Here is a 57,671-nt window from a genome sequence, read left to right on the forward strand (position 1 = left end):
CATCCGGTGGGCCCAGTGCACCGCCAGGGTCGTCTTGCCGATCCCCGCCATGCCGCTGATCACCGTGACGGACGAGGGCGTTCCGGTGTCCGGCGCGAGAGTCCGGACCTGCTCGAGTTCGGCCTGGCGCCCGGTGAAAGTCGGCAGATCGGCAGGCAGCTGCGCGGGACCGGCCACCTGCCCGGCAGCCCCGAGCTCACGAGAAGAAAGCCGCTGTTGCGGGCCGGAGCGTTCCGGTAGCAGCGAAGCATCGGCCGCCAGGATCCGGTCGTGCAGATCCCGCAGCGATACGCCGGGCTCGACGCCCAGCTCGGCCACCAGCGTGCCCCGCGTCCTGCGGTACGCCGCCAGCGCCTCGGCCTGCCGCCCGGACCGGTACAACGCGAGCATCAGAAGCCGGCACAACTCCTCACGCAATGGGTACTCACCCGTGAGCGAGATCAGCCGGGGAACCGCCTCACCCAGCTGCCCCAACTCCACCTCGATCTCCAGACAGCTCTCCAGCACCGTCAGCCGCTCCTCGGCCAGCCGCGAGCGCTCCACCTCCGCCAACGGCCCGGGAATCCCCGCCAACGGCACCCCCTCCCACTCCGCCAACCCGGCTCGCAGCAGGTCCGCAGCTGCCGCGAGCTCACCCGCGGCACGCTGCTTTCGCCCCTCGGCAACCCGCTGCTCGAACACGCCCAAGTCCACCGCGCGCTCAGGGACACGCAACAGGTACCCGTCCGCAACCGAGACGAGCACCCGCGGAGACCCGCCGACGCCACGTCCGTCTTCCAGAACCTTGCGTAGTCGCGAGGCGTACGTGCGCAGCACAGACACGGCAGCGGACGGAGGCGCCTCCCCCCAGACAGCGTCAACGAACTCGGCCACCGTGACGGGGCGCCCGCGTCGTAGCAGCAACACTGCCAACACCACGCGTTGCTGCGGCGAGCCCAGGTTCAGTTCACGCTTGCCGCGCCACGCCCGGACCGGCCCCAGTACGGAAAAGTAAAGAGAATCTTCGTTGGATGCGCTCACAAGCCCGATCCGCTCTAAGGTCAATGCCCGTCCGCGGACGCTAGCACGACGACATTTCCGCTTTTCTCAAGACTGTGAGTGGATTCTGGAACGAGACATCGCAGAGATTACAGACCGTGACACGACAATTCAGCCCAGTGACCCCGGGCAGGGGCGCCCCGCCCTCGGCCCGGCGGGGCTTCCTGGCTGTTCAGGTCGAACCACCCGGGGAGTTGACGACGAAATCGGGAGCGGGCCCCCCGCTGGTGCAGCTGCCCCTGGCACAGACTTTTATCGTCCCGCTTGCGGCGGCGCCCGCCGGGCTTGCTGTCGCGGCTACCACCGCCGTGACCATCAGGGCAGTGCCGCCAAGGGCGGTCGCCGCCCGCGTAAGATTCCTGGCTCCGGCCAGGAGTTCCTTTCTGAAATGTAATGCGCCAACGCCTTTTCCGTGCCCGTAACAATCGGCATCCGGTTGAACCACACGCCGCGCGTATCCGTAGTTACTCTCCGGAAGGGCATTCTGGGCCCCCGAACAGAATCGGGCCCCCATCCTGCGGCCATCCCGGATGGGGCGTCCGATCCCTTCCGAAGCTCCTCCGCCCCCTCGTACCATCGGGCGGAGGAGCTTTTTCCACTTCGATAGACGCCCCCCGGCATCACTGCGGGCAGCGGCCGGCCTCCCCTGCTCTGATCCCCGGACAAGGACCACGACCATGGCGTACGACCTCGACTCCGAACTGGCCGCCGCACTGGATGCCATGCCCAAGGGCCCGAACGGCGCCCTGATGGACTGCTCCGACATCCCTGCCGTCCGCGCCCAGGCCGAAGCGGCCGGCGCCCGACTCCCCGTTCCCGATCCGGACCCACGCGTCAAAATCGAAACGCTCAGCATCCCGCCTACCTCGCCAACATCACGCTGGAGATCGGCAGCCTGCTGGCCGTGGTCGACTACCGACTCGGACCAGAAACGCAGGCACCCGGCGCTGCCGAGGACGGCTACCTCGCCTACACCTACCTCCTCAACCACGCAGCCGAGCACGGCATCGACCCCGCGCGGACCGGGCTCGCCGGCGCCAGCCGTGGCGGCGCGCCGGCCACCGCCACCGCCCTCATGATCCGAGACCGCGGCGACCGGCGCCCGCGCCTGCTGTCGCTGAACTACCCGATGCTCGACGACCGCAACGACACCCCCTCCAGCTACGAAATCGTCGACCTCGGTGTCTACGACCGACAGGAGAACGCATACGCCTAGCAAGCAGTCCTGGGCGAGCGTGCCGGCACCAACGACGTGCACCCCTACTGCGCACCTGGCCGCGCCACCGATGTGACCGGTCTGTCCGACACCTTCATCGCAGTCGCCGAATACGACGTCTTCCGCGACGAGAACATCACCTTCGCCCAGCGGCACCGTGGCTGATATCCCCAGCTCCCGCCCCCCCGGACCGTTCGGGGCCTCAGCGCGGCGCCCGCCAGCCCCGGGCGCGGCCCCGGGGAATCACCACGGCGGCGCCCGCCACCAGCAGCACCAGCCCACCGCCCGCGCCCACAATGGCCAGCGCGCGGTGGCGCGGTCCGTTGGGGGCCTTTTCGGGAAGCTGGGCCGCGGCCTGCCGGGGCGCGGCCCCGCGCCCGTCGGTCAGCACCGTCGTCAGCGCCGCGTACGGGTCCAGGCGCGGCGGGTCGTCCGGGTAGCTGCCGACCGTGAGCAGACGCGCCGTCTCGTCCGCCGTCAGCTTCGGGTGCCGGGCCCGGACGAGGGCCGCAGCGTCCGCCACATGCGCTGCGGCCAGCGAGGAGCCAAAGCCGTAGTAGTGCCCCGAGCCACTTGGGCCGACACTGACCACCGCGTCTCCCGGGGCCGTGAGGTCCGCTCCGGTCGTCGGCGGGGCCTGCTCGGGGCGTTTGCCGCCGGGGCCGTAGTCGCCGACGGACAGCACCCCGTCAGCAGAGGCGGGCCAGTACCAGGGGGCCCGCTCGACCGGCTCACCGGTCTTGCTGTCCTTGGGGAGGGCGTCCGGGACGACGGGCGCGACGACCAGGGCGTCGCGCCGGGCCGCGTGCTCGACGGCGGCGGACAGCTCGTCCTTGCCGGTGGCCATGGCGCGTCCGACGTAGATGACATCGGCCCCCTGGTCGGCCGCTGTGCGGATGCCGACGGCCAGTGTCCCGGGCGTCGTCCCGCCCCGGGTGTCGGTGCCGCGCACCGCCAGGATGAGGGCCCTGGGCGCGAGTCCGGCCACGCCCACGCCGTCGGCGGGCGCGGCCGCGATCAACCCTGCCGCGAAGCTGCCATGGCCCACACAGTCCTCGCCCGCGTCGCCGACCGCCTTGACCCGGCCGGAGAGCGCGGGGATGCCGGTGCCGACGCCGGTGTCCATCTGTCGCTGCTGCTGCCGGAGGACGTCGGCGACGGCGCGGCGGCGAACGACGGCGCCGACGGGCGCGGTTCCGAGGAGCTGCTGGCCGAACTCCACGCCATGATCGGCCTGCACGCCGTGAAGCAGGAGGTCACCGACCTGGTCAACCTGCTGTCCGCGACCCGGCAGCGGCAGGCGGCCGGGCTGCCCGTGCCGAAGGTCAGCAACCACCTCGTCTTCTCCGGCCCACCCGGCACCGGCAAGACCACGGTCGCGCGGCTCTACGCCGATCTGCTGCACTCCCTCGGCGTGCTGCCCACGGGCCGGCTCGTGGAGGTGTCCCGCGCCGACCTGGTGGGCCGCTACGTGGGCCATACCGCGCAGCTCACCAAGGAGGTCTTCGACCGCGCCCTGGGCGGCGTGCTGTTCATCGACGAGGCCTACACGCTCACTCCCGAAGGTGCCGGTTCCGACTTCGGCCAGGAGGCCGTGGAGACGCTGCTGAAGCTCATGGAGGACCACCGCGACGAGATCGTCGTCATCGTCGCCGGACACACCGACGAGATGGACCGCTTGCTGGCCTCCAATCCGGGCCTGGCCTCCCGCTTCGCCCGCTCGGTCGCGTTCGAGAACTACTCGACCGACGAGCTGGTCGAGATCACCGGCCGCTACGCCGCGAGCTCGGGCTACGACTGCGCGCCCGGGACCCTGCTGGCGCTCGGCGCCTACCTGGAACAGCTGCCGCGCGACCGCTCGTTCGGCAACGCGCGCACCGCGCGGCAGACGCTGGAGGCGATGATGACCCGACAGGCCCGCCGGATCGGCGCAATCTCCGCGCCCAGCCTGGACGACCTGCGGCTGCTGCTGCCCGACGACCTGCCGCAGCAGGCCCGGCTGACGACGCGCTGACGACGCGCTGACGGCGCGCTGCGGCCAGGGGCGCCGTCTCAGCCGTTCCCCCTCCGGGGCCCGGGCAGCCGTACTCCCGGCGGGCTCGGCTCGCCGGCGGGCGCCATCGGGCCCGCCACCCGCAGGTGGCGGGCCAGGCGGGCCCGATCGGCACCGCGGCGGGTGAGGAGCTTGCGGGCGAGCGCGGCGTGCACCATCTGCCGCGCGGAGGGGGTCAGAGTGCTCAGCACCACCTCGCGCGGCAGCTCGGGGAACCGGTAGCCGCCCTCAGGGCGTTCGCCGGAGTCCGCCTCCCAGGCCAGCAGCCGGACCGCGACCGCCGCGTCGACCTGCGGCAGCAGCAAATCCGGCGGCATGGACTGGATCTCGGCGAGCAGCCCGATATCGAGCCATTCGCCGTCGGCCGCCGCGTAGCGGAGCATCTGCCGTACCGGCTCGGAGAGTTCGGCCAGGCAGGCGTGCACCGCTCCGCGCACTGCGGTCGGCACCCGGGCCGCGGGCCCGGTGCGCCGCTTCGGCGGGAGCTTGAGCAACTCGCCCAGGACGAACGGGCTTCCCGCCGCGCGCCGGTGCAGCCGTACGGCCTCGTCCGCCGTGGTGGCGCCGCCGTGCGCCGCGAGGAGCTCGGTCACGTCCGCCACAGTGAGCGGCTCCAGCGGCAGCCAGATCGTGCCGCGGCGGGCGAGCGCCGACAGCAGCCCGCTGGCGGAGGGGTCGTCAGCCTCGCGCACCGCGCAGACCACCGCGACGCGGGCGTCCGGCAGCGCACCGACGAGCCGCAGCAGCAGGGCGTGGAAGTCCGGGGGTGCCCAGTCGAGGTCGTCGAGGACGCACAGGGTGGGGGTGGGGGCGCGAGTAAGGTCCCGGACGAGCTGCTCCAGTGGGTCTCCTCCGGCGGCTCCCGAGCGGTCCGGCCCCCGGCCGGAGCGCGGCTCCTCTCCCGTGTCCCGGGCGTTCTGCCGCAGGGCGCCCAGGAGTTCGGCGGCGGGGCGCCCGCAGGGCGACTTGCGGTGCGGTCCGACCGCCTCGCCGCCCGCGACGCGGACGACGGCGAAGCCCGCCGCTGCGGCCTTGTCGGCGACGTCCTCCAGCAGCCGGGACTTGCCGGAGCCCGGCTCGCCGGAGACCACCGCCCACCCGGTGTGCCCCGCGGCGGCCGCCGAGAGCAGCGCGGCCAGCTGCGCGGTCTCCTCGGCCCGGCCGACCAGCGGCGCGGCGGCCCTCCGCTCGGCCGCGAGGGGGCCGGCCGGGTAGGGCCCCTGGTCGTCGAGGTACTCGGTCTCGTGCCGCAGGATCGCGGTATGCAGCCTGCCCAGCGCGGGGCTCGGGTCCAGGCCCAGCTCCCTCGCGAGCATCCCCCGGAACCGGTCGTAGCGCCCGAGCGCCTCCACCGACCGGCCCGCGGCGTACAGCGCGCGCATCAGCAGCGCCCACGACGCCTCCCGCAGCGGGGCGCTGAGCGCGAGCTCCTCGGCGACCTCAATGGCGAGCTCCAGATCGCCCTGGCGCAGCAGGATAGTGGCCCGCAGCTCCTTGGCGTCCTGGTGGAGGGCGTCCAGCCGCTCCCGCTCACGTATCGCGAAGGCGTGCTCGGCCGCGTCGCCGAGGGCCTCGCCGCGCCACAGCCCGAGAGCTGCGTCCACCTCTCGCTGCGCGGCCGGGAGCCGGCCCTGTTTCAGGGCGCCCCGCACCCGGCGCAGGGAGTCCTCGAAGGCAGTGGTGTCGCGGGCCTCGGGGGGCACCTTCAGGGAATAGCCGGCCGGCCCGGCCACCAGCACGCTGGGGCGGCCCCGCCGGTCCGGGTCGAGGACCGCACGGAGCCTGCTGACGTGGGCCCGCACGGAGGACAGTGCGCCGGACGGCTGGTGGTCGTGCCACAACGATCGGCACAGCTCACTGACAGGAACGGGCCTGCCGTCCTCGATGAGCAGCCGGGTCAGCAGCACTCTGCGCTGCCGCGGCCCCAGGTCCAGTAGGACGCCGTCGCGCTGGACCTGGACGGGCCCCAGCAGCCGGTACCACGTGTGGCGGCCTTCGGCGGTCGAGTTCACTGGGTTCCCCCCTTCACGGGAGCGGTTCGCGCACAGGTCCCGTTCCCGCTCGCGGCCCGGCCAGAGATGGGCTGGCCAGAGATGGGCCGGCGATGCACGGACGCGCACGTGAGGCGACGGCGCCGGCCCGTGACGGCTGGTCGCCGCTCATACTTCTGCGGCCTTCGCGGCGGGCGCAATCGTGGAGCACCACGGGATGCACCACGAGAGGAGCGGCGCGGCCACCGCGAACGGTCTGCCGATTGAACTGTCCGCACCGTGGACCCGTTGTCCCACCGAAGGCTCGGGCGCTCCGAGGCCCCGGGCGCGGGACGGTATGCGGCTCGCCACGAGGACAGCATCAGGAGGAAGGGATGTTCGGAGAACTTCTCGAACGTGACGCCGTACAGGCATTGATCGCGTCTGAGACGGACCGCGTCCTCACCGGCGTCAGCCACCTCGTCCTGGTGCGCGGCGCCACCGGCACCGGCAGGACCGCGGTACTGGAGGCCGCCGCCGCGCACGCGGCGCACCGCGGACTGCGCGTGCGCCATGTGCGCTGCTCCCGGGAGGACATGACCGTCCCGTTCGCCGCGATCCGCCCCCTCCTCGAAGACGCCGACGTCGGCGCGGACGACTCCGAGGACGGGGACGGATACGCGGAAGGGTACGGCGACGCCGGGCACGACCCGAGGGGCGGGGGCAGCGCCGCGCGGCTGTGGCGCCGACTGCGCGCGCGGGCCGCGGCACACCCGCTGATGATCGGCGTGGACGACGTCCACCTCGCCGACGCCGCCTCGCGCCGCTGGGTCGTCGACGTGGCCCGCTACCTCGACGGGATGCCCGTCCTGCTGGTCGTCACCGAGCGCAGTCAGTACGATCTCTCGCCCCAACCCGTCGGGCTGGCCCACGCGTTGTCGCCGTCCCTGGTGCGCGCCCACACCCTGGCCCCGCTCTCCGACGACGCCTCGGCCGCGCTGGTCCGCGCCGCCGTCCCAGCGGCTCCGGAGCGGTGGACGGCGGAGTGCGTACGGGCCGGTGCGGGCAATCCCCTGCTGCTGCGCGCGCTGCTGGACGACCTGGGCCAGACCCCGCCCGGCTCCGTGCCGCAGACCTGCGCGGCGCTCTACCCCGGCGCTTTCCCGGCGGCGGTCGCCTGGTGGCTGGACAGCGCGGGGACCACGACCGCCGAACTGGCCCGGACCCTCGCGGTCCTGGAGCGCACCGGCCCCGAGTGCGCTGTGGACGGACCGGCCGAACTCCTCGCCGAGGCGTCCCGGTCCGACCCTGCCCGCACGGGAGGCTGGCTCACGGCGATGCACCGGCTCGGTCTTCTGCGCCCCGACGACGCGGGCCATGTGCGCTATGCGCATCCCCTGCTGCGCGACGCCGTCCTCGCGGGCTGGCCCACCAGAGCCAGGGCGATGGCCGGGCGGGCAGTAGCCGAGGCGATGCTGCGCCGCGGCGACCGTGCCGAGGCCATCGCCCGGCAGCTGCTGGGCGTGGAGGCCGTGGGAGAGTCCTGGGTGCTCCGCGTGCTGCGGGACGCCGTGGCCGACGCCGTCCGCGAGGACCGGCACGACGACGCCCGTCGGTATCTGCGCCGGGCCCTGCGCGAGCCGCTCTCCGACGAGCAGCGGCAGCCGCTGATGACGGAGCTGGGCTCGCTGGAGCATGTCTGCGCCGATTCGCCCGCGGGCGTGCGGCGTCTGACCGAGGCTCAGCACTTCCCGGCCGAGCCCCGCGACCAGGTACGTACCGCGCTCGCCCTGGGCGCCGCGCTGGCCCAGCGGGGCGAGGTGCAGCAGGCCGTGCGCGTCCTGCGCAGGACCGAGCGGGAGCTGGCCGCAGACCCGCTGCTCGTCCGCACCCTGCGGACCGCCGCGGTCCTGTTGTCCGAACGGGACCAGGACGCACACCTGGAGGCGTACCGGCAGCTGCGCGAGACGGCCGGGGACGACCCCGAAGCGGTCGGCCGGGCGGGCCGGGCGGTGCTGGTCCTGTCCGAGGCCAGGTCCGGCAGGATCTCGGCCGCCGGGGCGACGGCACAGCTGCGGCAGCTGCTGGCCGGACCCGTCGACGCGCTGGAGGAGCCCTTCCTCCTGGGCACAGCCGCCACCGTCGCCCTGTGGGCCGACGAGTTGGAGGAGGCGGAATCGCTCGTGGAACGCGGACTGGCGGGGCAGTCCGCAGTCCTGCTGCACCCGGTGCGCCAGACCCTGCTCGACATCCGCGCGGACCTGGTTGCCGCCCGCGGCGAGCACGCCGGGCTCCTCGCCGGCTGTACGGAGCGGCCGTCTCCGGAGCAGCTGCCTCCAGCACAACCGTCCCCGGCGCTGCCGACCCCGGCCCGCCGCGCGGAGCCGGCCCACGCCGCGGCGCGGGTGCTGCGCGCCCTGGTCGAGACCGGCCGCCTCACCGAGGCGCGGCAGCTCGCGGAGCGCTTCACACCGGACCCGGCGCTGGACTCGGCGGAGATCGGCCGCTTCCTCTACGCCCGGGGAACGCTGCGGTCCGCACTGGGGGATGTTGCGGGCGCGCTCCACGACTTCCTGGAGTGCGGCCGACGGCACACGGCGCGCGACGCGGTCAACCCGGCCCTCTCCCCCTGGCGGACGGCCGCGGCGGAATGCCTTCTGTCGCTGGGCGACCAGCCGCGCGCTGTGGCACTGGCGCACGAGGAGGTACGGCTGGCCCGGGTGTGGAACACCCCGCGCACGCTCGGACGTGCCATGCGCTGCCTCGCCTCGACGGCCTCCGGGAAGCGCGCCCTGGCCTTCGCCGACGAGTCAGTGGAGCTGCTCCGGCTCTCCCCCGACCGCGGCGATCTGGTCGCCGCGCTGCTCGACCGGGGGCACCGGCTCACCCGCGCAGGACAGCGGAACCTGGCGCGGCAGTCCCTCCACGAGGCCGCCGAACAGGCCGAGCGCCTCGGGGCCGACCGCCTGCGCCTCGCCGCCGAGACGGCGCTGCGCGCGGTGGGCGCCCGCCGTATCACCATGGCGCTCACCGGCTCCGCCTCGCTCACGCTCAGCGAGCGCCGCATCGCGGAACTGGCGGCCGGCGGCCGGACCAACACCGAGATCTCCAACGTCCTCAGCGTGGCCCGGCGCACCGTCGAGACCCACCTCACCAGCACCTACCGCAAACTCGGCATCCAGGGCCGGGGCGAGCTGCAGGCGGCACTGAGTACCACGGTCCACCCCGCTTAGGGCATTTCCGGCAGAGCGTGTGCCCACCGGCCGGCCGAGCTCAAGACCCGCGTCGAGGCCCTGCTGGGGCACCCTCTCGCGAAGGTCCTGACCACCATGCCCGGGCCCGCGGTCAGGACCGGCGCCCACATCCCGGCCGAGGCCACAGACCTGACGGGCAGGAGGCTGATACACGCGCATCCACGCCACGCCACCGCGCCGGGACCCGTGCGACCCCGGGAGTGAAAGCGCAGGTCAGCAGCGTAGACGCCGAGGTACATCCGGTTCCGGTACCGCGCCACGCCACCTTCCGACGACCGGTCCGCAGCTCCGTCTGTCAAACGCGCGTCAATCCGGTGTGGAACCCCTCTCGCGAGACTCCCCGGAACGGGGCGGCCAGGCCCCGGACCTGAACTTGCACCAGGCTGTGAAACGGGGTAGGAATCGTGAACTGGACCATAATGGGCTCCTTCTCGACGGCGACGAGCGACCGGGAACGCGCGATGCGCGCACTCTACGAAGAGCAGGCCGGCCCGCTGTACACCTACGCAGTACGGCTCCTGGGAGGCGACCAGCACCGCGCCGAGGACGTCGTGCAAGAAGCGCTGCTGCGCTGCTGGCGCACCCAGGATCTGGCCTCCGACCGCCCCCTGCGGCCGTGGCTGTTCCGGGTGGTCCGCAACCTCGTCATCGACGAGTACCGACTGCGCACGGCCCGCCCCCGGGAGGTGGACGGCAACGGCTGGCTCGAAGACCTCCTCACCAGCACCGACGATGTGGAACAGGTCCTCTCCCAGATGGTCCTCGGGGAAGCCTTCCAGCACCTGTCGACCCGCCACAGGGAAGCCCTCTACGAGACCTTCTTCACCGGCCGGTCCATGCGCGAAGCCGGACAGGTACTCGGCGTTCCCTCCGGCACGGTCAAGTCACGCGTCCATCACGCGATCCGCGCCCTTCGCCTGGCCATGGGCGTCAGCACAGACACCCCTGACGATGCGAATACGGACGCGGACACCGGCCACCGGACGGGCGTGAAGCCCGCAGTGACGTATCCGTCGGCGGCATGACGCCCGGTGAGGTACGGGCGACGGGCCGCCGTATGCCCGTCCGTCGCCCTTACCTCACCCGGACGCCCGCATCGGCCATACCATGTGCGCGGACATCACTGACCAGTCGGCATGGATGTTTGACGTTGCGGAGCGATAGAGGTCGAGGATGCAGCCGCCCATTGTTTCGTTGATGCTTGCCTTGAGCTCCGCTGCGTCAGCTTCACTCGGGCACGCCGCCGGCAGGACGCTCTTCAGCCAGCCGGGTTCACCGGGTGAACCCGCCTTGGCCGGCTCGGCAGGCTCGCTGGCGACGAAGGCTGCCATCCACTCCTCGCCACAGCCGGGCGTCCGCCACACCTGCGCCATCTGGTGCCAGGCATAGGCGGGGTGGACCACCTCAGGGTAGGCACGCCACCTCGCACATAGTCAGTTGCCTGTAGGCGAGTGGGGTATGGGCAAGTCGCTCCTCGATCCGATGCCTTTGAGCCTGGTCGGTGTTCCGGCTGGATCGAACGAGTGGTGGAAGGTGAAGGCGTACGGTGCGTAGCCGTGGTCGTGGAGGTGTTCCAGTCTGGTCACGCCGTCCTGCCAGGTGGGTATCGTGTCGTCGGTGACCCACCAGAACACGTAACCCGGGTGTCCCGTTCTCTCGAACCAGTCGTAACGCCTGCTGAGCGCCGCGCGGTGCGGACCGGTGTAGATGGAGTCGAAGGCGGATCGTAGGTCGGTCCAGAGTGAGAGGGTCGCTATCAGGGCGGTGGTTTCCACAGTGCGGCCTTTCCCGTACCAGGGCGGAACAGCAAACTCTCCCCATTCACCCCAGTCCCAGTCGAACAGTGTGCCCCGGTTGTGGTCTGCCGCTTCAGCCTGAGCGATATATCCGGGGTGCTGGCCGATCCCCCGGTAAACGGCCTCACCGCTTTCGTGGAACTCCCGCGTAAGACGTGCGGGATCGGTGAGGGGTGACTTGAGGACGCCGAACGTGTACAGAGCAAGATGGGGCATGTGTCTCTCCCTGGCTGAGGGGCCCGGTGTGGAAGTCCCTGACGGTCTCGCTGTCTGGGTGCGGACTCGCTGCGGTGGGCTTGCGCGTGAGGGGCGGGGAGCTGTGGGCGTGGTCCGGGTGACATGAACGAACACGTCACCAGCCCCAAACGGGGATGCGGTGCGCTGATCAGCGCCGGTCGGCTCCGGGGGCGAGCAGGCTGGTGAGCTCGCGCATCGCCGCGGGGAGGCGTGACGTACCGCTTCACGTTGTCCGGCTTCTTGTGCCTCGACTGGGCCATAAGCTCCCGCAGGCCGACGCCCTGTTCGCCGAGGTGTGTCAGTCCGGGGTGCCGGTGTTCGTGCAGGTCCTGCCCGGTGCTTACCGTGCCGCTGACGCAGGTCGCCGCGTCGAGGGCGGCGCGGGCCCGGCCGTAGGAAAGCCGGGCGGGACGCAGCAATGCGTCCCGGTTGGGCGACCAGGCTCGCTAGGAAACGGGTGTAGTCAGCACCGAGGAGTCGCCGTTGCTCCAAATTCCTCGGATTTGACGCCTGGTGATTTTCCAGCCTGCGTCCGTGCGTCGGAGGGTGTCGATATACGTGCCGCCGAGGATGTACCGTCCGCTGCCGGTCGCTTCTGCGCGCACGTGCTGGGCGATGAAGGTGGCGTGGGTGGTGGCGATGTCGCCGTCGACGGTGACGCGGAGGTTGCCCACGAGGTGCTGGGTGGCGTCAAGGGGCTCAAGGAACGCCTTAGTTCCCGCGATGATCGCCTCACGGCCGGCGACCTTGGCGTTGACGTAGTCGCCTTCGGCTTCCGGGGCATAGCAGGTCACGAACAGGTCCCAGTCGCGGGCATCCATGGCGTGCGCGACGGTGTAGACCATCTCGGTGATGGCGGACTTGTCCAACAGCTCTTGAACGGAACGGGATTCTGCGGAAATCGTCATGCCGGGTTACTCCTTGGAGTAAGCGCGCGTCGACGCTCTGCGGCGGCAGCTTGAGGCCGACCGTCAGGCTTCTTGGTGAATTGGATCGGCAATGTCAGGGAAATGGGGTGAGCCCTATCCGTCTACGCGCTCCAGCACGACGACGGGGACCTGCCTCCCCGCAGTTGCCTCGAACTCGGCGAACTTCGGGACGAGCGCCACCTCTTTCGCCCAGATCTGTTCGCGCTCTTCTCCCTGCGCGAGCCGGGCTACGGCCGACACGGTCTCCGTGCCCACCTCGATGGTGACCCGCGGGTTCGCCATGAGATTGCGGTACCACGCCGGATCACGCGGACTGCCACCGTGGGTTCCGAAGACGGCCCAGCCGTTGTCGACCGGCTGGAAGAACAACGGGTTGATCCGCTCGCGCCCGCTCTTGGCCCCGATGTTGTGCACCAGGATGAGCGGCATGCCTTGCTCGTCGAAACCGGGCATCCAGGGCGGGACGGGGCGAGAAGCGGCCCACTCCTCCTCGCTGCTCCAGGACACGTACCCGGCATTCGCCCGGAACTCGGCGATGATCCGCTCGTTCCAGGTGTTGACGTCAGGCGCCGTGGCATCGTTCGCGCTGGTCGTGGACGGGTCGGACATGGCATCCCTTTCGCTATCCGGAGCACGTGCTCCTCAAAGTAACATACGAGGAGCGCGTGCTCCGGATAAGCGGGGTAGGCTCGGCCCTATGGCAGCGACTGAACTGGAAGACACCACCAGGCGCCGCGCGCCGCGCGTGGACGCGATCCGCAACCGGGAAGCGATCATCGAGGCCGCCTCCGAAGTCCTGGCCGCACAGGGCACCGCGGTGGACGTGCGTGAGATCGCCAGCCGCAGCGGAGTGGGCATGGGCACCCTCTACCGGCACTTCCCCAAGAAGGAAGATCTCATCCAGACGGTCCTGCGCAGGGACTTCTCCAAATGGGCGGACTCCGCACGCCAGGCGGCCATCGACGCCCAAGACCCCTGGACGGCCTTGACCGACTTCTACCAGCAAGCCCTGACCGGCTACGCGCGCCACAGTGCGATCATGGAGAACTTCGCACTGACCTGGTCAGTCCCCGACCTGGAAGGCATCCAGCAGCTTCGCCTCGTCATCGAGGAACTGTGTGCCCGCGCCACGGGCGCGCTGCGCCCCGGAGTGACCACCGACGACCTACTGCTCCTGCTGCTCTCCCTGGGACACGCCGTGCAGGTCACCGACGAGTGCCGCCCGCACATGTGGAACAGGCTGCTGCACATCTCCCTTTCTGGGCTGCGTGCCGACCACCGCGAACCACTTCCCGCCGAGGCGGCACCGGACACCCACAGCTCGAACCCGGACCGGACACACCGAAACAGCGGCCCCGTCGTTACGTAAAACAGTCAAGCTGTCGCAGTGCGTCTGTGTTGCAGTTGTCAGCGTCGTCCTCGTTCGAACTTCGCCTTGCTGGCGACGCCCGGTGGGCCGGACCCCGCCAACGTCCCCTCATGGCTCCCCTCTGCGTCAAGCCGTCGAGGAAGCTGCTGTCCAATCCTTATCGTCGGCAGGTTCGGGAAGTCCTCGTTGGCGTCGGCGTACACCAGCTCAGGGGTGAGCAGGGCCACCATTCCGGGCAGGGCCCGGAAGACCGCCGCATAGTCGATCTGCGGTTTCCTCATGTCCCGCCTGCCTCGGCGCCGACCGTCAGTGAGCTGTTCCACGATAGGAGCGAACCCACGACGGGGCCTTGGCGCTACTCCCTCCGGGGGGTACGAGACGGGCGACCCGAGCCGCCTGATGCTGCGTCCCTGTACGGGCCACCGGATCTGCTACAGCAGGAACTGCGGACTCCCACCCTCCAGGTCCCGGACACGACGGAGAACCATGACCGCCGACGGTACGACCCCGAACACCGGCCCGCAGGTCGGCGTCGCCGCGCTTCTGCGTCGCCCCAAGCTGTGGCTGATCCCCACGATCCTCACGGGGCTGCTCGCCCTGCTGCTGCCCCTGCTCTACATGGGCGGCGTCGTCGATCCGCAGGGCGACCTGCACCGCCTGCCCATCGCCCTCGTCAACTCCGACAAGGGCAAACCGCCGCCCGGCCAGCGGCAGAACCTGGGCGCACAGATCAGCGAGGCCATCACGGCCGACACCGCCGACGACACGGCCGAGTGGCGCACGCTCACCCGGGCGCAGGCCCAGGACGAACTGGACTCCGGCAAGGTCTACGGCGCCCTGGTCATCCCCGCGGGGTTCACGGACTCGGTCGCCGCGCTCACCACCACGAGCGCCACCGCCCGCCCGAGCATGACGGTGCTCACCAACCCCGGCAAGGGCAGCCTCGGTTCCTCCCTCGCGAGCAAGATCACCACTACGGCGGCCGGACAGGCCTCCCTGAGCATCGGCAAGCAGCTGACGGCGGCCGCCAAGGGCGCGGACGCCACGCAGAAGCTGCTGCTCGCAGACCCGGTCGCCGTCGTAACCGAGGTCGGTCACCTCCTCGGCGACCACAGCGGTCTCGGTCTGAGCGCCTTCTACTACACCCTGCTGCTCGTCCTCGCCGGCTTCCTGGGCTCCAACGTCATCAGCAACGGCGTCGACACCGCGCTGGGCTACGCCGACAACGAGATCGGCCCCTGGCACACCCGACTGCCCACGGTGCCGATCGACCGCACCCACACCCTGCTGCTGAAGATGGCCATGACAGCCGGCATCACCCTCATCAGCGTCTCCCTCGTGCTGCTCGCCACCGTCACCGTTCTGGGTATGGACGCGACCCACATCCCGCTGCTGTGGATCTACTCCTACTGCGCGTCCCTCGCCGTCGGCATCGGCGTCCAGGCCATCAACGCCGCGTTCGGCGGCATCGGCCAGCTGGTGTCCATGTTCGTGTTCATCGTCCTGGGACTGCCGTCCTCCGGCGCCACCGTCCCCCTCCAGGCGGTCCCGGACTTCTACCGCTTCCTGTCCCACTTCGAGCCCATGCGCCAGCTCAGCGACGGCGTCCGCGCGATCCTCTACTTCGAGGCACGCGGCGACGCCGGCCTCACCCGCTCCTGGATCATGATCGCTATCGGCGCGGGCATCGCCCTGCTCTTCGGGTTCACGATGACCTCGTACTACGACCGCAAGGGCCACAAGCGCCTTACCCCGCAGCCCGCTTGAGGCAGGGGACCGCAGTGATGGCGATGTGCGGTCAGCCGCTCCCGGGTGTCGGCGCTCACGCCGAAGGGCGGTGTGAACCTGTGGCGAGCAGCCCGTTGATCACGAGCGTCGCCAGTGCTTCGGCCGTGGCCGTGAGCTGTTCCGGCGAAGCGGCCTCGGGCCGCCCCAGGCGTCGCGCCAGGGGCACCTCCACCATTCCCGAGATGGGCGCGATGATGACGAAGAACAGCACGTCCATCGGGACGGGCGCCATGCGCCCGGAGGCCACGAGCCGATCGATGATGGCCTCAATGGCCTGCACGGTCGGGGCGATGTAGGTCTCGTACAGGTAGTCCAATCGCTCGGTGTCCAGGGTGAATTCGTTGACGAAGATCCGCCCCATCCGTGGCTCGTCCGCCGCGGTCCGGTAGAAGCCGGTGATGAACTGCCGCAGCTGCTCGGCATCGTCGAGTGCGGGGTCCACCTGCGGCAGACGCGCCAACTGCGACCCCAGCGCCTGGTCCACCACCGCACGCCAGAAGGCCGCCTTCGATCCGTACCGGTCGTTGATGAAGTTGTGGCTGACACCCAGGCGGCGAGCCAGCTCGCGCGCGGAGGCATGGTCGTAGCCCAGCTCCGCGAAGGCTTCGAGCCCGCGCAGCAGGATGCTCTCCTCCTCGGGCACCGCGGGAGTGCCCGCACCAGGGCGCCCCGGCCGTCGTACGGAATCGCCTCGTACTCCCACCACTGCCTCCGTCGCTGCGCCCCCTCCCTGCGGCGCGGACTGCCCGCGACCGTCCTGGGGACCGAACACAGCTTACTTGACACCCGTCAGATTGAAGTTAATCTGACAGATGTCAGATGACGCGCGATCTGGCATCACAGCGCGGCTGAGCTCCCGCCGCGCACCCCCGAACCACCCATCCCCCTGTCCCACTTCTTCTGGAGTTCGCCATGCCCCGAACCCCCGCCGACGCACCTGCCGGCGCGGCCGTCACGCCCCTTGCGGCCGTCGACGCACCGCCCCGCCACCGCTGGTGGATCCTTGCCGTCATCGGCCTGGCCCAGCTCATGGTGGTGTTGGACAGCACGATCGTGAACATCGCCCTTCCGTCGGCCCAGCAGGATCTCGGGTTCTCCGACGGAGACCGGCAGTGGGTCGTCACCGCCTATGCGCTCGCCTTCGGCAGTCTGCTGCTGCTCGGCGGTCGCATAGCCGACCTGTTCGGCCGCAAGATCACCTTCCTGGCCGGCCTGGTCGGCTTCGCCGGGGCCTCCGCCCTGGGAGGCGCCGCCGGCAGCTTCGAAGTGCTCATCGTCGCTCGCGCCGCCCAGGGCCTGTTCGGCGCACTGCTCGCCCCGGCCGCGCTGTCCCTGCTGACCACGACCTTCACCGACGCCAAGGAACGTGCCAAGGCCTTCGGCGTCTACGGCGCCATCGCCGGGGCCGGCGGCGCCATCGGCCTGCTGCTCGGCGGTGTGCTGACCGAGCACCTCGACTGGCGCTGGACCCTCTACGTCAACCTGGCCTTCGCCGCCGTCGCCTTCCTCGGCGGTGTGCTTCTGCTCCAGCGCGCCACCCGCGACAAGAGCGCGACCATCGACATCCCCGGCGCCGTCCTCGTCTCCGGCGGCCTGTTCTGCCTGGTCTACGGCTTCGCCGGCGCCGAGAGCCACGACTGGAGCTCCCCGGCCACCTGGGGCTTCCTGCTCGCCGGCGCCGTCCTGCTGGCCGCGTTCACCTGGTGGCAGACCCGCTCCGCGCACCCCCTGCTGCCGCTGCGCGTCCTGCTCGACCGGAACCGCGGCGCCTCGTTCGTCTCCGTCCTGATCATCGGCGCCGGCATGTTCGGTGTCTTCCTCTTCCTCACCTACTACCTCCAGCAGAGCCTGGGCTACTCCCCGATCAGGACCGGGCTGGCGTTCCTGCCGATGGTCGGTGCGCTGATGCTCACCTCGACCCTCGCCTCCACCGTGCTCATCCCCCGCATCGGCCCCAAGGCGGTCGTGCCGCTGGGCATGGGCCTCGCCGCGGCCGGCATGGCCTGGCTCACCGGCCTCGGCCTCAGCAGCGGCTACGCCACCGACATCCTCCCGCCGCTGGTCGTGGCGGGACTCGGCCTCGGCCTGGTGATGGCCCCGGCGATGAGCCTGGCCACGGAGGGCGTCAGCGCCGAGGACGCGGGGGTCGCCTCAGCGGCCGTCAACACCATGCAGCAGGTCGGCGGCTCCCTCGGTACCGCCCTGCTCAACACCCTCTCCACCAGCGCCGTCACCGACTACCTGACCGGCCGGAACCCCAAGGACCCGGCTGTCGTCGCCCAGGCCGGTCTGGAGGGCTACTCCACCGCCTACTGGTGGTCGGCCGCCTTCTTCGCCGCCGGACTGGTCATCAGCGTGATCCTCTACCGGCGCGGCGTGCCGGCCCAGGATCCCGGCGCGGCACCCGTGGTCCACATGTGACCACCCGGCCGGGGGCACAACCGCCCCGACCGTCCGAGCTGTTCCCGGAGCCAAGCGCCTCCGGCAACAGCTGTCTAGGCCGCCGCGGCCTCCGTCACATCGCCGGACTCGAACTGTGTCCGGTACAGCTCCGCGTACCGTCCGCCCGCCGCCAGCAGTTCCACGTGCGTGCCCCGTTCCACGATGCGCCCCGCCTCGACGACGAGGATCAGGTCCGCCGCCCGCACCGTGGACAGGCGGTGGGCGATGACGATCGCGGTTCTGCCCTCCAGGGCCTCCGTCAGCGCTTCCTGGACGGCCGCCTCGGAGGTGTTGTCCAGGTGGGCGGTGGCCTCGTCGAGGATGACGACGCGTTGGCGGGCGAGGAGGAGCCGGGCGATGGTCATGCGCTGGCGTTCGCCTCCGGAGAGTCGGTAGCCGCGCTCGCCGACGACTGTGTCGAGGCCGTCGGGCAGGGACCGTACGAGATCCGCCAGGCGGGCGCGGTGCAGTGCGTCCCACAGTTCGTCCTCGGTGGCCGTGGGAGCGGCGAGGAGCAGGTTGGCGCGCACGGTGTCGTGGAAGAGGTGACCGTCCTGCGTGACCATGCCGAGGGTGCCCCGCAGGGAACCGGCGCTCAGGTCGCGGACGTCGACGCCGCCGATGCGTACGGCGCCCTCGTCGACGTCGTACAGCCGCGGCAGCAGCTGGGCGATCGTGGACTTTCCGGCGCCGGACGAGCCGACGAGGGCTACGGTCTGGCCGGGTTCGGCGCGGAAGGAGATGCCGTGCAGGACCTGGTCGCCGCCGCGGGTGTCGAGGGAGGCGACCTCCTCCAGGGAGGCCAGGGAGACCTTGTCGGCGGAGGGATAGCCGAAGCGGACGTTGTCGAAGGCGACGGAGGCCGGGCCGTCGGGTACCTGTCGTGCGTCCGGCTTGTCCTCGATCAGCGGCTTCAGGTCGAGCACTTCGAAGACCCGCTCGAAGCTGACGAGGGCACTCATCACCTCGACGCGGGCTCCCGCCAGTGCGGTGAGCGGTGCGTACAGGCGGGTCAGCAGCAGCGCCAGTGCGACGACAGCGCCCGGCTCCAGGGTGCCGCGCAGGGCGAACCAGCCGCCGAGGCCGTAGACCAGGGCCAGTGCGAGGGCCGACACCAGGGTCAGGGCGGTGATGAACGCCGACTGCGCGGTGGCCGTCCGTACGCCGATGTCCCGGACGCGGCGGGCGCGGGCGGCGAACTCCTCGGACTCCTCCTCCGGGCGGCCGAAGAGCTTGATCAGGGTGGCGCCGGGCGCCGAGAAGCGCTCGGTCATCCGAGTGCCCATCGCGGCGTTGAGCGTCGCCGCCTCGCGTTGCATCTTGGCCATGCGGCTGCCCATCCGCCGCGCGGGGATCACGAACACGGGGAGGAGGGCCAGCGCCAGCAGCGTGATCTGCCAGGAGAGGGTGAGCATGACGGCCAGCGTGAGCACCAGGGTGACGAGGTTGCTGACCACTCCGGACAGGGTGTTGCTGAACGCCCGCTGCGCGCCGATCACGTCGTTGTTGAGACGGCTGACGAGCGCCCCCGTGCGAGTGCGGGTGAAGAACGCGACCGGCATGCGCTGCACATGGTCGAAGACAGCCGTCCGCAGATCGAGGATGAGCCCCTCCCCGAGCGTCGCCGACAGCCGCCGGCCGAGGATGCCGAGTGCCGCCTCGACGACCGCGATGAGAGCGATCAGCAGGGCGAGACGTACGACGGTCCCCTCCTCGCCGCCCGTCACGATCGCGTCCACGACGCGGCCGGCCAGGACGGGTGTGGCGACGGCGAGGAGGGCCGTCGCCACCCCGAGCGCCACGAAGCGCGCGATGCGTGCACGGTGCGGGCGGGCGAACACGCCGATACGGCGCAACGTTGCGCGGGCAAGAGGACGGCGCTCCTGCTGGGCGCTCATGACACTCTGAAGCTGTGTCCAGGCTGTGGTCTCCATGCTCATGAGAGGACCGTAGGACCTCAACTGTCCTTGAGGTCAACGCCGAATCGGCACCGTCCGGGCACACAACGGACGCGAGGCCGTGCCCGGCGTGACAGCCTCCGTCCCCTCTCCCGCAACCTGCCGTTGATCTGGCGCGGAAAACCTCTCACGATGTGATGGTCGTGCGTCTTCCCCGAGGCCTCAAGCGCCTCCCGTACCGGCAGATACTCATGCTGGTCCCGCTCGCGCTCGTGCTGTGGGTCGCCGTGCGCCACTGGTCCGTGCTCGTAGAGGGCTTCGGACACCTACGTCACGCCGACTGGCCGTGGCTGCTGGCCGCCGCCGCGGCCACCTGCGGCACCTGGGTCGCCGCGTCGGCCGCCCGGCAGGGCGCGCTCGTCGAGCGGCTGCCTGTACGGCGGCTGATCGTCACGCAGTTCGCGGCGGGTGCCGCCAACCACCTGCTGCCGACCGGCCTCGGGGCCAGCGCGGTCAATCTGCGGTTCATGGCGGTGTGCGGAGTTCCGCTGGCCCGCTCCTCGGCCGCGGTCGCCCTCTATCTCCTGGCGGAGTCGATCGCCCGCGTGGGCCTGCTGGCGGCGCTGCTGCTCGCCTTCCCGCACGCGCTGCGGGTCGGCTCGCTCCTCCCGGAGGGCGCGCTGGGCCCGCTGTTGATCGGCATCGGCGTGGTGGCCGCCGTGGCGGTGCTGGTCCTGCTGGTCGTACGGAAGCTGCGCACCTTCGTCTTCACCTTCCTGCGAACCGCGCTGGGCGAGGCCCGCGCCGTGCACACCCGGCCCTGGCGCGCGCTCGCCCTGTGGGGCGGCTCGTTCGCCTTCCCCGCCCTCCAGGCGGCCGGACTGGTCGCGGTGGGAATGGCGTTGGGTCTTTCGGTGCCGCCCGCGCACATGGTGGTCGCGTATCTCGCGGCGACCGTCGCGGTCGCGCTGATACCGACGCCCGGCGGTATCGGTTCCGTCGAGGCGGCACTGATCGTCGCCCTGGTCGCGGCGGGCGGACCCGTCGCCGTGGCCACGGCCGTGGTGCTCGCCTACCGGATCATCACCGTCTGGGTGCCGATCCTGCCGGGCGCGTTGACGCTGGGCGCGCTGGTACGGATGAAGGTCATCTGAGACACCGAAGACGTACTGTGGCTCCCCTCGAACGACTACGAGGTGGGCCATGTCCGTCCGGATCGAACGTCAGGGATACGTCACCACAGTCGTCCTCTCCCGCCCCGAGGCCCGCAACGCCGTCGACGGCCCGACCGCGGCAGATCTCGCCGCCGTCTTCCGCGAGTTCGACGCCGACGACGAGGCCCGGGTGGCGGTGCTGTGGGGCGAGGGCGGCACGTTCTGCGCGGGCGCCGATCTGAAGGCGCTCGGTACCGAACGCGGCAACGCGGTCACGGAGGACGGCGACGGCCCGATGGGTCCGACCCGGCTGCGGCTGTCCAAGCCGGTGATCGCGGCCGTGGCGGGACACGCCGTCGCCGGCGGCCTGGAGCTGGCGCTGTGGTGCGACCTGCGGGTGGCCGAAGAGGACGCCGTCTTCGGGGTGTTCTGCCGTCGCTGGGGCGTGCCTCTCATCGACGGCGGAACGGTACGTCTGCCCCGGCTGATCGGCACGAGCCGCGCCCTGGACATGATCCTCACGGGACGGCCGGTACCGGCGCGGGAGGCGTACGACATGGGGCTCGCGAACCGTGTCGTGCCCACCGGCACCGCCCGCGCCGCCGCCGAGGAACTGGCCGCCGCCGTCGCCGGGTTCCCGCAGGCCTGTCTGCGCGCCGACCGCGCCTCCGTGCTGGAGCAGGAGGGGCTGGACGAGCCGGCGGCGATGCGCGGTGAGCTCCGGCACGGCATGGGTGTGCTGGCGGAGAGCCTGGAGGGAGCGGCGCGGTTCGCTTCCGGTGCCGGACGGCACGGCTCGTTCACAGAACTCTGAGGCGTACCGGCCCGCCCTTCGGGTCGATCCGGTGCGTCCAGCGTGCCGTCAGGGGTAGCGGGCGGTTCGGGAGGACCGAGCCCTGACGCGCGCGGTGCAGGAGCCGGCCGTCCTGAAAGACGTGCAGCGTGGGGTGGTTGAGCGGAACCTGCGCGCGCAGCACGTACGGGAGGTGGTCGGCCGGGGTGACGCGGTTCGGTGCGATCCAGCGCAGGGGCGGGTCGACCACCAGGGGGACGCCTTCGGACCACTCCTCCCCCGCGAGCCACGCCTGGACGGCACCGGCCACATGCGCACCCTCGCGGGCCGCCGTACCCGCGCTCTCCACGGCGTGCAGCACACTGCCGACGGCGAACACGCCCGGACGTGCCGTGCGCAGCGCCCCGTCGACGCCGGGCCCGCGCGTGCCGGGATCGAGCGGCACTCCACCGCGCCGCGCCAGTTCGTGGTTGGGCACGAAGTCGCCGGTGAACACGACCGTGTCGCACGACAGCACGGCGGTACGGCCGTCGCGGTGGCGCACCCGGACACCCGACAGCCGCCCGTGGCCGAGGAGTTCGGTGACCGTGGTGTCGGTGAGCAGCGGAATGCCGCGTCGAAGCCGGGCGTCCATGGCCCGGGTGGGTGCCGTCTGGGCGCGCGGCAGCTCCGTGACCATGGCGACGACGTCGGCTCCCGTGGCTCGTACGGTGTCGGCGGCGGCGTACGAGACGTCCTCCGCGCCGATCACGACGGCCCGGTTCCCGATGCGCTGCCGGAACAGGTGTACGGCCTGCTGGAGTTCGCCCGTGGTGTACACGCCGGCGGGGCGCGTGCCGGGGACCAGACGTGCGCTGCGCGGGCGTTCGCGGGCGCCGGTGGCCAGGACGACCGCCCGTGCGGTGATCGTCTCCGGGCCCAACGGGCCGACCGCGGTGAGCGTGAGCGGGCCGGCCCAGTCGAGGGCGGTCACTCCGGTCCGTACGACGGCTCCGGCCGCTGTCGCCGCTTCGCCGAGCAGACGGGCGTACGCCGGTCCGGTCAGCGGGTGCAGCCAGGTGCCGAAGCCGCCGTGCGCGCAGTGCCGGGGCACACCTCCCGTCTGCTGCTCGCGCTCCAGCACCTCGACGCGGCTGGCGCCGGCGACGGCGAGCCGGGCGGCTGCCGCGAGGCCGGCGGGGCCCGCGCCGACGACCAGGATGTCGACCCGGCGCTCGGACGTCATGCCCCGGCCCCCTCGAACAGCGCCCGTACGGCCGCACCGCAGTAGAAGCCCTGGCAGCGGCCCGCTCTCGCCCGGGTCCGGCGACGCAGTCCGTCCACGTTGCGGGGCGGGATCGTACTGGCGAGGGCGTCGCGGATCTCACCGCGGGAGACGCGCTCGCAGTGGCAGACGAGGGTGCCGTACTCCGGGTCGGCGGCGATGAGTTCGGGCCGCTGGTGCGGGCGCGGGAACGCCTCACCGAGGTTCGGCATGCGCACCGGCTCCAACTCCCGTGCCGGGCCCGGGTCGAGGCCGAGGTCGGTGAGCAGCCCGGTGACATGGGCGGCGATGGCGAGCGAGGCGGTGAGGCCGGTGGAGCGGATGCCGCCGACGGTGACCGCGGCCTGCCCGGGGTGGGCGCTGATGCGGTAGTCGTCGTGCTCGGTGGCGGCGCGCAGCCCGGCGTAGACGGCGGTGACCTCCTCGTCGAGCAGCTCGGGCAGGATGCGGCGGCCCTTGTCGCGCAGGAGTGTGAGCCCGTCCTCGGTCGAGTGCGTGGCCCGTTTGTCGTCGAGGTCCTCGGCGGTGGGGCCGAGCAGCACATTGCCGTACACCGTGGGGGCGACCAGCACGCCCTTGCCCAGTGCCGTGGGGACGGGCAGCAGGATGTGGCTCACCAGACCGCGGGCGAACTTGTCGAAGACGATGAGCTGGCCGCGGCGCGGGGTGACCGTGAAGTCGTCGTGGCCGAGCCGTCGGTCGAGTGTGTCGGCGTGGAGCCCTGCCGCGTTGACCAGCCACCGGGCCCGCAGCGTGCCCCGGCCGGTGCCGAGGACATGAATCTCGTCCTGCCGGCTCACCTCCTCCACACGGCAGTTGAGGTGCAGGTCGGCTCCGTGCCGGACAACCTGGGTGGCGTAGGCGAGCGTCGTCGTCCAGGAGCAGATGATGCTCTCGCCGGGCACGTGCAGCGCGCCGAGCGCGCCGGGGCCGAGGTGCGGCTCGCGCTCTTGGAGTTCTGCCGGGCCGAGGATGCGGGTGTCGTGGTAGTCGTTGCGCTCGGCCTTCTCCACGAGCCGGGGCAGCGCGGCGAGCTGCTCCTGGTCCCAGGCGACGAGCAGCGCGCCGACCGTCTCGACGGGGATGCCGGACTCGGCGGCGTACGCGGCGAGTCGCCGGGAGCCCTCACGCACGAGCCGGGCTTCGAGCGAGCCGGGCACCGCGTCGAACCCGGTGTGCAAAATCGCCGTGTTGGCCTTCGAGGTGGCATCGCCTACGTCGTCCCGCGCCTCGACGAGGGCGACGCGGAGGCCGGGGTGACGGGCGAGTTCACGCGCGATCGCACAGCCGACGACACCGGCGCCGACGATCGCGACGTCATAGGTGAGCGAGGGCAGAGGCCCGTCGACCGTGACGCCGGGGGACGCCGAAGGCAGCACGCCGTCGACCGTGACGCCGCCGGACACCCAAGGCAACACATCGTCGACCGCCACGCCACGGGACGCCCAAGACCGCACGTCGTCGACCGCCACTCCATGCGTCGCCGAGAGTGGCCGAGCGTCGACCGGCTCCTCATACGCCTCTGAAGTCGGCCCCGTCATGCGGGCGCCCGGTCGAGCAGTGCGGTGACTTCTCGGCGGAACCGGGAGAGGCGTGCGGTCGCCTCGTCCGCGTTGATCCGTGGCTCGTACACGGCTGCCGGTTTCCAGTCGGGCAGGACCTCGGCGACCGTCAGCCCCGGTTCGGCGCCCAGTCGGGCCAGGGCGCCGACGCCGAGCGCGGTCGCGTCGGGCAGCGCGGACACCTCGACGGGGCGTTGCAGCAGGTCGGCCTGGGTCTGCATGAGGAGGGTGGAGCGGGTCAGGCCGCCGTCGACGCGCAGCACCGAGAGGGGCTCGCCCAGGTCGAGTGCGGCGGCTTCGGCGAGTTCCGAGACCTGCGCGGCGATCCCCTCGCACAGCGCCCGCACCAGGTGCCCGGCGGTGGTGTCGAGGCCGAGTCCGGTGAGCGAGCCGCGCAGGTCGCCACGCCACCAGGGGGCGGCCAGTCCGGCCAGCGCCGGGACGAAGGTGACGCCGCCGCTGTCGGACACCGAACCGCCGACGGGGTCGAGGTCCGCGGCGCCCTTGATGACGCCGAGGTCGGTGAGCCACCGTACGGCGGACGCGGCCGTGTACACCTGGCCGTCGAGGCAGTAGCTGGTGTGTCCGCCGAGCCGCCAGGCGACACAGCCGGCCAGCCCGGAGGTGCCGCGCCGGGGTGTGTCGCCGGTGTGGGCGAGCAGGAACGCGCCTGTTCCGTAGGTGCACTTGGCGCCGCCGGGCTCGGTGATGCGCTGGGCGAGCAGAGCGGCCTGCTGGTCGACGACGAGACCGGTGAGCGGGATGTCGTAGCCGAAGGCGGTGGTCGTACCCACCGGTCCCGCGACGTCGACGACCCCCGGGAGCCGTTCGCCCGACAGGCCGTAGAGGTCGAGGGCGCGCGGAGACCAGGCCGCACGGTCGAGGTCGAGCAACTGGGTGCGGCCCGCGGTCGCGGCGTCGGTGACGTACGCGCCGGTGAGGCGGTGCACCAGCCAGGCGTCGGAGGTGGTGACCACTCCCTCGGCGGTCAGGTGGCGCCGTATCCACGCCATCTTGGGCGCGGCGAAGTACGGGTCGAGCGGCAACCCCGTCAGCTCCCGCAACTCCTCGCCGTGGTCGGCGAGTTCGGCGCACACACTCTCGGCACGGCGGTCGTGCCAGACGAGCGCGTCGGTCAGCGGCCGGCCCGTGTCCGGGTCCCAGGCGAGCACGGTCTCGCCCTGGTTGGCGAGGCCCAGCGCGACGACCGGTTCCCGTGCCTCGGCCAGGGCGCGGCCCCCGGCCTCGACGACGGAGGCGTACAGCTCGCCCGGGTCGACCTCGACGAGCCCGCCGGGCAGCTGGCGGGGCCGTACGGCGGCGAAACCGGTGCCGATGACGCCGCGTTCGGGGCAGATCACCAGGGCCTTGGTGCCGGACGTGCCCTGGTCGACGGCGAGCACCGCACTTGTCATCGGACCTCTCCCGTCGGCGCCCCTGGGCGATCACCGTGCGCCAGCCTGCCGCCGCGCCGCACACCCCGTCAAGCAGGGCCGGGTCACGGCCAATCGGCGCGGTACGCAAAGGAGTTCGAAAGGATCAGGAAACCGCCGGGTGATGCGGAAGCTCCGCCTCTATAGTGACCGCCGACCGCGCGACTCCTCAACTGCCGCCCAGAGGAGGGCTGTTGTTAGTCCACCGTGCCGTCCCGACCTGCCCCGATCCAGGGGCGGGCGGCTGATGGCCAGAGAAGAGACCCGCCCCGCCTACGATCCCGCCGGCCATGACTCCGCACTGCGCGCCACCCTCCAGGAGCTGCGCACCGGCCGCTGGATGTCGATGCGCGGTCTCCTCCTGGACACCACGGAGTGGTGGCAGTGGACGCAGCGCACCCAGGTCCTCGCCACCGCGGCGGCCGGCACCGACGTGGTGCGGGCCTGGCTGTCCGAGGAACCGCACAGCGTCCCGGCCGCCGTGATGCACGCCCGGGTCACCGTGGAACGCACCCTGCGGGCACACCGGGAAGATCATCCCCGTACGCACGAGCTGTGGCAGGAGGCCTGGCGGGCGTGCGAGACGGCGGCACACAGCGCACCGCAGGACCCGGTCCCCTGGGTGTGCCTGCTGGCGCTGGCCCAGCTGGACCGGGACCAGCGCTGGTCCGAGCACCGGTGGGGACCGCCCGAGCCGATGCTGCCCCCGGGCCCCTGGGGGCTGCTCGCGGAGGCAGACAAACGCGACCCGTACAACCGTGAGGCCCACCACCGGATGCTCCAGTTCCTCTACGGGCGCGGCGCGTCCGGGCGGCTGGCGGAGGCGTCCGGGTACGCGCACTGGGCCTCGGATTCGGCGCCACCGGGCTCCGCGCTGCACGTCCTGCCCCTGTATGTGCGGGTGGAGCGCTACCGCCGCTCGGGCGGGCGGGACGCCGCGCTCGATCTGCACTGGGTGGCGGAGGACGCCACGCGCGAGGCGCGCCGGGCGTTCGGCTCCTGGCTGGAGCTCACCCGTCCCGTCGAACGCTCCCTGCTGGACCTCAACCACCTCGCCCACGCGCTGTGGGGCGCCCTCCAGTTCCCGGAGGCCGCCCGGGTGTTCGACGCGCTGGGACCGTACTGGACGCCCCTCCCCTGGTCCTACCGCACCCTCGATCCGGGCGACCGTACCCAGGCGGTGGAGGTCTTCCTCCAGGCGCGCACCCGCAGCCGGTCGGCCGCGGACCACTTACGCCCACACCCCTGACCCCGTCCCTCTCCCGGAGGTAAGTTCCGCATGTCCCGCACCCCCGCCCGGCCCGGCGTCCCGCCCCATGACGAGGAACAGCGCCTGCGCGAACTCGGCTACCGCCCGGTGCTCGCCCGCCGTATGGGCGGCTTCGGCAACTTCGCCATCAGCTTCTCGGTGATCTCGATCCTGTCCGGCTGCATGACCCTGTACGGCTTCGGCATGGGCGCCGGCGGTCCCGCCGTGATGCTGTGGGGCTGGGCCGGAGTGGGCCTGTTCGTGCTGTGCGTGGGCCTCGCGCTGGCCGAGGTCACCAGCGCCTATCCCACGTCCGGCGCCCTCTACTACATGGCCGACCGGCTCGGCGGCCGCCGCTGGGGCTGGTACACGGGCTGGCTGAATCTGCTCGGTCTGCTCGGCGCGATCGCCGGCATCGACTACGGGGCCGCCCTGTTCACCGGCGCCTTCATGAACCTCCAGTGGGGCTTCGAGCCTACGCCGGAGAAGACGTTCCTGATCTTCATGGTGATCCTGCTGCTGCACGCCACGCTGAACCTGTTCGGCGTCCGGCTGGTCAGCGTCCTCAACTCGATCAGCGTGTGGTGGCACCTGGCGGGCGTCGCCGTCATCGTCGGCGCACTGGCGATCGTCCCCGACCACCACCAGTCGCCGTCCTTCGTGTTCACCGAGTTCGTCAACGACACCGGCTGGTCCAACCCCGTCTACGTGGCCGCGATCGGCCTGCTGCTCGCCCAGTACACCTTCTCCGGCTACGACGCCTCGGCCCACCTCTCCGAGGAGACCTCCAACGCCTCGGTGTCGGCGTCCCGCGGCATCGTGCGGTCCATCTGGGTGTCCTGGGCAGCGGGCTTCGTACTGCTCGCCGGACTCACCTTCGCCATCCAGGACTACGACGCCACCCGTGCCAGCGAGACCGGGGTGCCGCCCGCGCAGATCCTGCTCGACGGCCTCGGCACGGACGGCGCCAGCGCGCTGCTGCTCGTGGTGATCGTCGCCCAGCTGTTCTGCGGCAACGCCGAAGTGGCCGCGACCAGCCGCATGGTGTTCGCGTTCAGCCGCGACCGGGCCCTGCCGGGCTCCCACCTCTGGCGCAAGGTCAGCAGCCGCACCCAGACACCGGTCGCCGCCGTCTGGCTGTCGGTGGTGGTCGCCTGCGTCCTCGCCCTGCCGTCCCTGTACTCGACGACGGCGTACGGCGCGGTCACCGCCATCAACGTCATCGGCATCACACCCGCGTACGCGATACCCGTGTTCCTGCGCCTGCGGGCGGGCGACCGTTTCCAGCCGGGGCCCTGGAACCTGGGCCGGTGGAGCAAGCCGATCGGCTGGATCGCGGTGGGGTGGGTGGCCTGCGTCACGGTGCTCTTCTGCCTGCCCCAGTCGTCTCCCGTGACGGTCGACACAATGAACTACGCCTCGGTTGCCCTGGCCGTCGTACTCGTCCTCGCCACAGTGTGGTGGTTCGTGGCCCGCCGTTCGTACGGGACGCCCACCACAGCGGCCTACGGCGACGACCGGGAACAGGCCGAACTCGCCGAGGGAATCGTCTGAGCTGCGCGATCCGGGCATCGGTCCAGGTACGAACTCCTGTGCCCGATACGGCAGGATGAGCGGTCGCGCCGGTCCGCGAAGCGGCTGTCCGGCGCGAGGCGCACATCACGGAAGCGAGCAGGTGACAAGGTGACGAGACTTCACATCCGGCCGTCGGCGAGGGTTCTCCCCGCGGATCTTCTCCCCGGAGGTGACCGGTGAACCGCGAACTCACCATGCACGACCTGGTGATCGCCGGAATCGCCCTGGCCGTGGGCCTGCTGGCGGCGTTCCTGCTGCGCATGCTGCTGCGCTGGGTGGGCAAGCACGCGGACCGCACCCGCTGGACGGGCGACGAGGTCATCGTCGCCGCGCTGCGGACCGTGGTGCCCTGGGCCGCGACAGTGGCCGGCGCGGCAGCCGCGGGCGCGGCGCTGCCGCTCACCAGGACGGTTCACCACAACGTCAACCAGGGCCTGACCGTCCTGCTCATCCTCGTCGTGACGATCGCTGCGGCCCGGATGATCGCCGGTCTGATCCGCACGGTCACCCAGTCCCGTTCCGGGGTCGCCGGGTCCGCGACGATCTTCGTCAACATCACCCGGGTCGTGGTCCTGGCGATCGGCTGCCTGGTGGTGCTTCAGACGCTGGGCATCTCCATAGCCCCGCTGCTCACCGCCCTCGGTGTCGGTGGTCTCGCGGTCGCCCTTGCTCTTCAGGACACCCTCGCCAACCTCTTCGCGGGCATCCACATCCTCGCCTCGAAGACCGTCCAGCCCGGCGACTACATCCGGCTGAGCAGCGGCGAGGAAGGCTATGTCACCGACATCAACTGGCGGCAGACCACCGTCCGCAACCTCTCCAACAACCTGGTCATCATCCCCAACGGCCAGCTGGCGGGGACGAACATGACCAACTACAACCGCCCCGAACAGGACCTCACCATCCTGCTCCAGGCGGGCGTCGCCTACGACAGTGACCTGGAGCACGTGGAGCGGGTCACCATGGAGGTGATCGCCGAGGTGATGACCGAGATCACCGGCGCCATGCCGGACCATGAGCCGGCGGTGCGCTTCCACACCTTCGGCGACTCGCGGATCGGCTTCACGATCATCCTGGGCGTCGGCGAGTTCAGCGACCAGTTCCGCATCAAGCACGAGTTCATCAAGCGCCTGCACAGGCGCTACCGCGAGGAAGGCATCCGCATCCCCTCCCCGGTCCGCACGGTGGCACTTCAGCAGGGCTCGGTGTCGATTCCGGAGCAGCGCGGGGCGGAGATCGAGGTCGAGCCGGGCAAGGTCCCCTCCACCCGGCTCGACTGATTCCCTACAGGGTGGCCGAGTTGTCGTGGTGCCCGTCCGTCCGGCTCTCCGGCTGCCGCAGTGCCGAGCTCGGCGGGGTCACGGTCCAGTCCGGGTGGCCGGGCATCCGCGGGGTCTTCGTGCCGTAGAGCCAGTCCCGCAGGAAGCCGGACAGGTCGCGGCCCGAGACCTCCGAGGCGACGGCGATGTAGTCGTCCGTGGACGCCGAGGAGTTGCGGAAGCGGTCCAGGAAGGCTCGCTCCACGGCGTTGAACACCGTCTCGCCGATCTCGTTGCGCAGGGCGTAGAGCACGAGGACGCCGCCGAGGTAGCGCTGGCTGTCGAAGAGGTTCACCGCGTTCGGGGCCGCGACCGGGCCCGAGTCACGGCGCCACTGGTCGCCCCGCGCGTAGGTGTTCTTCATCCGGGCCTCCATCGTGGTCAAGCCGATGGAGTCCGGCCAGCCGCGCTCGTAGCGGTAGAGCAGCCCGTAGAAGTCGGCGTGGCCCTCGTTGATCCACAGGTCCGCCCAGGTGGCCGGTGAGACCAGGTTGCCGAAGTAGGAGTGGACCAGCTCGTGCATCATGTGCGAGCCGATCTTGGACTCCTCCTGGAGGAGGTAGTTCGGCTTGTACAGGGTGAGGGTCTGGGTCTCCAGGCCGGTGAAGTCGAAGGCGTTCGGGTCGTCGGAGTTGCAGGGCAGCAGGCCGTACGTCTCGAACGGGTACGCCCCGAGCCGCTGCTCGATCCAGCTCACCAGGTTCGGCGTGAGGGCGAGCGCCGGCTCCAGGGCGGTGGCGCGGGCGGTCGGTACGACGTCCCGGAGCGGGAGTCCGTGCGGGCCGGGCCGGTCCTTGACCACGTAGTCGCCGACCGTGATCTGCACGATCTCGGTGGCGATCGGCTCCCTGGAGCGGTAGGTGTACGCGGTCCGGCCGTCGGCGAGGTTCTCGGTGCTCACGAGGCGACCGCTCGCGACGCCGCGCAGGCCCGCCGGGACGGTGATACGGAAGGTGAAGTCCGCCTTGCCCATCGGGTGGTCGTTGCACGGGAAGACGGTGTGCGCCGAGTTCGGCTGGGGGCACACCGCGAAGCCGTCCGGGGTGGGGACCCAGGCGGTGTGCGCGAGGGTGCGGCGCGGGTCCGCCGTGTACGTCACGACGACGGTGACCTTCTTGCCCGCGGGCAGGCACCGGGCGGGCGTGATCCGCAGCTTCTCGTCGGCCTGCTCAAACACGGCCGCGCGGCCGGCCACCGTGACGGTGTGTATGTCCAGGCCGAGGGCGTCCAGGGAGAAGCGGGTCAACTCCTGGGTGGTGGTGATCTTCAGGGTGGCCGTGGCGTCGACGAGCTTGGTCGTGGCGTCGTACGCGAGGTCGAGGTGGTAGGCCGATACGCGGTAGCCGTCGCTGCCGAGGCTCGGGTAGACGGGATCCCCCAGGGTCTCCGGGCCGGGGGTGCCGTTCTGGGTGGCGGTCGCCTTGGCCGCGTGCGCCGGGGAGCCCACGGACAGTGCAGCGGCGGTGCCGATCAGGGCAGCCGGGGCCGTCACTCTGGTGCGATATCTCATGGTCCGCTTTCGCTCGGGCGGCCGGGTGGTCAGGTCCGGCCGTCGGATGAAGTGGGATCAAGGTGCATGACCACAAGATCAGACGCTTGAGATCTCTCAGAAGATGCACAGGATTCGCGAAACCGTGCGAGGACCCCTGTCGAGCCCGGGTCGATCAGGAGATATCTTGATGTCGAGCAATGTTGCAGACGTGGAGCGGAGCACCCGGTGACTGACTCGACCATCATCTATACGCACACTGACGAGGCCCCGGCCCTGGCAACGTATTCCTTCCTGCCGGTGGTCCGGGCGTACGCCTCGCAGGCGGGTGTCGCCGTGGAGACGCGGGACATCTCGCTGGCGGGCCGCATCATCGCGGTGTTCCCGGAGTACCTCACCGAGGACCAGCGCATCCCGGACGCCCTGCACGAACTGGGCGAGCTGGCCAAGACGCCCGAGGCCAACATCATCAAGCTGCCGAACGTCTCGGCGTCCATCCCGCAGCTCAAGGCCGCGGTCGCCGAACTACAGGGCCAGGGCTACGCACTGCCGGCCTACCCGGACGACCCGAAGACCGACGAGGAGCGGGAGATCCAGGCCCGCTACGACAAGATCAAGGGCTCCGCGGTCAACCCGGTCCTGCGTGAGGGCAACTCCGACCGCCGCGCCCCCGCCTCGGTCAAGAACTACGCCAAGACCCACCCGCACCGCATGGGCGCCTGGAGCTCCGACTCCAAGACGAACGTGGCGACGATGGGCGTGGACGACTTCCGGTCCACCGAGAAGTCCGTCGTGATCTCCGAGGCCGGGTCGCTCCGAATCGAGCTCAAGGGCGACGACGGCTCCACCACGGTCCTGCGGGAGTCCGTACCGGTCCTCGCCGGCGAGGTCGTCGACGCCTCCGTGATGCGCGTCGCCGCGCTGCGCGAGTTCCTGACCGCGCAGGTCGCCAGGGCCAAGGCGGAGGGCGTGCTGTTCTCCGTGCACCTCAAGGCGACGATGATGAAGGTCTCCGACCCGATCGTCTTCGGCCACGTGGTGCGCGCCTTCTTCCCGAAGACGTTCGCGCAGTACGGAGACAAGCTCGCCGCCGCCGGTCTGACCCCGAACGACGGTCTGGGCGGCATCTACAAGGGCCTGGAGGGCCTGCCCGAGGGCGCCGCGATCAAGGCCTCCTTCGACGCCGAGCTCGCCGAGGGCCCGGAGCTGGCGATGGTCGACTCCGACAAGGGCATCACCAACCTGCATGTCCCCTCCGACGTGATCGTCGACGCCTCCATGCCGGCCATGATCCGCACCTCCGGCCACATGTGGGGCCCGGACGGCCAGGAGGCCGACACCCTGGCGGTGCTGCCGGACTCCTCGTACTCCGGCGTCTACCAGGCCGTGCTCGACGACTGCCGCGCCAACGGCGCCTACGACCCGTCGACCATGGGCTCGGTCCCGAACGTCGGCCTCATGGCGCAGAAGGCCGAGGAGTACGGCAGCCACGACAAGACGTTCGAGATCCAGACCACGGGCACCGTCCGCCTGGTCGACCAGAGCGGCGACGCCGTCCTGGAGCAGACCGTCTCCGCCGGTGACATCTTCCGCGCCTGCCAGACCAAGGACGCCCCGATCAAGGACTGGGTGAAGCTGGCCGTCACCCGCGCCCGCGCCACCGGCGACCCGGCGGTGTTCTGGCTGGACGAGACCCGCGCGCACGACGCCAACCTGATCGCCAAGGTCGAGGCCTACCTGCCGGAGCACGACACGGAGGGCCTGGACATCCGCGTCCTCGCGCCGGTCGACGCCACCAAGCTGTCGGTGGAGCGCATCCGCCGCGGTGAGAACACCATCTCGGTGACCGGCAACGTGCTGCGTGACTACCTCACCGACCTGTTCCCGATCCTGGAGCTGGGCACCAGCGCCAAGATGCTGTCTGTCGTGCCGCTGATGGCGGGCGGCGGTCTGTTCGAGACGGGCGCCGGCGGCTCCGCGCCGAAGCACGTCCAGCAGCTGGTCAAGGAGAACTACCTGCGCTGGGACTCCCTCGGTGAGTTCTTCGCGCTGGTGCCGTCCCTCGAGCAGTACGCCGAGTTCACCGGCAACGCCCGCGCCAAGGTCCTCGCCGACACCCTCGACCGCGCCACGGCGACCTTCCTCAACGAGGACAAGTCCCCGACCCGTCGCGTCGGTGGCATCGACAACCGCGGCAGCCACTTCTTCCTGTCCCTGTACTGGGCGCAGGAGCTGGCCCAGCAGACCGACGACGCGGAGCTGGCCAAGGCCTTCGCACCGCTCGCCGAGACGCTCGCCGCGAACGAGCAGAAGATCGTCGACGAGCTGATCGCCGTCCAGGGCAAGCCGGCCGACATCGGCGGCTACTACCAGCCCGACCCGGCGAAGGCCGCCGCGGTCATGCGCCCGTCCGCCACGTGGAACGAGACGCTCGCGTCGCTGAGCTGACGCGGGGGCCTCGCGGCCCGCTCGTGTGTTCCGCCCCGGCCGGCGTTGCCCGGCCGGGGCGGAGCCGCGTTTCATCGCCGGGCCGTGCGGGGTGCCCGGGGGTGGGTCACGCAGCCCGGCGCTTACGAGGTGCCGCCTGCGCCCACCCGTGCCGCCCCAGGCGGCACGCATGCCCGCAGCTGGGCAGAGCCAGCCCGCAGCCTGCCGGGTGGGCGCCGCGCCAGGCGCCACGCTTGCCCGCGTCTTGTGAGGAGTCTCCCGATGTCCCGCCACTCACCGCCCTCCTTCGAACTGCTGCCCGGCGCCGGAGACTCCCCGGCGATCCTCCATGTGCCGCACGGGGCGCGGGACATACCGCCTGACGTGCGCTCCGGCATCGTGCTGAACGACGAGGCACTGGAGCGGGAGCTCGACCACATCACCGACGCGCATACGGCTGAACTCGCCGACTCGGCGGCCGAGTTGTCCGCGGTCACCCCCTGGCGGTTCGTCAACCGGCTCTCCCGGCTGGTCGTCGACCCGGAGCGGTTTCCGGACGAGCGGGAGGAGATGCTCACCGTGGGGATGGGCGCGGTGTACACGGGGACCACGCACCGGGGCGTGCTGCGGCCCGCGGACACCGACCCCGAGCCCTTGATCGACCGCTGCTTCCGGCCGTACGCGAAGGCCATGACGGACGCGGTGGCGGATCGGCTCGCCGCGACCGGCCGGGCCGTGATCGTCGACGTGCACTCCTATCCCAGCGCCGCGCTGCCGTACGAACTGCACGGCGCGGGCCCACGGCCGCCGGTCTGTCTGGGCACCGACTCCTTTCACACCCCGCCCGGGCTGTTGGCGGCCGCGCGGGAGGCATTCGGGGAGACGGGGGTCGACAGCCCGTTCAGCGGTACGTATGTGCCGCTGGAGTTCTATCGGACCGAGCCGCGGGTGAGCGCCCTGATGGTGGAGATCCGCCGGGACACCTACATGACCGAGCCGGGCGGGCCCGCCGGGCTCGGACTGTCCCGGCTCGCCTCGGCGCTGGCCCGGCTGGTCGACGCCCTGCCGCGCTGACCTCCGGCTGGAGCACTCCCGCGCGACAGCCGGGCCGGGGGCGGTGAGGGTGGGGGCATGACCGAGGAGACCACCACGCTGACCGACCAGGCCCCACCGCCGGTACGGGACTGGCCCGCGCTCGACCTGGACGGAACGGAGTTCGACCCGTTTCTCGCGGACCTCATGCGCGAGGGCCCGCTGACCCGGATCCGGCTGCCGCACGGCGAGGGGTGGGCGTGGCTGGCCACCCGCTACGACGACGTGAAGATGATCACCAACGATCCGCGGTTCGGCCGCGCCGAGGTGACGCAACGTCAAGTGACCCGAATGGCACCGCACTTCAAGCCGAGACCTGGTTCGCTCGCCTTCGCCGACCAGCCCGACCACAACCGGCTGCGCAAGGCCGTCGCCGGTGCGTTCACCGTGGGCGCGATGAAGCGGCTGCGGCCCCGGGCGCAGGAGATGCTCGACGGCCTGGTGGACGGCGTCGTACGGGACGGACCTCCAGCGGACCTCATCGAGCGGGTACTCGAGCCCTTCCCGATCAACCTGGTCAGCGAGGTCATGGGCGTGCCCGCCGCCGACCGGGAGCAGGTGCACGCCTGGACGCGGCAGATCATCTCCACGTCCGGCGGCGCCGAGGCCGCCGAGCGTGCGAAGAACGGCATGTACACCTGGATCACGGAGACGATCCGCGGTGGTGGCAGCGGGGGCGACGACGTGTACTCCATGCTGGGCGCCGCTGTCGGGCGCGACGAGATCAGCGAGACGGAGGCGGTGGGCCTCGCCGGTCCACTCCAGATCGGCGGCGAGGCCGTCACCCACAACTGCGGCCAGATGCTGTACCTGCTGCTCACCCGGCCCGAGCTGATGGAGGGGGTGCGCAACCGGCCAGAGGTACGGGACGCCGCCCTGGACGAGTTGCTGCGCTACATCCCGCACCGCTCCTCGGTCGGCCTGGCCCGGATCGCCCTGGAGGACGTCGAACTGCGCGGGCAGCGCATCGTCACCGGCGACGCCGTCTACGTCTCCTATCTGGCCGCCAACCGTGACCCGGAGGTCTTCCCCGAGCCGGACCGGATCGACCTCGACCGTGCCCCCAACCCGCACATGGCCTTCGGCAACGGGTCGCACTACTGCACCGGTGCCGTCCTCGCCCGGCTACAGACGGAACTGCTCATCGGCACGCTGCTGGAACGGCTGCCGGGGCTGCGGCTCGCCGTCCCCGCCGACCAGGTCGTCTGGCGACGGAAGACGATGATCCGCGGGCCGCAGACCCTGCCGTGCGCATGGTGAGTCAGGCGACCCGAGGCACGTATGGCCCCGGGTGCGTCAGGCCCGCAGCCACTCCGTGACCACGACCTCCCCGCCGGTCCGCAGCCGCAGCGCGAACGGGCCGGCCGGAGGCGCGTCGGAGGTGAAGCGGCCCATGTCGTCGGCCGTGAGCGTGGTACGAGAGGCCAGCTGCGGTCCACCGAGCACCTCGATGCTCGCCGGCTGCGGCGGCAGCACCTGACCCAACAGACCGTGCCCGGACACCTCGACGTCGACGGTCACGTCCCCCGAGCGGAAGGTCAGCATCCGCGGCGCGTCCGTGACCCCTCTGACCGGGATCGCGTCGACCAGCGAGTCGAACGTCAGCTCGGCCAGCCGGGCGTCGAGGTCGCGCAGCGCATAGGCCTCGACGGCGACGCGCCGCAGTTCCGCCGGGACCGGGTCGAGGATGGCGGCGGCCTGACGGAGCTCGTCCAGCAGGCCGTCGGTCACGTCCTCGTCCCGCCCCTCGGTCCACACCTCGTCGGCGAAGAGCTCATCGTCGTTCATCTCGTTCACAGCGCTTCCCGTGCGTCGAGTCGGGCCCTCAGGCGTCGCAGACAGCGCTGGCGCAACGGCCCGATACTGCCCACGGCGATGCCCAGTGCGGCGGACACTTCCTGGTAGCTGGGCGGCGGCGTGGCCATCAGCACCCGCAGCAACTGTCGGCAGCGGTCCCCGAGTTCCTCGAACTCCTCCCACAGCCGCCGGATGCGCTCGGTCTGCGCGGCCGCCTCCTCGGAGTCGATCAGGTACTGCTCGGGCGTACGGTCCTCGCTGACCCGGTCCAGCAGCTGGGCATCGTCCGTCGGAGTCAGCCGCCTTAAGCTCTTCAGCACCTTCAGGCACTCGTGCCGTGCGGTGCTGGCCAGCCACGCCCCTGCCTTCTGGGGCTCTCGGATACGTCCGAGGTGCTGGGCGAAGCGGAACCACACCGTCTGGTACACCTCGTGCGCGTCGGCATCGGAGAGCCGATGGGCGCGCACAACGGACCAGACCAGCGGGCTCAGCCCTTCCACCAGCGCTTTCCAGGCCGCCGCGTCGCCGTCCACAGCGGACTGGACGAGCGCGCCGACATCTGCACGGTCCACGGCCCCACCCCTCGTGTACGGCATGTCATCGTACGCCGTGGAAGGGGCGACTCCGGCCCTCATGCGCCTACGGAGCGCTGCACGACCGGCACCGCGCGCCAGGTGCTCGGGCGCAGCGCCGGTACCTGCGCCCCGCGCACCTCCGCGAACTCGGTGTTCGCCGTGAGGAGTTGCTGCCGGGCGGCGCGAGCGTCGGACTCCTTGTGCGCGGTCATGTGCGCGGCGACCAGACCGGCGGCGACGGGGGTGGCGAACGAGGTCCCGCTCCAGTGCGCGAACCCTTCGAACATCACCTGGTCGGGCTTGACCGAATCGGAGGTCAACACACCGGTGTGGCTGGGGTGTTGGCAGGTGCACAGGTAGGAGAAGCCGAACCGGCAGGCGTCGTACGTGGTGTGCTGGTACACGTACGGGACGGGAGCGTCGAAGCCGATGAGAGGGCTCGTCAGCTGCTCGCCGGGGGCGTAGACCTTCACCCAGGAGCCGTGGTTGGTGAAACAGGCGCCGAACTCACCGTCGCTGCGCAGTGCGCCGACCGACAGCACGACGTTCGCGTAGTCGGGCAGGTCTGCGTAGGCAGCGGGCCAGAAGGGTGTGGCGCTGGCGTTGTTGCCGGCGGCCGCGACGAGGAGGGTGCGGGGCTGGGCGCGCAGCGCCTGCATGAAGTTCTCCACGCCGAGCAGTCCGTCGGCGCTGCCGTTCGGTGTGCCCGCGGAGAGGCTGATGATGTCGGGCCAGCCGTGCCGGTCGACGGCGTCGAAGAGCTTCTCGCCGAACTCGGACTCCAGGATGGCGCCCGCGTCGTTCAGTGTGTTGCTGACGTCGATGTCCGTGTTGGGCGAGAGGGCCGCGACGAGTCCGGCGATGAACGTGCCGTGTCCGACGTACTGCTGGAGGATTCCGTTGTCGTCGCACTCCTTGATCTGGGCGTCCCCCTGCACATGCGCCATGAGGGGGTAGGAGCGGTAGTCGTGCACCAGGCCGGTGTCGATGACCAGGACGCCGACGGCCGTGTCGGGGTCGTGCCTCGCCTCTGCCGGAGCCGGGTTGGGCGTCTGCGTGAGCAGCGCGGGAACGGGCTCCGCCGGGTTGCAGGCGTTGACCGTCGTGGACACCACGTGGTTGCGGCTGACCAGCCGGCGTCGGGCGCGGCCCTCTGTCTCCCGCAGGGCGCGCAGGGCGCCCGCGACCGCACGGTCACCGGTGCGGTCGCCGTGGCCGGGGTCGCCGACCTGGATACGGGTGATGCCCGAGCGGTTGGTCTCCGGGCCCGCCCGGCGCACCCGGTCCGAGGTGAGGCCGGTGAACTCGGTGAAGTGCGTGCGCACGGCCTCCTCGACGACCCGTGCCTCCTCGCCGTCGCGGGCAAGGACGACGCCCTTCTCGTAGAAGAACTCGGCGGAGTCGTCCGGCCCCATCGCCAGCGGCACGTCGGGCATGGAACGCTGGATCTGGTCGAACTGCTCATGGAATCGCTGAGGTGCCATCGCGTGTCCCCTCCCACTGAGGCTTCGGTCGTCAGTCAGAGTCAGTGAGCCGTCGCTTGATACAGCAACAAACCCGTGTGGCGTGTACCTGCGGCTACTACCATCCTTTGGGTGACAGCGGGAAGCGACTCGGTTCTCGAACTGCTGCCGATGGTGTTCGCCTCACCGAAAGAGGCTCTGGCGCGGGCGGAACAGGTGCTCGCCGACGATCCCTCACCGCTGCACGCCAGTGTCGCCCATCAGGTGATCGGCATCTGGCAGCGGGACTTCGGCGACCTGCGGATCGCCCTGCGGCATCTGCGGCGCGCCCGCGACCTGGCGGCACGCGCCGAGTCGGCCGACCGGGAGGCGGATGTCCTGGGCACTCTCGGCGTGGCGCTGGTCCACGCGGGCAGCACCCGGCAGGGCCTGGAGGCGTTCGAGCGGGGTGTCGCACGCGGTACGGGACTCACCCGGGCGCGTGTCCTGTACCGCCGGGCCTATGTCTGGTGGGTGCTGGGCCATCACCGGGAGGCGCTGGAGGACGTACGCCGGGCCATTCCCGTGCTGCGGCAGGCCGATGACGTCATCTGGACGGCGCGGGCGCTGACGCTGCGGGCCACCGTGCATCTGGCGCTGGGAGCGGTGGAGCGGGCCGAGGCCGACTTCACCGCCGCTGAGGCGCTGTGGGACACCACCGGCCAGGAGCACGACAAGGCGGACGCGGTGGAGAGCCGGGGGCTCGCCGCGTTCCGGTCGGGGGACGTACCTGCCGCGCTGCGGCTCCTCGACGAGGCCGAGGAGCGGTACGCCAAGCTCGGCACGCCGACGTTCATGCTCAACATCCGGCGCTGCGAGGTGCTGATGGCGGCCGGGCTCGCTCCCGAGGCGCTCGCCGAGGCCGACACGGCCATAGGAGTGCTCGACGGCATCGGCGGACAGTCCACCCGCAAGGCGGAGCTGCTGCTGGCCGCCGCCCGTGCGGCGCGTCTCGCGGGCGACCCGCAGACCGCGATCGCCCGCGCGGATCTCGCCGTACGGCTGTTCGCGGCGCAGCGGCGCACCTGGTGGGAGACGCACGCCCGGCTGGTGCTGATCGAGGCGCGCGTCGCCGCCGGGCGCACCTCGGGGCGGCTGGTCGCGGACGCGGCCGGGGTGGCGGACCGGCTGGCCGCGTTCGGCGCGCCGGCCGCGCCCGAGGCGTCGCTGCTCGCGGGCCGGATCGCGCTCGCGCTGGGCTGGCGGACCGACGCGGAACGGCACTTGACCGTCGCCGCGCGCAGCCGGCACAGCGGGCCGCCGCTGGCCCGGCTGACGGGCTGGGCGGCGCAGGCGCTGCGTGCAAAGGCCGCCGGTTCCGGCCGACGGGTCCTGGAGGCGTGCCGGCGCGGTCTCGACGTGCTCGACGACCACCGGATGACGCTCGGCGCCTCGGAGTTGCGCGCCCGCGCCACCGAGCAGGGCGCCGAGCTGGCCGCGCTGGCCCAGCAGGCGAGTCTGGTCTCCGGCGGGCCGCGCCAGCTGCTGGTGTGGAGCGAACGCTGGCGGGCCACCGCACTGTCCACGCCGCCCACCCGGCCGCCCGCCGACCCGGCGCTTCAGACAAGCCTCACCGCCTACCGAGAGATCGCCGCGCGCGCGGAACACGCACGCCTGGACGGCCGTCCGGTTCCCGCCCTGGAACGGGAACAGCGGCGTCTGGAACGGGAGATCCGCTCCCGCACCCTGCACATCCGCGGCGACGCGCCCGGTGACGGGGCTCCCTTCGACCCGGCCCGGCTGCTGGCGCGGCTCGGTGAGGTACGGCTGGTCGAACTCGCGGTGCTCGACGGACGCGTCCATGTGCTGCTGTGCGGGCAGGGGCGGGTCAGGCGGTTCGAGGCCGGGTTGCTCGCGGACGCGGTCGTCGAGGCCGAGCATGTGCAGGCCGGGCTGCGGCGGCTGGCGCATCCCGGGGCGGAGGGCAGGCTGCCGGTGGTGGAGGCGGCGGGGCGGCGGCTGGAGGAGCTGCTGCTCGGCCCGGCGGCCGCGCATCTGGGCTGCGGCCCGGTCGTGGTGGTGCCGCCGGGCCGGCTGCACCGCGTGCCGTGGGCGCTGCTGCCGTCGCTGCGGGAGCGGGTGCTCAGCGTGTCGCCGTCGGCGAGCAGCTGGCTGCGCGCGAGGGAGACCGAGCCGCCGCCGGGTGGCCGCCATGTCCTGGTGCGCGCCCCGGGGCTGGCGACCGGTGGCGCGGAAGTGCCGGAAGTGGCCGACCGCTACGGCGCGCCGACAGTCCTGGAACACGACCACGCGCGCGTGCCGCGCGTGTTGGAGGAGCTCGACGGCGCGGCGCTGGCCCACATCGCCGCGCACGGCACCTTCCGCGCGGACAGCCCGCTGTTCTCGTCGCTGCGGATGGCGGACGGGCCGCTCATCGTGCACGACTTCGAGCGCCTCGACCGCAGCCCGTACCGGATCATCCTCTCCAGCTGCGACACCGCCCGGCTCGCGTCGGTCGGCGCCGACGAACTCCTCGGCCTCGTCACGGCGTTGCTGCCGCTCGGGACGGCGGGTGTCCTGGCGAGCAGCGCGCCCGTCAACGATGCCGCGGTGGTTCCGCTGATGCTTGCCCTGCACAAGGGGCTGAGCGTCGGTCTGTCCTTGGCCGAGGCCCTGCGCGATGCCCGCGCGGCCCTGCCGGGGGATGCGGTGCATCAGGCTACGGGTTGGGCGTTCTCAGCGTTCGGAGCGGCTTAGCTCCGTTGGTTGCGTGGTTCGTTGGCTGCGGGCCGGTGGGGGCTGGTCGCGCAGTTCCCCGCGCCCCTTACGGGGCGCTTTACCGCGGCGGACTTCATGAGTGCGCTTAGAGCAGGCTCACGCCGGTTGCGCGTCCGGTTGTTCCATCAGCCACGGCAAGGCTGCTCGGTCGCTCGCGCCCAGTCGGGCGTATGCGCTGTAGAGGTGGTTGCCGACTGTGCGGATGGACAGGGTGAGTTGTTCGGCGATCTGGCGGTTGCTGAGGCCTGCGGCCGCGAGGGTGACGATCTGGCGTTGCCGGGTGGTGAGTTCGCCGAGGACCAGGCCGGACAGGGCCGGGGTGTGGGCGCCCTGGCAGCGTCGGGCCAGGGCGACGGCACGGGTGCGGGAGGTGCGGGCGGCACGTGGGTCGCGGTGGGCCCGTGCGGCCTGGGCGTGCGCCTCGGCCGCGAAGAGCAGGAAGCCGCGTTCCTGGAGCCGTCCGGCCGCCCGGTCCAGGGCCGGTCCGTCGCCACGGGTGAGCGCGTCCGCGTGCGCGGCGAAGACGCTGCCCACCGGCAGCCGGGCGGCGGCCTGTGCGGGAGCGCCGAGGCGGACGGCGTCGTACCGGGCGAACACGCTGTCCCCGGCGATCGACCGGACGGCGGAGTCGAAGTCGCCGCGTGCCGCCGCCAGCCAGGTCGCCGCCTCACCCTTGGCCGGACGTCCGGCCAGGATCTCGTGCACCGTCGTCACCTCGCCCGACTGGGCGGCGGCGAGGGCGAGTTCGAGGAGGCAGGAGGGATCGTCGGGTGATTCCCGCAGGCCCTCCTGCGCCCAGGCCGCGGCCTCACGCAACTCGCCGCGCAGCCGCACGGCACGCGCGCGTACGGCCGCGTACTCGGCCGGGACCGGCTCCCCCGCCTCGACGAGCCACTCCCCCACGGGTGCCCGCAGCTCTCGTACGTCGGCCTCGTCGATCAGCTGTGCCAGGTCGGCCGCTTCGTCCTTGAGGGCCGGTCCGCACTGGTCCGGTGTACGGGCCAGCCTCCGGGCCCGGAGCCGGCCGGCCGCGGCCCGCAGCACCGGGCCGTGCAGGGGGTGGGCGAGACGGACGGCGCCATGGTCGTCGATGTCGATCAGTCCGTCGGTCTCCAGGCGTTCGAGCACCCGCAGATCGAAGTCGTCGGTGGTCGGCGGCAGGGGCTCGGCGAAGGCGAGGAGTTCAAGGGTCTCGCGCTCCTCGGGGTCGATGCGGTCGACGACCGAAGTCGTCCGTTCGCGCACGGTCGGGGTCAGGGGTACCGGGCCGCGCCAGGCCCGTTCGTCCGAGCCCGGGATCCCGGTGAGCAACCCCCGCTCGCGCAGCGCGCCCGACAGGTCGCGCAGGAGTCGCAGATCGCCACGGCACAGTCGGTGCAGCCGGTTCGCGGTGAGCGGCTCCAGCCGGCCGCCGGAGCCCGCGGCCGACAGCTGGGCCGTCTCCTCGCGCGGCAGCGGATCCAGGGCGAAGCGCGGCAGCAGCTCACCGGTCCACAGCCGCGACACCGCGCCGGGCACCGGGACGCCGTCCGTGGCCACGATCAGCAGCCGGGTGCGGCCCTGGACCGCCAGCTGGTGGACCAGGGCGGCCGAGGCGTCGTCGAGCAGATGCGCGTCGTCCACCAGCAACGTCCGTACGGTGCCCAGCAGTTGGACCGCCTTGTGCAGTGTGACCGTCTCGGGCAGCAGATGCGCGAACGCGGCGAAGGGGATGTGCTTGGTCTCGGGGGTCCCGGCGGCCCTGGCGCAGTCGGTGCCGCGGACCGCCTCCGTGACGAGCCGGGTCTTGCCGCAGCCCGCCGGGCCCGTCACCACGATGCCGTGCCGGCCGGCGGTCAAGGTCCCGCGGATCAGTTCCAGTTCGTTCTCCCGGCCGGTGAACGGCCAGGGCAGTTCCAGGGTCTTCGCGTCGCGTTCATAGGTCATCACATCAACAAGAGCAGGGTTACTCACGCTTGATACACAGGGACTTGAGTAGCTCCCGACTCAGGCGCCCGGCGTCGGTGGACGGCACTCTGATCGCATGACCGCACGCTACTGCTCCCTCGCGCAGCAGTCGGCTCCCGTCTTCGCACCGGGGCTGACCGCCGAGCGGCTCAGTGCGCTCATCGGCGGTCGCCAGATGTGGGTCAACGGCACCGTGCTGCACTACTACTTCTTCGACGGCGACACCGACGGATCCGTCCTTTCCGTACCGGGAACCGGGGAGACCCGCCGGGTGTCGTGGGTCGGTTCCAAGGAGCAGCAGGACGTCGTGCGGGAGTGCTTCCAGGAGTGGCAGGACCTGGGGGTCGGTCTTCACTTCGTGGAGGTCGGCGACCGCTCGGAGGCCGAGCTGCGTATCGGGTTTCAGCTCGGCGACGGCTCCTGGTCGACCGTCGGCAAGGACGCCCTGCGGGTCGGCCGGGGTGAGCGGACCATGAACTTCGGCTGGGACCTGACCGCGCCCGCGGAGCGCGGGACGGCCCTGCACGAGGTAGGGCACGCGCTCGGCATGCTGCACGAGCACCAGAACCCGTTCGCCGGTATCCACTGGGACGACGAGGCCGTCTACGCCGATCTGGCGGGCCCGCCGAACTTCTGGAGCCGCGACAAGACGCACTTCAACATCCTGCGCAAGCTCGACCGGGACGAGGTCAACGGCTCCGTCTGGGACCCGCAGTCGATCATGGAGTATCCGTTCTCGGACGGGCTGATCCTGGAGCCCGAGCAGTACCGCGCGGGCCTGAACCCGCCCGGCACGCTCTCCCCGTCCGACAAGGAGTTCGTCCTGCGCTGGTACCCGTCGGCCGAGGTGCCGCGGCCGGCCGCGCTGGTGCCCTTCCGTTCGGCGCCGCTGCGCCTCGGCCCCGGCGAGCAGGCCGACTTCACCGTCGAGCCGCCGGAGACCCGGGAGTACAGCGTGGGCACCTTCGGTGACAGCGACACCGTCGTCGTGGTCTTCGAGGAACGGGACGGCGAGCCCCGCTACCTCTCGGGCCAGGACGACGGGGGCACACCGCACAACGCAGCCGTCACGGCCAGGCTCGTCAAGGGCCGCCGCTATTTCGTCCGTGTGCGACTCCACTCGACGTGGGGATCGGGGGATACGGCGGTCATGTGCTGGTGACAGCACATGACCGCTCGCCACGGCCGGTCGGACCACTGTCCGGCACGGGGGAGCGGTGGCGGGACGCCACCTTCGGGGGAGGGGGACGTCCCGCCACCACGCCATTGTCAGTGGCGACGGCTAAGCGCTCCGCGGGAAGTGCAGCGATGGGCCGTCGATCGCCTTCGGGTCCGTTGTGGCTGGTCGCGCCCACGCGGCGGAGCCGCATAGTGACACGTCCCGCGCCCCTTCGGGGCGCTTCCGAACCAGCCGACTTCACCGGGCCCGCTTAGCTTCGGTGGATGACTTCACCGCGGGTGACGAGCGGGCCGCGCCGAAGCGATCGCGTACGGCAGGTCGGTTCGGTGGGGACTCCCGAGCATCAGCTCGACTGGACGGACTGACGCCGGTCGCTCAGCCGCGACCCGCATGGGCGGCCCAGTCCAGAATCTGTACGGCCGCACCGGCCGCCTCCAGTCCCTGGCAGTGCGCCTGGTGCCGGCGGGCGATGCCGGCGAGGTCGAGGTGGCGGCCGAAGGACGGGTGGGCGGCCAGGTGGCGGGCGTAGGACCACAGGGCCGGGTGGTCGGCGATGCGGTGCACGGCGGCGGCGTCCAGGTGGTGGCGGTGGACGGTGTCGAGCTGCACCAGAGTGACCCACAACTCGACGTCGGCAGCGGTGAGTTGATGGCCGATCAGATATTCGTCGACGGTGAGCCGGTGCTCCAGCGAGTTCAGGGTCGCGAGCAGCGAGCGGAGCGCGGTGGCACGCTCCGCCGCATCGGCCCCGGCGCGTCCGGCCCGCTGGGCGGTCTCGTCGATGCGCTGGGAGCACAGTCGCTCCACGGCGTCGATCTCCGCCTCCGCACCGCACGGGTACAGCGCGGCGCGGCCCGTGCCGAAGTGCCGGGCCAGATCGCGCGTGATGTCGGCGGCGTGAGTGCTGACGATCCGCCCCGACCAGTCGTCGCTGAGCACCGGACCGACGGCCGCTCCCGCATACCGGTGCGCACTCGCCTCGTACAGCGGACGCAGCGCGGAGTGACCGCCGTCGGGACAGTCGGGCACGTCGGCCAGGAAGGTCACCGGACAACTGTCGTCCAGCCCCAGCAGGCTGTGCACGACGGCGATCCGCAGCCCGTCCGGGCAGGCGGGCGACAGATGCAGCCGATAGCGGCGCGGCACGGCGTAGTGCCCACTGCGCGCGTCCCGCCCGATCCGGCCCCGGAACGCGGGGGCGAACGGCACGGAGGGGACAGCGGCGAGCGGTGTGACGGACATGAGTCTCCCCGGGGGTGGGCGCACAGACGGACGTACGGCGCAGGCGTCGTCGGACAGGGGCGGCGGGCGGCGGTGGCCCCGGCTCAGCCCAGCAGCCCGATCGCGCTGCAGACGCGCAGCAGATCGATGTGGCGGCGGGAGGTCAGAAGCGGCGACTGCGCACGCGTACGGCACACCGGGCCGGTGACCGAATCGAGGCGCGCCATGTTTCCCTACCAGTTCACTAGGAATCCTTTCTGGAGTGTCGATCCACTTCGTTCCGCCGTCAAGAGGGTGTCCAGCCCCCGAGCCGGAGCTACTCGTCGTTCACCCACCGAACCAGCCGCTGCAACGGATAGAACCCGTCATGTGACAGTCCCGGCGCCATACCCCCCGCCCGGCCGAGGGACACCACGCGCTGTACTCCCGCGCAGGCGAGGGCATCGCGTAGTTCCGCCTTGCGTGCGTCCGGGTATACGCCGACGGTCTGTGTGGCGACCCCGGCGTGCGCGACGGCGTCGGGCAGGGCGGTGACCGGGACCACGTTCACGATCTTGCCGTCGGGGTGGAAGTCCACCGGCTCGGGCGAGCGGATGACCAGGCCCCTGCCGTCGTAGCCGCCCCATACCCGGTAGTCGGGGTCCATCGAGCACAGTACGTCGATCTCCTCGCGGAGTTCCGCGGGGACGCGCGGTCCGTCGGCGGAGCTGAACTCCCGGGCCACGCCGAGGCGTTCGCAGAGCAGCGCGGCGTAGCGGTCGGCGTCCTCGTCGGAGCCCTCCACGAACTGGAAGCGGCTGGCCACGCAGGCCTGCTGGTTGAAGAACGTGGCGTCCGCGGCGGCGGCGTCGGCGGCCGCCGTGAGGGTCTCCTCGGTCGCGAAGGCCTCGCGGCCGATCACCGAGATGGAGGTCTTGGGGTCGAAGGAGACCAGCTCGAAGCCCGGGCCGACGTACTGCAATGCTCCTCTGATCGTGGACTCACCGCCCCACGCGACCAGCTTGTCGAAGAACTGCGGGCGGAAGAGGACGCTCTCCACCGTCGCGTCGCCGCCCCGCCAGTACACCGCGGAGAACGAGCGGACGACCGGGTGGCCCGGTGCCACGGCCGCCATCGTGCGCAGGATCGCGGTCGCGGTGAACAGGTCGTTCGAGGGCAGCTTCAGCAGGTTCACGCCCTTGGTGAGGGCGCCGCGTACGACGGACATGGCCGCCACGCCCGGGGCGTTGCCCGCGATGACATGCACCAGCCGGGGCGGGAAGGCGCGGACGGAGGCGAGCCGTCCCTCGGGCAGGTGCACCTCGCGCCAGCCGTCGAGTACGTCCGGACCACCGAGCTCGTGGTCGATCTGGGCATGCAGGGAGGGCCGTTGGAAGCTGCGCCACAGGACGGCGTAGGCGCGTTCCAGTACCTCCTCGGGGAGCGGGCTGACCCGGACCATCGCCGCCAGGGCTTCGGCGAGCAGGCCCTGGCGGTCCGTCTTCAGTGCCTCGCCGGTCTCCACCAGGAGGTCGACGATCTCCGCGCTGGGTACGCCGAAGGCGGGGCCGGGTTCGGTGCGGGGCCACACCAGGCGGTTCAGGTCGAGGGCCGGCGCGCTGAAGGCCGTATCACCGCGTCCGTGGTCGACGCACGGGCCGTCGTCGGCGACTTCGCCGCGGACGACATGGACCACGGCCGTGCCGATCGCGCTCGTCGTCGGCGTCATCCGTGGATCATCCCCCGCACATAGGAGTCGAGTGTCGCGGCGCAGGTGATCTTGTCGTCGCCGCCGAGGTCTCCGTACCGCTGGATGTCCGGCAGGACGACCGGGCCCGGCCTGCCGCAGTCGCAGGGCGAGAAGTCGACGGAGACCCGGTCCCCGCTGATCAGTCCGCCCCAGCGGCCCGACAGGGAGACGTCCAGGAAGGCGAACCGCCCCTCCACCACGCCGTGTTCGGGGTTCAGCAGCGTCTCGCCGGGCTCGTCCAGGATCAGCGGGATCACCCAGGGCGGCACGTGGTACCTGCCCGACTCGCAGGCGAGGCAGGAGCCCTGAAGCTCCGTCATGCCGTAGCTGCGCACCCGCCGCACGCCGAGGTAGAAGGCGGCGAACTGCTCTTGGTAGTCGTCGGGCAGCGCCCGACCCTTGTTGCCGCCGCCGCTGAGCACCAGCGTGTCCGGGTGCAGGCTTCCGTCGGGTACGCCGCGCTCGCGCAGGGCCTGGATCAGGGCGAACTGCTGGTTGTTCATGCCGGCGATGAGCAGCGGCTCGTCGCGGTGGGCGGCGATGTCGTCGACGATCCGGGTCATGGCGGCGCCGAGTTCCCGCTCGCGGGTCTCGGACGCGGTCTCGAAGGAGCCGATCTCCTGCGGGGTCGCCGTCCCCTCGGCCATCCGCCGGCGCAGCAGGGCGCTGCTCATCAGCTCGGACACCCGCAGTGGTTCGTCGGTCAGCAGGTGCGTCTCTTCGGCGCGGGCGAAGACGTCCGCGTGCCACCGGAAACCGTCGATGGAGCGCATCGGGCCGCTCGCGGGTGCGAGCAGGTAACCGCGGCGGGTGGGTTTCGGCGGCAGCGGGTCGGGCCAGCAGGTGAGGTTCTCCAGGATGTCGTGCAGGAACCGCAGGTCGCTGCCGTCGGAGTTGAGGAAGGAGACCTTGCCCGACGTACCGCTGGTGATGTAGGGGCGGTGGCCCGTGGCCGTGATGCGCTCGGTCCACTCGTCGATGTCGCGTACGCCGTCCATGTCGACGTCGCCCGGTTCGACCACGGACACCGTGGTGTACCAGCGCAGCAGCCGGTCCCAGCGGCCGGCGGTGATCAGGGAGACGGGGTACGACTTGTAGCTGGTGTGCGAGAAGAGGAGGGGGACGAGGTCCGCGGGAGCGGTGATCTCGTGGACGCCGGTCTCCGCCGCCCGGGTGCGCAGCAGCGGGATGCGTTCGCGGTGGTGGGCGAAGGCCTCCCGTGCGGCGTCGAGTTGCAGCGCCCGCAGCTTCTTGGCGGGCTGGTCGAAGGTGTCGCCGGAGGCGACGAGGGTCCGGATGTACTCGCGTGCGCTTGCCACAGCAACCCACCCTTGTCAGGTAGTGAGGTTCAGCGATCCGTCCTCTGCGGGGAACGCTCCTCGGCCAGGTACGACGACTCGATCGCGTCCAGGTCCTGGCGCAGTTCCTTGGGGGTGCCGGTCATGACGACACGGCCGCGGCGCAGTACGTACACGCGGTCGGCGATGTCCAGCACCTTGCGTACGTGCTGTTCGACGAGGAGGGCGCCGAGGCCCTGGTCGGCCGCCTCGCGCACGGCGCGCAGCAGGCGGTCGACCACGAGTGGGGCGAGGCCGAGGGAGAGTTCGTCGGCGAGGAGCAGCCGGGGCGAGCGGCACAGCGCCCGCGCCAGGGACAGCATCTGCTGCTCGCCGCCCGAGAGCATCCCCGCTCCGGTCGTCAGGCGGGTGCCGAGTTCGGGGAAGAGCGCCACGGCCCGGTCGGTGGTGACCCGGCCCACCCGCAGGTTCTCGGCGGTGTCGAGGCCGGTGAACACCGCCCGCTCCCCCACGTACGCCAGGCCCTCGCGGGCGCGCCGGTGCAGCGGCGACCGACGTGCGTCGCCCAGCCAGCGCACCTCGCCGCTCATCGCGGCGAGGTCGCCTGCCAGCACTCTGAGCGTCGTGGACTTGCCCGCGCCGTTGGGTCCGAGCAGGGCGACGACCTCACCCGGGCGGACCTCGATGTCGAGGTCGCGTACGACGGGCCGGGTGCCGTATCCCGCGGCGACGGCACGGGCCTCGATCAGCGGAGCCTTCGTCGGGTGCATCACCCCGACGCCTTCGCGGTCATCAGCTTCCGGACGTCGAGGAACGTTGAGCCGGACTTGGCCCACTCGATCTTGCCGTCGCGGATGGTCAGTTCGGTGGCGGTGGTGTTGTGGATCCGGCCCATGCCCTCCATGGGCAGGGCCGTCGACTCCTTCCAGGTCAGCGGCGGGGTGAGGCCGCCGGTGTCGATGCCGTCCGTCGTGTTGAGCTCCTCGACCAGGGCCTTCGCCGTGATGCTCGGGAGCTTCTCGGCGGCCTCGGTGAACACCTTGAACGCCACCCAGGCGGTCTCGTTGGCGCCGTTGGTGGTGTCGATGTCCTTGCCGTCGGCGGCCGCCACGAAGTCCTTCCAGGCGCTGTCGGACACCGGCGGGTAGTAGCCGGTGATGGCGGCACCTTCCAGCGGGCTGCTCGCGCCGCCGGTGCTCTCGGCCAGCTCCGGGGTGAGGTTGCCGACGACGCTGCCCAGTTTGGTGTCGGCGCCGGACTGCACGTACGACGTGACGAACAGGTCCGAGTGGGTGCCCAGGATGACGCTGACGCAGTCGGCGTCCTTGGTCGCGGCGGCGACCTGCGGGGCGAGGTCGGTGGCGGTGACCGGCACCTTCAGGTCCTTGGGCGGTGCACCTCCGGCCGAGGTCACGCCCAGCGTGAGGAACTTCGAGACGATCGCGGCGGCGGCCACGTCGTACCGTACGCCGGAGATCTTCTTGCAGCCCTCGTCCACGAGTTGCTTGCCGTGCGCGGCGAACACCACCGGAGTACCGCCGTTGACCGGGAAGGACATGGGGCTGGAGAACTCCGCGGCCGAGACGCCGGTGCCGCCGAGGTAGGGGATGCCGGCCTTCTCCAGGATCGGCATGTAGCGGTCGCCGGCCAGGCTGTACGAACCCACGACCGCGACGACCTTCTCGGCGACCGCCTGCTGGGCGCACTTCTCGGCCTCGTCGGCCTCGTTCTTCTCGTTGCAGGTGATCACCTTCAGCGGGCCGCCCTTGATCCCGCCGTTGTCGTTGATCCACTTCTCGTATGCCTGGGCCGTGATCCGGACCCCGGGCTGGGCGCTGCCCTGGGTGTCCTCGGGGGCCCAGACCATCACCTTGACCGGGGTGCCCTTGAGCTCGGAGGTGGTCGAGCTGCTCGAGGCCTCTCCCCCGCAACCGGCGGCGAGCAGGGTTCCGGTCACCGCGAGACAGCTCGCTGCGGCAGTTCTGCGTCGGCGTGAGTCGTTCATGATCCCTCCGCGGGGCTCGGCCCGGATGGGCGAAGTCGAGATGGCGAACAGCATGGAGCGTGATGTTCGGTTAGAGAAGTACTCTCGTCACAATTATTTAAATAAATGTGCTCTCTAGCCTTGCCCTGCCCGCGGACGTTCGCTACTCATGAAGCCCTGAGGGGTAGGCCCTGGGGCCCTGGGAGGTAACTGTCGTGGACGACATCCTGCGTTTCGCGCTGCTCGGTCTGGGGCTCGGTGCGCTCTACGCGCTCACCGCCCAGGGCATCGTGCTGATCTACCGGGGCTCCGGTGTCCTGAACTTCGCGCACGGCGCGATCGGGATGGCCGGCGCCTATGTGCAGTGGGAACTGGCCATGCAGCACGGCGTGCCGTACTGGCCGGCCGTGGCCTGCGGAGTGGTCGCCTCCGCCGTGCTGGGGCTGCTCACGCACCTGCTGGTGATCCGCCCGCTGCGCCGGGCGTCCTCGCTGGCCCGGCTGGTCGGCACGCTCGCGGTGTTCATCGTGCTGACCGCCGTCGCCGTCAAGCGCTACGGCGACAGCGTCCAACTTGTGCCGGGCAAGCTGCCGAACCGGCTGCTGGAGATCGCCGGCGCCACGGTGTCCGAGGACCGTATCTGGCTGCTGGGGATCGCCGTCGCGGTCACCGCGGTCCTCCACGTCCTGTACCGGCGCACCCTGTTCGGCCTGGGCACCACGGCGGTCGCGGAGAACCAGAGCGCCGCGGCCTCGCTGGGCTGGTCCGCGGATCTGATCGCCGCCGCCAACTGGGGGCTGGGCTCGGCGCTCGCGGGTCTGACGGGCATCCTGATCGTGCCGGTGATCGGCCTGTCGGTGACGGGCCTGACGACTCTGCTGCTGAGCGCGCTGGCCGCCGCTCTGGTCGGCCGGTTCTCGTCGTTCCCCGTCACCCTGGCGGGCGGCCTGGTGATCGGCGTGGTGCAGTCCGAACTGACCCGCTTCGGCACCGACGTCACAGGGCTCGCCGCCTCGGTGCCGTTCCTCTTCATCGCCTTGGTGCTGGTGGCGCGGGGCCGGGCACTGCCGCTGCGCGGCACGTTCCTGGACCGGATGCCGGCCCTCGGTACCGGACGGGTGCGTCCCGTGCCGCTCGTCGTCGCCGTGGCCGTCGGTCTTCTGCTCGTGGGTGTGTCGTCGCCGCTGTGGGCGGACGCGATCACCACCACCCTGGTCCTCTCGCTGATCATCCTGTCGATCGTCGTGGTCACCGGGTACGCGGGACAGGTGTCGCTGGCGGCGTACGCCCTCGCCGGGACCGGTGCCTTCATCGCCGGGCACACTGCGGCCGACTGGGGATGGCCGTTCGAACTCGCCCTGCTGGCGGGCGTGTTGGGCACGGTCCCGATCGGCCTGCTCTTCGCGCTCCCGGCGGTGCGGACCCGCGGGGTGAACCTCGCGATCATCACCCTCGGCCTCGGCACCACGCTGGAGACGATGGTCTTCCAGAACACCGATCTCGCCACGACCCCGGGCAGCGACGGGATCGCCGTGGGCAAGCAGACGCTCTTCGGCATCAGTATCTCCGGAGTGGACCATCCGCAGCGGTACGCCGCTCTCGTCCTGGTGATGTTCGTCGCGGCGACGCTCGTCGTCGCCAACGTCCGGCGCAGCCGCAGCGGCCGCCGGCTCGTCGCGGTCCGGGCGAACGAGCGGGCCGCCGCGGCCCTCGGCATCGATGTGCGCTCGGCCAAGCTGTACGCCTTCGGACTGTCCTCGGCCATCGCCGCGCTCGCCGGTGTGCTGACCGGTTTCCGCTCGACGTCCGTGGTGTTGAGCGAGTTCGCGAGCTTCGACTCCATCACCGTGCTCGGTCTCGCCGTGATCGGCGGTGTCGGCTTCCTGGTCGGTCCGCTGTTCGGCGCCACGTTCGCGGCGGGCACGGTCGGCGCCCGTTTCGGGGACCTGGTCCTGCCGGGGCTCAGTGAGTGGATGCCGCTGATCGGCGGGATCGTCCTGGTGCTGACGCTGGTGGGCAACCAGGACGGCATCGGGCGTGAACTGGCCAGACAGGCCGCCCGAGTTGGACGCCGTGCCGTCGCCACGCTTGAAGTCGACGCCCCCACCGAGCAGACCGTCGACCGAGCGGCTCCGCTCCCCCTTCAGGTGGAGGGCCTGACCGTGCGCTACGGCGGTGTCGTCGCCGTCGACGGACTCTCCTTCGGTATCGAGCCCGGCCAGGTCGTCGGCCTCATCGGACCCAACGGCGCCGGCAAGACCTCCGCGATCGACGCCGTCACCGGCTTCACCCGGGCCGCCTCCGGACAGGTGCGCCTCGGGGGGCGGGACATCACGCGCCTGCCCGTGCACCGGCGTGCCGCCGCCGGCCTCAGCCGGTCCTTCCAGTCACTGGAACTGTTCGAGGACATGACCGTCCTGGACAACCTGTACGCCGCCTGCGACCGGCCCGGGCCGTGGACGTACCTCACGGACCTGATCCGCCCCGGCAGCCGCCCGCTGCCCGCCCATGTACTCGTCGCCGTACGGGAGTTCGGCCTCCAGGACAGCCTGGACCGACCGGTCGGCGACCTGTCCTACGGCGAGCGGCGCCTGCTGGCCATCGCCCGTGCGGTGGCCGCCTCGCCCTCCGTCCTGCTCCTCGACGAACCGGCGGCGGGACTGTCCGAGGACGAGACCCGTGAACTGGCCCATCTGGTACGGCGGCTCGCCGAGGACTGGGGCATGGGCATCCTGCTCGTCGAGCATGACGTCGACATGGTGATGAGCGTCTGCGACCAGGTCGTCGTTCTCGACTTCGGGCGGCGGATCAGCGTCGGCACGCCGGAGGAGGTGCGGGGCGATCCGGCGGTGCGGGCGGCGTATCTGGGGGATCTGTCGCCGGAGGATCCGGTCAGCGCGTAGCGCTCCGCTGAGGGTGCCGGGATGGGAAGTGCCGCGAGGTGTTGTCGGTCGGCTGCGGCGCCGTTGTGGCTGGTCGCGCAGATCCCCGCGCCCCTTGCGGGGCGCTGCCGCTCGCGTCCCCAGGCAGCCAACGGACGCGAGCGCATCGTTTGGGCGGGTCCGACTCACATGCTGTCGCGCAGATCCGCCACATAGGGCTGGTGGGCCAGCAGTCCGCCGTCCACGCGCAGGGTGTGCCCGGTGATGAACAGGGACTCGTCGGAGGCGAGGAAGACGACCGCCGAGGCGACGTCCTCCGGCAGGCCCAGCCGCGGGGTGAGGTGATGGCGCAGCATCGCTTCCCGGATCGCTCCGTGTGCCGAGTCGTCGCTCGCCGGCGTGACGATGAATCCCGGCGCGATGGCGTTGGAGCGGACGCCCTGCTTGCCGTGCTGGGTGGCGACGTACTTCGTGAGGTTGATGATCGCGGCCTTCGAGGCGCCGTACGCGGGGTTGCGCAGATCCCCCGCGATCCCGGAACAGGACGAGGTGTTGATGATGGATCCGCCGCCCCGCGCGATCATGTGCGGGACGGCGGCCTGGATCGCGACCATGGTGCCGCGCAGGTTGATCCGCATGGTGTCGTCCCAGACGGCCGGGTCGGCCTCCGCGACCGCGAGGTCCTGACGGGCGGCCAGGTGGGTGGCGGCGGCGTTGTTGTCCAGGACGTCGAGGCCGCCGTATGTCTGAACGGTCGCCTCCACCATGGCCCGTACGCTCTCGATGTCCCCGAGGTCGACCTGGACCGCGAGCGCGGATCCGCCGACGGCCCGGATCTCCTCCGTGACGGCCTTGGCGCCGTCGAGGTTCAGATCGGCGACCACCGTGTGTGCCCCCTCGGCCGCGACGCGGCGCGCGGTGGCGGCGCCGATCCCGGAGGCGGCCCCGGTCACGACGGTGATCTTTTCGTCGAGTCGTCCCATGTCGAACTCCCTTTCTCAGCCGGTGAGTTCGTTGCCGACCAACGACACGAACGATACGCATTCGCCCGGTCCGCCACCCAGGTTGTGGGTGAGTGCGAGCGAGCGCCCTTCGGCGAGGGTGCGCACCGTGCGCTCCGGCGGCGCTTCACCTCGCAACTGGAGCCACGCCTCGAACATCATGCGCAGGCCGGAGGCGCCGATGGGGTGGCCGAAGGCCTTCAGGCCGCCGTCCGGATTGACCGGCAGCGAACCGTCGAGGTCGAACACCCCGCTGGTGACGTCCTTCCAGGCCTGGCCGCGCCCGGAGAAGCCCAGGTCCTCCATCAGCACCAGCTCGGTGGGCGTGAAACAGTCGTGGACCTCGGCGAGTGCGATCTCGGTCCGCGGGTCGGTGACACCGGCCTGCCGGTAGGCCTCCTGGGCGGAGGCCACGACCTCGGGGAAGGTGGTGAAGTCGTACTCCGGGTCGAGAAGTCCGTCCGCCGGTCCCGCGACGAACGACAGCGCCTTCACGAAGATCGGCTTGTCCGTGTACCGGTACGCGTCCTCGGCGCGTACGACGATCGCGGCGGCCGAGCCGTCCGATACACCGGAACAGTCGAAGACGCCGAGCATGCCCGCCACGATGGGCGCGGACCTGATGCGCTCCAGCGGGACTTCCTTGCGGAACTGGGCGCGGGGGTTGCGGGCGCCGTTGGCGTGGTTCTTCCAGGCGATGCGGGTGATGACGTTCTTCAACTCGTCCTCGCCCAGGCCGTACTTGGCGGCATAGGCGGGCGCGAGGAGCGAGAAGTTCGCCGGTGCCGTGATCTCGCCCCGGCTGTCGTCACCGGCGCCCGGCATCGTCGTACCCGAAAGCCCGGACATGCCGGAGTCCTTGAGCTTCTCGACGCCGACCGCCATCGCCACGTCGTAGGCGCCCGAGGCAACCGCGTAACAGGCGTTGCGCAGTGCCTCGGAGCCGGTCGCACACATGTTCTCCAGGCGGGTGACCGGCTTGTACGGCAGGTGCAGCGGACGGCTGAGAGTGAGTCCGGAGACGCCGGAGGCCTGAGTGCCGAGCCAGAAGGCGTCGATGTCGTCGAGAGTGATGCCGGCCGAGGTGACCGCTTCGCCGACCGCGTCGACCAGCAGATCGTCGGCCGAGCGGGTCCAGTGTTCGCCGAAGGGCGTGCAGCCCATGCCGACGATCGCGACGCGGTCCCGAATTCCGTGCGAGCCCATGATTTCGTTCCCCTCCTCAGTCCTCGTCCGTGCGCAACGGACGGGCCTTCCAGAAGTAGTTGTGGACGCCGGCCGCGGTGACGGTGCGCCGGAAGGTCATCTCCACCCGGGCGCCGATGGCGGCGTCGGCCTCGGTGGCGTCGGTGAGCTGGCAGCGGAACCGGCCGCCGCCGTCGTAGTCGACGACCACGACGAGCATCGGCGGGCTCGGCGTGTGCGCGAGGCGATCGACCGTGAAGGTCGCGACGGTGCCGCGTGCGTCGGCCATCGGTTCGTCGGTCATGGCGTCGACGCTGCGGCAGGACGTGCACACGCGGTCCGGCGGCAGATGGCGGGTGCCGCACTTCTCGCAACGGGACGCCACGAAGCCGTACTTCCAGCCGTTACGGCGGTGCGCGGGCGGGGCGTACGGCGGTTCGGGGTCGGGGCGGCGGGGCGGTTCGCGGTCGAGGAGGCCGCGCCAGGAGAGATAGGTGGCGTACGGCATGGGCGCGCTGCCTGCCGCGATCTGCGCGGCGACCGGGCGGGCGCCGCGGTGGGCCGGCAGGGCGTCCGTCGTGCGCAGGAGTATGACTCCGGCGCCGTCGCCGAGCACGACGAGCGCGATGGTCTCGCCGGGGCGGGCGCGGTCGAGGACGTCGGCGAGGAGCAGGCCGGGCTGGGCGGTGCCGGGGTTGCCGATCGCCGCGGTGAGGTCTGCGGTGACGGCTTCGGGGCGGGCGCCGGCCTTGCGCCGTACCGCCGCGCACGCGCGCGCGTGCAGGCCGGTGACGATGAGGTGGTCGACGGCGGTGATGTCGAGTCCGGCCCGGTCGAGGGCCGCGCCGAGGGCCTTGCCCGCGAGGTCGACGTAGATCTCCTCGGCGAAGCGTTCCTCCCACACCCGAGAGGTGGGCGAGCCGGGCAGCCGCCAGCGGTCGAGGATTTCGTCGCTCACGGTGTCGTGGGCGAGGAGTTCCGCGATGACGGGGGTGCTGTCGCGATGGCCGCCGAACACGAACGCCGCCGCGCCGTCGCCGCCCGCGGACTCGTCGCTGGAGCCGGGCAGGCCGGTGCGCAGGTCGGACAGGACCGTGAGGGTGGGGACCGTGGAGCGGGCGGCCGTGACGAGGGCGCCGAGGCCGGAGCGTACGGAGCCCGCCATGTCGGCGGCGAGGACGTGCTCGTCGAGTCCGAGGGCGGCGTGGACCGCGGTGGCGTTGGTCTTGTCGAGGTAGGCGGGGGCCGCGGTGGCGAGGAAGAGCTGGCCGATGCGGGGGCGCAGTCCGTCGGGGACGAGGGCTC

43 protein-coding genes and 2 pseudogenes (1 of these 45 running past the window's edge) are annotated in these 57,671 nt (G+C 71.4%); 18 read left to right on the plus strand and 27 right to left on the minus strand.

What is annotated here, in order from left to right; all coding sequences use genetic code 11:
• Window positions 1-1,020: AfsR/SARP family transcriptional regulator (locus tag KCH87_RS41135; RefSeq protein ID WP_210593037.1), on the minus strand; the 1,020-nt coding region annotated here is incomplete at its 3' end.
• Between the two features lie 898 nt (window positions 1,021-1,918).
• Here KCH87_RS41135 and KCH87_RS49715 point away from each other — a divergent pair.
• Window positions 1,919-2,419, plus strand: a pseudogene (locus KCH87_RS49715) (alpha/beta hydrolase fold domain-containing protein).
• 37 nt (window positions 2,420-2,456) lie between these two features.
• Here the strand turns inward: KCH87_RS49715 and KCH87_RS41150 are convergent.
• Complete coding sequence (locus tag KCH87_RS41150; RefSeq protein ID WP_210593039.1) at window positions 2,457-3,380, minus strand: S8 family serine peptidase; 924 nt, start codon at window positions 3,378-3,380, stop codon at window positions 2,457-2,459.
• Between KCH87_RS41150 and KCH87_RS41155 the strand changes: the two are divergent.
• A pseudogene (locus KCH87_RS41155) lies at window positions 3,378-4,268 on the plus strand (AAA family ATPase); the annotation flags it as partial. The gene KCH87_RS41150 and the pseudogene KCH87_RS41155 overlap by 3 nt on opposite strands.
• A 38-nt stretch (window positions 4,269-4,306) precedes the next feature.
• Here KCH87_RS41155 and KCH87_RS41160 read toward each other — a convergent pair.
• Window positions 4,307-6,319, minus strand: coding sequence for a BTAD domain-containing putative transcriptional regulator (locus tag KCH87_RS41160; RefSeq protein WP_210593040.1), 2,013 nt, complete (start codon window positions 6,317-6,319; stop codon window positions 4,307-4,309).
• Window positions 6,320-6,672: 353 nt separating this feature from the next.
• On the opposite strand from KCH87_RS41160, the gene KCH87_RS41165 reads away from it, so the two are divergent.
• Window positions 6,673-9,510, plus strand: a complete 2,838-nt coding sequence (locus tag KCH87_RS41165; protein WP_210593041.1) for a LuxR family transcriptional regulator — start codon at window positions 6,673-6,675, stop codon at window positions 9,508-9,510.
• A 425-nt stretch (window positions 9,511-9,935) separates the two neighbouring features.
• Entirely contained in the window at window positions 9,936-10,556 is a 621-nt protein-coding gene (locus KCH87_RS41170; protein WP_308299042.1) for a sigma-70 family RNA polymerase sigma factor, read from the plus strand.
• Window positions 10,557-10,610: 54 nt separating this feature from the next.
• Here KCH87_RS41170 and KCH87_RS41175 read toward each other — a convergent pair whose 3' ends face one another.
• The 4 genes from KCH87_RS41175 to KCH87_RS41190 all read right to left on the minus strand — a co-directional run bounded on the left by KCH87_RS41175 (window position 10,611) and on the right by KCH87_RS41190 (window position 13,102).
• Window positions 10,611-10,862 (minus strand): hypothetical protein, encoded by a 252-nt coding sequence (locus KCH87_RS41175; RefSeq protein WP_210593042.1) that lies wholly within the window; start codon window positions 10,860-10,862, stop codon window positions 10,611-10,613.
• Window positions 10,863-10,964: 102 nt separating this feature from the next.
• Window positions 10,965-11,543: a DUF3291 domain-containing protein gene (locus KCH87_RS41180; protein WP_210593043.1), complete on the minus strand. Its 579-nt coding sequence runs from the start codon at window positions 11,541-11,543 to the stop codon at window positions 10,965-10,967.
• A 467-nt stretch (window positions 11,544-12,010) separates the two neighbouring features.
• Entirely contained in the window at window positions 12,011-12,472 is a 462-nt protein-coding gene (locus KCH87_RS41185) for a nuclear transport factor 2 family protein (protein WP_210593044.1), read from the minus strand.
• Between the two features lie 114 nt (window positions 12,473-12,586).
• Complete coding sequence (locus KCH87_RS41190) at window positions 12,587-13,102, minus strand: nitroreductase family deazaflavin-dependent oxidoreductase (protein WP_210593045.1); 516 nt, start codon at window positions 13,100-13,102, stop codon at window positions 12,587-12,589.
• A gap of 88 nt (window positions 13,103-13,190) precedes the next feature.
• Between KCH87_RS41190 and KCH87_RS41195 the strand changes: the two genes are divergently transcribed.
• Window positions 13,191-13,862: a TetR/AcrR family transcriptional regulator gene (locus KCH87_RS41195; protein WP_210593046.1), complete on the plus strand. Its 672-nt coding sequence runs from the start codon at window positions 13,191-13,193 to the stop codon at window positions 13,860-13,862.
• 38 nt (window positions 13,863-13,900) lie between these two features.
• Here the strand turns inward: KCH87_RS41195 and KCH87_RS41200 are convergent, their stop codons facing one another.
• Complete coding sequence (locus KCH87_RS41200; protein ID WP_210593153.1) at window positions 13,901-14,143, minus strand: hypothetical protein; 243 nt, start codon at window positions 14,141-14,143, stop codon at window positions 13,901-13,903.
• Window positions 14,144-14,348: 205 nt separating this feature from the next.
• On the opposite strand from KCH87_RS41200, the gene KCH87_RS41205 reads away from it, so the two are divergent.
• The gene (locus tag KCH87_RS41205) at window positions 14,349-15,629 is read left to right on the plus strand and encodes a DUF3533 domain-containing protein (RefSeq protein ID WP_210593047.1); all 1,281 of its coding nucleotides are present in this window, start codon (window positions 14,349-14,351) and stop codon (window positions 15,627-15,629) included.
• A 55-nt stretch (window positions 15,630-15,684) separates the two neighbouring features.
• Here KCH87_RS41205 and KCH87_RS41210 read toward each other — a convergent pair whose 3' ends face one another.
• Entirely contained in the window at window positions 15,685-16,293 is a 609-nt protein-coding gene (locus KCH87_RS41210) for a TetR/AcrR family transcriptional regulator (protein ID WP_210593048.1), read from the minus strand.
• Between the two features lie 269 nt (window positions 16,294-16,562).
• Here KCH87_RS41210 and KCH87_RS41215 point away from each other — a divergent pair, with 269 nt between their 5' ends.
• A complete protein-coding gene (locus KCH87_RS41215; protein WP_210593049.1) occupies window positions 16,563-18,071 on the plus strand; it encodes an MFS transporter in 1,509 nt (502 codons plus the stop codon).
• A gap of 74 nt (window positions 18,072-18,145) precedes the next feature.
• On the opposite strand, the gene KCH87_RS41220 is transcribed toward KCH87_RS41215, so the two are convergent.
• Window positions 18,146-20,026 carry an ABC transporter ATP-binding protein gene (locus KCH87_RS41220; RefSeq protein ID WP_210593143.1) on the minus strand — a complete coding sequence of 627 codons (1,881 nt, stop codon included), beginning with the start codon at window positions 20,024-20,026 and terminating at the stop codon, window positions 18,146-18,148.
• Between the two features lie 161 nt (window positions 20,027-20,187).
• On the opposite strand from KCH87_RS41220, the gene KCH87_RS41225 reads away from it, so the two are divergent.
• Both KCH87_RS41225 and KCH87_RS41230 read left to right on the plus strand, forming a co-directional pair.
• On the plus strand, window positions 20,188-21,144 hold the full coding sequence (locus KCH87_RS41225; protein ID WP_210593050.1) for a lysylphosphatidylglycerol synthase transmembrane domain-containing protein: 957 nt from the start codon (window positions 20,188-20,190) through the stop codon (window positions 21,142-21,144).
• A gap of 49 nt (window positions 21,145-21,193) precedes the next feature.
• Window positions 21,194-21,958 carry a crotonase/enoyl-CoA hydratase family protein gene (locus KCH87_RS41230; RefSeq protein ID WP_210593051.1) on the plus strand — a complete coding sequence of 255 codons (765 nt, stop codon included), beginning with the start codon at window positions 21,194-21,196 and terminating at the stop codon, window positions 21,956-21,958.
• On the opposite strand, the gene KCH87_RS41235 is transcribed toward KCH87_RS41230, so the two are convergent.
• The 3 genes from KCH87_RS41235 to KCH87_RS41245 all read right to left on the minus strand — a co-directional run bounded on the left by KCH87_RS41235 (window position 21,945) and on the right by KCH87_RS41245 (window position 26,178).
• On the minus strand, window positions 21,945-23,162 hold the full coding sequence (locus tag KCH87_RS41235) for an NAD(P)/FAD-dependent oxidoreductase (RefSeq protein WP_210593052.1): 1,218 nt from the start codon (window positions 23,160-23,162) through the stop codon (window positions 21,945-21,947). The genes KCH87_RS41230 and KCH87_RS41235 overlap by 14 nt on opposite strands.
• Window positions 23,159-24,577: an FAD-dependent oxidoreductase gene (locus KCH87_RS41240; protein WP_210593144.1), complete on the minus strand. Its 1,419-nt coding sequence runs from the start codon at window positions 24,575-24,577 to the stop codon at window positions 23,159-23,161. Before KCH87_RS41240 ends, KCH87_RS41235 begins: the two co-directional genes overlap by 4 nt.
• Before the next feature lie 161 nt (window positions 24,578-24,738).
• Window positions 24,739-26,178 (minus strand): FGGY family carbohydrate kinase, encoded by a 1,440-nt coding sequence (locus KCH87_RS41245; RefSeq protein WP_210593053.1) that lies wholly within the window; start codon window positions 26,176-26,178, stop codon window positions 24,739-24,741.
• 265 nt (window positions 26,179-26,443) lie between these two features.
• Here KCH87_RS41245 and KCH87_RS41250 point away from each other — a divergent pair, with 265 nt between their 5' ends.
• From KCH87_RS41250 to KCH87_RS41260, 3 genes are all read left to right on the plus strand, one after another.
• On the plus strand, window positions 26,444-27,445 hold the full coding sequence (locus KCH87_RS41250; protein ID WP_210593054.1) for a hypothetical protein: 1,002 nt from the start codon (window positions 26,444-26,446) through the stop codon (window positions 27,443-27,445).
• A 30-nt stretch (window positions 27,446-27,475) separates the two neighbouring features.
• Entirely contained in the window at window positions 27,476-28,999 is a 1,524-nt protein-coding gene (locus KCH87_RS41255) for an amino acid permease (protein WP_210593055.1), read from the plus strand.
• 197 nt (window positions 29,000-29,196) lie between these two features.
• Complete coding sequence (locus KCH87_RS41260) at window positions 29,197-30,300, plus strand: mechanosensitive ion channel family protein (protein WP_210593056.1); 1,104 nt, start codon at window positions 29,197-29,199, stop codon at window positions 30,298-30,300.
• 4 nt (window positions 30,301-30,304) lie between these two features.
• On the opposite strand, the gene KCH87_RS41265 is transcribed toward KCH87_RS41260, so the two are convergent.
• On the minus strand, window positions 30,305-31,849 hold the full coding sequence (locus KCH87_RS41265) for a M1 family metallopeptidase (RefSeq protein ID WP_210593057.1): 1,545 nt from the start codon (window positions 31,847-31,849) through the stop codon (window positions 30,305-30,307).
• A 207-nt stretch (window positions 31,850-32,056) separates the two neighbouring features.
• On the opposite strand from KCH87_RS41265, the gene KCH87_RS41270 reads away from it, so the two are divergent.
• From KCH87_RS41270 to KCH87_RS41280, 3 genes are all read left to right on the plus strand, one after another.
• Window positions 32,057-34,276: an NADP-dependent isocitrate dehydrogenase gene (locus tag KCH87_RS41270; RefSeq protein WP_210593058.1), complete on the plus strand. Its 2,220-nt coding sequence runs from the start codon at window positions 32,057-32,059 to the stop codon at window positions 34,274-34,276.
• A gap of 261 nt (window positions 34,277-34,537) precedes the next feature.
• Window positions 34,538-35,329 (plus strand): N-formylglutamate amidohydrolase, encoded by a 792-nt coding sequence (locus KCH87_RS41275; protein WP_210593059.1) that lies wholly within the window; start codon window positions 34,538-34,540, stop codon window positions 35,327-35,329.
• A 57-nt stretch (window positions 35,330-35,386) separates the two neighbouring features.
• Window positions 35,387-36,607: a cytochrome P450 gene (locus KCH87_RS41280; RefSeq protein WP_210593060.1), complete on the plus strand. Its 1,221-nt coding sequence runs from the start codon at window positions 35,387-35,389 to the stop codon at window positions 36,605-36,607.
• A gap of 36 nt (window positions 36,608-36,643) precedes the next feature.
• On the opposite strand, the gene KCH87_RS41285 is transcribed toward KCH87_RS41280, so the two are convergent.
• The 3 genes from KCH87_RS41285 to KCH87_RS41295 are packed head-to-tail and all read right to left on the minus strand — an operon-like array spanning window position 36,644 to window position 39,203.
• Window positions 36,644-37,135 carry a hypothetical protein gene (locus tag KCH87_RS41285; protein ID WP_247197579.1) on the minus strand — a complete coding sequence of 164 codons (492 nt, stop codon included), beginning with the start codon at window positions 37,133-37,135 and terminating at the stop codon, window positions 36,644-36,646.
• A gap of 5 nt (window positions 37,136-37,140) precedes the next feature.
• Window positions 37,141-37,716 carry a sigma-70 family RNA polymerase sigma factor gene (locus tag KCH87_RS41290; protein ID WP_308299043.1) on the minus strand — a complete coding sequence of 192 codons (576 nt, stop codon included), beginning with the start codon at window positions 37,714-37,716 and terminating at the stop codon, window positions 37,141-37,143.
• Window positions 37,717-37,775: 59 nt separating this feature from the next.
• A complete protein-coding gene (locus KCH87_RS41295) occupies window positions 37,776-39,203 on the minus strand; it encodes a S8/S53 family peptidase (protein ID WP_210593063.1) in 1,428 nt (475 codons plus the stop codon).
• A 111-nt stretch (window positions 39,204-39,314) separates the two neighbouring features.
• On the opposite strand from KCH87_RS41295, the gene KCH87_RS41300 reads away from it, so the two are divergent.
• A complete protein-coding gene (locus KCH87_RS41300) occupies window positions 39,315-41,918 on the plus strand; it encodes a CHAT domain-containing protein (protein WP_210593064.1) in 2,604 nt (867 codons plus the stop codon).
• A 117-nt stretch (window positions 41,919-42,035) separates the two neighbouring features.
• Here KCH87_RS41300 and KCH87_RS41305 read toward each other — a convergent pair whose 3' ends face one another.
• Window positions 42,036-43,865: a LuxR family transcriptional regulator gene (locus KCH87_RS41305; RefSeq protein WP_210593065.1), complete on the minus strand. Its 1,830-nt coding sequence runs from the start codon at window positions 43,863-43,865 to the stop codon at window positions 42,036-42,038.
• A gap of 97 nt (window positions 43,866-43,962) precedes the next feature.
• Between KCH87_RS41305 and KCH87_RS41310 the strand changes: the two genes are divergently transcribed.
• Entirely contained in the window at window positions 43,963-45,048 is a 1,086-nt protein-coding gene (locus KCH87_RS41310; RefSeq protein ID WP_210593066.1) for a M12 family metallopeptidase, read from the plus strand.
• 393 nt (window positions 45,049-45,441) lie between these two features.
• On the opposite strand, the gene KCH87_RS41315 is transcribed toward KCH87_RS41310, so the two are convergent.
• From KCH87_RS41315 to KCH87_RS41335, 6 genes are all read right to left on the minus strand, one after another.
• Window positions 45,442-46,308, minus strand: coding sequence for a glutathione S-transferase C-terminal domain-containing protein (locus tag KCH87_RS41315; RefSeq protein WP_210593067.1), 867 nt, complete (start codon window positions 46,306-46,308; stop codon window positions 45,442-45,444).
• Between the two features lie 83 nt (window positions 46,309-46,391).
• Window positions 46,392-46,514: a putative leader peptide gene (locus tag KCH87_RS50310; protein ID WP_282613067.1), complete on the minus strand. Its 123-nt coding sequence runs from the start codon at window positions 46,512-46,514 to the stop codon at window positions 46,392-46,394.
• A gap of 89 nt (window positions 46,515-46,603) precedes the next feature.
• Complete coding sequence (locus tag KCH87_RS41320) at window positions 46,604-47,995, minus strand: acyl-CoA reductase (protein ID WP_210593068.1); 1,392 nt, start codon at window positions 47,993-47,995, stop codon at window positions 46,604-46,606.
• On the minus strand, window positions 47,992-49,335 hold the full coding sequence (locus tag KCH87_RS41325; protein ID WP_210593069.1) for a hypothetical protein: 1,344 nt from the start codon (window positions 49,333-49,335) through the stop codon (window positions 47,992-47,994). The genes KCH87_RS41320 and KCH87_RS41325 overlap by 4 nt, the downstream gene beginning before the upstream one ends.
• Before the next feature lie 29 nt (window positions 49,336-49,364).
• Window positions 49,365-50,084: an ABC transporter ATP-binding protein gene (locus KCH87_RS41330; RefSeq protein WP_210593070.1), complete on the minus strand. Its 720-nt coding sequence runs from the start codon at window positions 50,082-50,084 to the stop codon at window positions 49,365-49,367.
• Window positions 50,084-51,319, minus strand: a complete 1,236-nt coding sequence (locus KCH87_RS41335) for an ABC transporter substrate-binding protein (RefSeq protein WP_210593071.1) — start codon at window positions 51,317-51,319, stop codon at window positions 50,084-50,086. Before KCH87_RS41335 ends, KCH87_RS41330 begins: the two co-directional genes overlap by 1 nt.
• Window positions 51,320-51,513: 194 nt before the next feature.
• Between KCH87_RS41335 and KCH87_RS41340 the strand changes: the two genes are divergently transcribed.
• On the plus strand, window positions 51,514-54,201 hold the full coding sequence (locus KCH87_RS41340; protein ID WP_210593072.1) for a branched-chain amino acid ABC transporter permease/ATP-binding protein: 2,688 nt from the start codon (window positions 51,514-51,516) through the stop codon (window positions 54,199-54,201).
• 164 nt (window positions 54,202-54,365) lie between these two features.
• On the opposite strand, the gene KCH87_RS41345 is transcribed toward KCH87_RS41340, so the two are convergent.
• The 3 genes in view from KCH87_RS41345 to KCH87_RS50315 are tightly spaced (at most 16 nt apart) and all read right to left on the minus strand, a layout consistent with a single transcriptional unit that may run on beyond the window.
• Window positions 54,366-55,163, minus strand: a complete 798-nt coding sequence (locus tag KCH87_RS41345) for an SDR family NAD(P)-dependent oxidoreductase (protein ID WP_210593073.1) — start codon at window positions 55,161-55,163, stop codon at window positions 54,366-54,368.
• Window positions 55,164-55,178: 15 nt separating this feature from the next.
• Window positions 55,179-56,387 (minus strand): acetyl-CoA acetyltransferase, encoded by a 1,209-nt coding sequence (locus KCH87_RS41350; RefSeq protein WP_210593074.1) that lies wholly within the window; start codon window positions 56,385-56,387, stop codon window positions 55,179-55,181.
• A 16-nt stretch (window positions 56,388-56,403) separates the two neighbouring features.
• On the minus strand, window positions 56,404-57,671 hold the 3' portion of the coding sequence (locus tag KCH87_RS50315; RefSeq protein WP_210593075.1) for an OB-fold domain-containing protein. 157 nt of this gene lie beyond the right edge of the window; 1,268 of the gene's 1,425 nt are visible here — the last part of the coding sequence; its start codon lies off the right edge, out of view — the gene reads right to left on this strand; it ends in the stop codon at window positions 56,404-56,406.

Origin of the sequence: Streptomyces sp. GESEQ-35 (genome assembly GCF_017948485.1) — a bacterium.
Classification (GTDB): Bacteria; Actinomycetota; Actinomycetes; order Streptomycetales; family Streptomycetaceae; genus Streptomyces.

Coding starts and splice junctions, on each gene's coding strand:
- KCH87_RS41150 (WP_210593039.1), bottom strand. CDS start 3,380: ATGGACACCGGCGTCGGCACCGGCATCCCCGCGCTCTCCGGCCGGGTC.
- KCH87_RS41165 (WP_210593041.1), top strand. CDS start 6,673: ATGTTCGGAGAACTTCTCGAACGTGACGCCGTACAGGCATTGATCGCG.
- KCH87_RS41175 (WP_210593042.1), bottom strand. CDS start 10,862: ATGGCAGCCTTCGTCGCCAGCGAGCCTGCCGAGCCGGCCAAGGCGGGT.
- KCH87_RS41180 (WP_210593043.1), bottom strand. CDS start 11,543: ATGCCCCATCTTGCTCTGTACACGTTCGGCGTCCTCAAGTCACCCCTC.
- KCH87_RS41185 (WP_210593044.1), bottom strand. CDS start 12,472: ATGACGATTTCCGCAGAATCCCGTTCCGTTCAAGAGCTGTTGGACAAG.
- KCH87_RS41190 (WP_210593045.1), bottom strand. CDS start 13,102: ATGTCCGACCCGTCCACGACCAGCGCGAACGATGCCACGGCGCCTGAC.
- KCH87_RS41195 (WP_210593046.1), top strand. CDS start 13,191: ATGGCAGCGACTGAACTGGAAGACACCACCAGGCGCCGCGCGCCGCGC.
- KCH87_RS41200 (WP_210593153.1), bottom strand. CDS start 14,143: ATGAGGAAACCGCAGATCGACTATGCGGCGGTCTTCCGGGCCCTGCCC.
- KCH87_RS41205 (WP_210593047.1), top strand. CDS start 14,349: ATGACCGCCGACGGTACGACCCCGAACACCGGCCCGCAGGTCGGCGTC.
- KCH87_RS41215 (WP_210593049.1), top strand. CDS start 16,563: ATGCCCCGAACCCCCGCCGACGCACCTGCCGGCGCGGCCGTCACGCCC.
- KCH87_RS41220 (WP_210593143.1), bottom strand. CDS start 20,026: ATGGAGACCACAGCCTGGACACAGCTTCAGAGTGTCATGAGCGCCCAG.
- KCH87_RS41225 (WP_210593050.1), top strand. CDS start 20,188: ATGGTCGTGCGTCTTCCCCGAGGCCTCAAGCGCCTCCCGTACCGGCAG.
- KCH87_RS41230 (WP_210593051.1), top strand. CDS start 21,194: ATGTCCGTCCGGATCGAACGTCAGGGATACGTCACCACAGTCGTCCTC.
- KCH87_RS41235 (WP_210593052.1), bottom strand. CDS start 23,162: ATGACGTCCGAGCGCCGGGTCGACATCCTGGTCGTCGGCGCGGGCCCC.
- KCH87_RS41245 (WP_210593053.1), bottom strand. CDS start 26,178: ATGACAAGTGCGGTGCTCGCCGTCGACCAGGGCACGTCCGGCACCAAG.
- KCH87_RS41250 (WP_210593054.1), top strand. CDS start 26,444: ATGGCCAGAGAAGAGACCCGCCCCGCCTACGATCCCGCCGGCCATGAC.
- KCH87_RS41255 (WP_210593055.1), top strand. CDS start 27,476: ATGTCCCGCACCCCCGCCCGGCCCGGCGTCCCGCCCCATGACGAGGAA.
- KCH87_RS41265 (WP_210593057.1), bottom strand. CDS start 31,849: ATGAGATATCGCACCAGAGTGACGGCCCCGGCTGCCCTGATCGGCACC.
- KCH87_RS41275 (WP_210593059.1), top strand. CDS start 34,538: ATGTCCCGCCACTCACCGCCCTCCTTCGAACTGCTGCCCGGCGCCGGA.
- KCH87_RS41280 (WP_210593060.1), top strand. CDS start 35,387: ATGACCGAGGAGACCACCACGCTGACCGACCAGGCCCCACCGCCGGTA.
- KCH87_RS41285 (WP_247197579.1), bottom strand. CDS start 37,135: ATGAACGACGATGAGCTCTTCGCCGACGAGGTGTGGACCGAGGGGCGG.
- KCH87_RS41295 (WP_210593063.1), bottom strand. CDS start 39,203: ATGGCACCTCAGCGATTCCATGAGCAGTTCGACCAGATCCAGCGTTCC.
- KCH87_RS41305 (WP_210593065.1), bottom strand. CDS start 43,865: ATGACCTATGAACGCGACGCGAAGACCCTGGAACTGCCCTGGCCGTTC.
- KCH87_RS41310 (WP_210593066.1), top strand. CDS start 43,963: ATGACCGCACGCTACTGCTCCCTCGCGCAGCAGTCGGCTCCCGTCTTC.
- KCH87_RS41315 (WP_210593067.1), bottom strand. CDS start 46,308: ATGTCCGTCACACCGCTCGCCGCTGTCCCCTCCGTGCCGTTCGCCCCC.
- KCH87_RS50310 (WP_282613067.1), bottom strand. CDS start 46,514: ATGGCGCGCCTCGATTCGGTCACCGGCCCGGTGTGCCGTACGCGTGCG.
- KCH87_RS41320 (WP_210593068.1), bottom strand. CDS start 47,995: ATGACGCCGACGACGAGCGCGATCGGCACGGCCGTGGTCCATGTCGTC.
- KCH87_RS41330 (WP_210593070.1), bottom strand. CDS start 50,084: ATGCACCCGACGAAGGCTCCGCTGATCGAGGCCCGTGCCGTCGCCGCG.
- KCH87_RS41335 (WP_210593071.1), bottom strand. CDS start 51,319: ATGAACGACTCACGCCGACGCAGAACTGCCGCAGCGAGCTGTCTCGCG.
- KCH87_RS41345 (WP_210593073.1), bottom strand. CDS start 55,163: ATGGGACGACTCGACGAAAAGATCACCGTCGTGACCGGGGCCGCCTCC.
- KCH87_RS41350 (WP_210593074.1), bottom strand. CDS start 56,387: ATGGGCTCGCACGGAATTCGGGACCGCGTCGCGATCGTCGGCATGGGC.